Origin of the sequence: Azonexus sp., from assembly GCF_041909095.1 — a bacterium.
Classification (GTDB): Bacteria; Pseudomonadota; Gammaproteobacteria; order Burkholderiales; family Rhodocyclaceae; genus Azonexus.
In genome coordinates, this window is the sequence record NZ_JAYREB010000008.1 from 1 (window position 1) to 56,902 (window position 56,902).

Annotated in this window: 53 protein-coding genes (1 of these 53 cut by a window edge); 38 read left to right on the forward strand and 15 right to left on the reverse strand. The window is 63.5% G+C overall.

The window, feature by feature from the left end:
• On the reverse strand, positions 1-187 hold a 187-nt coding region (locus ACE3OV_RS13970), incomplete at its 3' end, for a hypothetical protein (protein ID WP_374327937.1).
• A 320-nt stretch (positions 188-507) separates the two neighbouring features.
• Here ACE3OV_RS13970 and ACE3OV_RS13975 point away from each other — a divergent pair.
• The 6 genes from ACE3OV_RS13975 to ACE3OV_RS14000 all read left to right on the forward strand — a co-directional run bounded on the left by ACE3OV_RS13975 (position 508) and on the right by ACE3OV_RS14000 (position 5,193).
• Complete coding sequence (locus ACE3OV_RS13975) at positions 508-1,185, forward strand: FadR/GntR family transcriptional regulator (RefSeq protein WP_374327938.1); 678 nt, start codon at positions 508-510, stop codon at positions 1,183-1,185.
• Positions 1,186-1,211: 26 nt separating this feature from the next.
• Positions 1,212-1,997 carry a transporter substrate-binding domain-containing protein gene (locus tag ACE3OV_RS13980; RefSeq protein WP_374327940.1) on the forward strand — a complete coding sequence of 262 codons (786 nt, stop codon included), beginning with the start codon at positions 1,212-1,214 and terminating at the stop codon, positions 1,995-1,997.
• A 44-nt stretch (positions 1,998-2,041) separates the two neighbouring features.
• Positions 2,042-2,710, forward strand: coding sequence for an amino acid ABC transporter permease (locus ACE3OV_RS13985; RefSeq protein ID WP_374327941.1), 669 nt, complete (start codon positions 2,042-2,044; stop codon positions 2,708-2,710).
• Positions 2,707-3,363: an amino acid ABC transporter permease gene (locus ACE3OV_RS13990; protein ID WP_374327942.1), complete on the forward strand. Its 657-nt coding sequence runs from the start codon at positions 2,707-2,709 to the stop codon at positions 3,361-3,363. The genes ACE3OV_RS13985 and ACE3OV_RS13990 overlap by 4 nt, the downstream gene beginning before the upstream one ends.
• Entirely contained in the window at positions 3,344-4,072 is a 729-nt protein-coding gene (locus ACE3OV_RS13995; RefSeq protein WP_374327944.1) for an amino acid ABC transporter ATP-binding protein, read from the forward strand. Before ACE3OV_RS13990 ends, ACE3OV_RS13995 begins: the two co-directional genes overlap by 20 nt.
• 149 nt (positions 4,073-4,221) lie before the next feature.
• A complete protein-coding gene (locus ACE3OV_RS14000) occupies positions 4,222-5,193 on the forward strand; it encodes a LysR substrate-binding domain-containing protein (RefSeq protein ID WP_374327945.1) in 972 nt (323 codons plus the stop codon).
• A gap of 2 nt (positions 5,194-5,195) precedes the next feature.
• On the opposite strand, the gene uraD is transcribed toward ACE3OV_RS14000, so the two are convergent.
• Entirely contained in the window at positions 5,196-5,726 is a 531-nt protein-coding gene (gene uraD / locus ACE3OV_RS14005) for a 2-oxo-4-hydroxy-4-carboxy-5-ureidoimidazoline decarboxylase (RefSeq protein WP_374327947.1), read from the reverse strand.
• Positions 5,727-5,912: 186 nt separating this feature from the next.
• Between uraD and uraH the strand changes: the two genes are divergently transcribed.
• On the forward strand, positions 5,913-6,266 hold the full coding sequence (uraH, locus tag ACE3OV_RS14010; protein ID WP_374327948.1) for a hydroxyisourate hydrolase: 354 nt from the start codon (positions 5,913-5,915) through the stop codon (positions 6,264-6,266).
• A complete protein-coding gene (locus ACE3OV_RS14015) occupies positions 6,266-7,450 on the forward strand; it encodes a urate hydroxylase PuuD (protein WP_374327949.1) in 1,185 nt (394 codons plus the stop codon). The genes uraH and ACE3OV_RS14015 overlap by 1 nt, the downstream gene beginning before the upstream one ends.
• On the opposite strand, the gene gpt is transcribed toward ACE3OV_RS14015, so the two are convergent.
• Positions 7,451-7,966, reverse strand: a complete 516-nt coding sequence (gene gpt, locus ACE3OV_RS14020) for a xanthine phosphoribosyltransferase (protein ID WP_374327950.1) — start codon at positions 7,964-7,966, stop codon at positions 7,451-7,453.
• Between the two features lie 96 nt (positions 7,967-8,062).
• On the opposite strand from gpt, the gene ACE3OV_RS14025 reads away from it, so the two are divergent.
• Complete coding sequence (locus ACE3OV_RS14025; RefSeq protein WP_374327952.1) at positions 8,063-8,332, forward strand: hypothetical protein; 270 nt, start codon at positions 8,063-8,065, stop codon at positions 8,330-8,332.
• 193 nt (positions 8,333-8,525) lie between these two features.
• On the opposite strand, the gene ACE3OV_RS14030 is transcribed toward ACE3OV_RS14025, so the two are convergent.
• The 3 genes from ACE3OV_RS14030 to ACE3OV_RS14040 form a co-directional block, all read right to left on the reverse strand.
• The gene (locus tag ACE3OV_RS14030) at positions 8,526-9,137 is read right to left on the reverse strand and encodes a hypothetical protein (protein WP_374327953.1); all 612 of its coding nucleotides are present in this window, start codon (positions 9,135-9,137) and stop codon (positions 8,526-8,528) included.
• Between the two features lie 574 nt (positions 9,138-9,711).
• On the reverse strand, positions 9,712-9,951 hold the full coding sequence (locus ACE3OV_RS14035; RefSeq protein WP_374327954.1) for a hypothetical protein: 240 nt from the start codon (positions 9,949-9,951) through the stop codon (positions 9,712-9,714).
• A 13-nt stretch (positions 9,952-9,964) separates the two neighbouring features.
• Positions 9,965-10,357, reverse strand: coding sequence for a hypothetical protein (locus ACE3OV_RS14040; RefSeq protein ID WP_374327955.1), 393 nt, complete (start codon positions 10,355-10,357; stop codon positions 9,965-9,967).
• A 510-nt stretch (positions 10,358-10,867) separates the two neighbouring features.
• Here ACE3OV_RS14040 and ACE3OV_RS14045 point away from each other — a divergent pair.
• Positions 10,868-11,272 carry a DUF6088 family protein gene (locus ACE3OV_RS14045; protein WP_374327956.1) on the forward strand — a complete coding sequence of 135 codons (405 nt, stop codon included), beginning with the start codon at positions 10,868-10,870 and terminating at the stop codon, positions 11,270-11,272.
• A 343-nt stretch (positions 11,273-11,615) separates the two neighbouring features.
• On the opposite strand, the gene ACE3OV_RS14050 is transcribed toward ACE3OV_RS14045, so the two are convergent.
• The gene (locus tag ACE3OV_RS14050; RefSeq protein ID WP_374327958.1) at positions 11,616-12,989 is read right to left on the reverse strand and encodes a type II toxin-antitoxin system HipA family toxin; all 1,374 of its coding nucleotides are present in this window, start codon (positions 12,987-12,989) and stop codon (positions 11,616-11,618) included.
• On the reverse strand, positions 12,989-13,330 hold the full coding sequence (locus ACE3OV_RS14055; protein WP_374327959.1) for a helix-turn-helix domain-containing protein: 342 nt from the start codon (positions 13,328-13,330) through the stop codon (positions 12,989-12,991). The genes ACE3OV_RS14050 and ACE3OV_RS14055 overlap by 1 nt, the downstream gene beginning before the upstream one ends.
• Positions 13,331-13,686: 356 nt before the next feature.
• Between ACE3OV_RS14055 and puuE the strand changes: the two genes are divergently transcribed.
• The 3 genes from puuE to ACE3OV_RS14070 are packed head-to-tail and all read left to right on the forward strand — an operon-like array spanning position 13,687 to position 16,156.
• Complete coding sequence (gene puuE, locus ACE3OV_RS14060) at positions 13,687-14,628, forward strand: allantoinase PuuE (protein ID WP_374327960.1); 942 nt, start codon at positions 13,687-13,689, stop codon at positions 14,626-14,628.
• Positions 14,625-15,653 (forward strand): allantoicase, encoded by a 1,029-nt coding sequence (alc, locus tag ACE3OV_RS14065; RefSeq protein WP_374327961.1) that lies wholly within the window; start codon positions 14,625-14,627, stop codon positions 15,651-15,653. The genes puuE and alc overlap by 4 nt, the downstream gene beginning before the upstream one ends.
• Complete coding sequence (locus ACE3OV_RS14070) at positions 15,650-16,156, forward strand: ureidoglycolate lyase (protein WP_374327962.1); 507 nt, start codon at positions 15,650-15,652, stop codon at positions 16,154-16,156. Before alc ends, ACE3OV_RS14070 begins: the two co-directional genes overlap by 4 nt.
• Before the next feature lie 7 nt (positions 16,157-16,163).
• On the opposite strand, the gene ACE3OV_RS14075 is transcribed toward ACE3OV_RS14070, so the two are convergent.
• From ACE3OV_RS14075 to ccoG, 4 genes are all read right to left on the reverse strand, one after another.
• Positions 16,164-16,676 (reverse strand): DUF3617 domain-containing protein, encoded by a 513-nt coding sequence (locus tag ACE3OV_RS14075; protein ID WP_374327963.1) that lies wholly within the window; start codon positions 16,674-16,676, stop codon positions 16,164-16,166.
• A 107-nt stretch (positions 16,677-16,783) separates the two neighbouring features.
• The gene (locus ACE3OV_RS14080; protein ID WP_374327964.1) at positions 16,784-19,150 is read right to left on the reverse strand and encodes an ATP-binding protein; all 2,367 of its coding nucleotides are present in this window, start codon (positions 19,148-19,150) and stop codon (positions 16,784-16,786) included.
• 3 nt (positions 19,151-19,153) lie between these two features.
• The gene (locus ACE3OV_RS14085; RefSeq protein WP_374327966.1) at positions 19,154-20,362 is read right to left on the reverse strand and encodes an ABC transporter substrate-binding protein; all 1,209 of its coding nucleotides are present in this window, start codon (positions 20,360-20,362) and stop codon (positions 19,154-19,156) included.
• A gap of 341 nt (positions 20,363-20,703) precedes the next feature.
• Entirely contained in the window at positions 20,704-22,107 is a 1,404-nt protein-coding gene (gene ccoG / locus ACE3OV_RS14090) for a cytochrome c oxidase accessory protein CcoG (protein WP_374327968.1), read from the reverse strand.
• 123 nt (positions 22,108-22,230) lie between these two features.
• Here ccoG and ACE3OV_RS14095 point away from each other — a divergent pair, with 123 nt between their 5' ends.
• The 8 genes from ACE3OV_RS14095 to ACE3OV_RS14130 all read left to right on the forward strand — a co-directional run bounded on the left by ACE3OV_RS14095 (position 22,231) and on the right by ACE3OV_RS14130 (position 30,968).
• On the forward strand, positions 22,231-22,668 hold the full coding sequence (locus ACE3OV_RS14095) for an Rrf2 family transcriptional regulator (protein ID WP_374327969.1): 438 nt from the start codon (positions 22,231-22,233) through the stop codon (positions 22,666-22,668).
• The gene (locus tag ACE3OV_RS14100; protein WP_374327970.1) at positions 22,661-22,876 is read left to right on the forward strand and encodes a hypothetical protein; all 216 of its coding nucleotides are present in this window, start codon (positions 22,661-22,663) and stop codon (positions 22,874-22,876) included. Before ACE3OV_RS14095 ends, ACE3OV_RS14100 begins: the two co-directional genes overlap by 8 nt.
• Positions 22,873-23,436: an HPP family protein gene (locus ACE3OV_RS14105; protein ID WP_374327972.1), complete on the forward strand. Its 564-nt coding sequence runs from the start codon at positions 22,873-22,875 to the stop codon at positions 23,434-23,436. Before ACE3OV_RS14100 ends, ACE3OV_RS14105 begins: the two co-directional genes overlap by 4 nt.
• Before the next feature lie 289 nt (positions 23,437-23,725).
• Complete coding sequence (locus ACE3OV_RS14110) at positions 23,726-23,953, forward strand: helix-turn-helix domain-containing protein (protein WP_374327973.1); 228 nt, start codon at positions 23,726-23,728, stop codon at positions 23,951-23,953.
• Complete coding sequence (locus ACE3OV_RS14115) at positions 23,950-27,078, forward strand: type I restriction endonuclease subunit R (protein ID WP_374327975.1); 3,129 nt, start codon at positions 23,950-23,952, stop codon at positions 27,076-27,078. Before ACE3OV_RS14110 ends, ACE3OV_RS14115 begins: the two co-directional genes overlap by 4 nt.
• Complete coding sequence (locus ACE3OV_RS14120) at positions 27,072-28,712, forward strand: class I SAM-dependent DNA methyltransferase (protein WP_374327977.1); 1,641 nt, start codon at positions 27,072-27,074, stop codon at positions 28,710-28,712. Before ACE3OV_RS14115 ends, ACE3OV_RS14120 begins: the two co-directional genes overlap by 7 nt.
• Positions 28,705-29,928: a restriction endonuclease subunit S gene (locus ACE3OV_RS14125; RefSeq protein ID WP_374327978.1), complete on the forward strand. Its 1,224-nt coding sequence runs from the start codon at positions 28,705-28,707 to the stop codon at positions 29,926-29,928. Before ACE3OV_RS14120 ends, ACE3OV_RS14125 begins: the two co-directional genes overlap by 8 nt.
• Before the next feature lie 11 nt (positions 29,929-29,939).
• Entirely contained in the window at positions 29,940-30,968 is a 1,029-nt protein-coding gene (locus ACE3OV_RS14130) for a YhcG family protein (RefSeq protein ID WP_374327980.1), read from the forward strand.
• A gap of 72 nt (positions 30,969-31,040) precedes the next feature.
• On the opposite strand, the gene ACE3OV_RS14135 is transcribed toward ACE3OV_RS14130, so the two are convergent.
• Complete coding sequence (locus ACE3OV_RS14135; protein WP_374327981.1) at positions 31,041-32,120, reverse strand: BMP family ABC transporter substrate-binding protein; 1,080 nt, start codon at positions 32,118-32,120, stop codon at positions 31,041-31,043.
• 299 nt (positions 32,121-32,419) lie between these two features.
• Here ACE3OV_RS14135 and ACE3OV_RS14140 point away from each other — a divergent pair, with 299 nt between their 5' ends.
• The 17 genes from ACE3OV_RS14140 (at position 32,420) to guaD (ending at position 54,484) form a co-directional block, all read left to right on the forward strand.
• Complete coding sequence (locus ACE3OV_RS14140) at positions 32,420-32,683, forward strand: antitoxin (protein WP_374327983.1); 264 nt, start codon at positions 32,420-32,422, stop codon at positions 32,681-32,683.
• Positions 32,680-33,087, forward strand: coding sequence for a type II toxin-antitoxin system VapC family toxin (locus ACE3OV_RS14145; protein WP_374327984.1), 408 nt, complete (start codon positions 32,680-32,682; stop codon positions 33,085-33,087). Before ACE3OV_RS14140 ends, ACE3OV_RS14145 begins: the two co-directional genes overlap by 4 nt.
• A 6-nt stretch (positions 33,088-33,093) precedes the next feature.
• Positions 33,094-34,611: a DUF3375 domain-containing protein gene (locus ACE3OV_RS14150; RefSeq protein ID WP_374327985.1), complete on the forward strand. Its 1,518-nt coding sequence runs from the start codon at positions 33,094-33,096 to the stop codon at positions 34,609-34,611.
• A 53-nt stretch (positions 34,612-34,664) separates the two neighbouring features.
• A complete protein-coding gene (locus ACE3OV_RS14155; protein ID WP_374327987.1) occupies positions 34,665-35,012 on the forward strand; it encodes a nucleotidyltransferase domain-containing protein in 348 nt (115 codons plus the stop codon).
• Positions 35,013-35,026: 14 nt separating this feature from the next.
• Positions 35,027-35,416 (forward strand): HEPN domain-containing protein, encoded by a 390-nt coding sequence (locus tag ACE3OV_RS14160; RefSeq protein WP_374327988.1) that lies wholly within the window; start codon positions 35,027-35,029, stop codon positions 35,414-35,416.
• A 16-nt stretch (positions 35,417-35,432) separates the two neighbouring features.
• Entirely contained in the window at positions 35,433-36,077 is a 645-nt protein-coding gene (locus ACE3OV_RS14165; protein ID WP_374327989.1) for a DUF4194 domain-containing protein, read from the forward strand.
• Complete coding sequence (locus ACE3OV_RS14170) at positions 36,070-39,447, forward strand: ATP-binding protein (RefSeq protein ID WP_374327991.1); 3,378 nt, start codon at positions 36,070-36,072, stop codon at positions 39,445-39,447. The genes ACE3OV_RS14165 and ACE3OV_RS14170 overlap by 8 nt, the downstream gene beginning before the upstream one ends.
• Positions 39,444-40,652: a DUF3322 domain-containing protein gene (locus ACE3OV_RS14175; protein WP_374327992.1), complete on the forward strand. Its 1,209-nt coding sequence runs from the start codon at positions 39,444-39,446 to the stop codon at positions 40,650-40,652. The genes ACE3OV_RS14170 and ACE3OV_RS14175 overlap by 4 nt, the downstream gene beginning before the upstream one ends.
• Positions 40,653-40,920: 268 nt before the next feature.
• Positions 40,921-43,317, forward strand: coding sequence for an ankyrin repeat domain-containing protein (locus ACE3OV_RS14180; RefSeq protein WP_374327993.1), 2,397 nt, complete (start codon positions 40,921-40,923; stop codon positions 43,315-43,317).
• A gap of 172 nt (positions 43,318-43,489) precedes the next feature.
• Positions 43,490-44,980 carry a xanthine dehydrogenase small subunit gene (gene xdhA / locus ACE3OV_RS14185; protein ID WP_374327995.1) on the forward strand — a complete coding sequence of 497 codons (1,491 nt, stop codon included), beginning with the start codon at positions 43,490-43,492 and terminating at the stop codon, positions 44,978-44,980.
• Positions 44,977-47,280 carry a xanthine dehydrogenase molybdopterin binding subunit gene (gene xdhB, locus ACE3OV_RS14190; RefSeq protein ID WP_374327997.1) on the forward strand — a complete coding sequence of 768 codons (2,304 nt, stop codon included), beginning with the start codon at positions 44,977-44,979 and terminating at the stop codon, positions 47,278-47,280. Before xdhA ends, xdhB begins: the two co-directional genes overlap by 4 nt.
• 1 nt (position 47,281) lies before the next feature.
• On the forward strand, positions 47,282-48,289 hold the full coding sequence (gene xdhC / locus ACE3OV_RS14195) for a xanthine dehydrogenase accessory protein XdhC (RefSeq protein ID WP_374328000.1): 1,008 nt from the start codon (positions 47,282-47,284) through the stop codon (positions 48,287-48,289).
• A gap of 2 nt (positions 48,290-48,291) precedes the next feature.
• Positions 48,292-49,824, forward strand: coding sequence for an ABC transporter ATP-binding protein (locus ACE3OV_RS14200; protein WP_374328001.1), 1,533 nt, complete (start codon positions 48,292-48,294; stop codon positions 49,822-49,824).
• Positions 49,811-50,869 (forward strand): ABC transporter permease, encoded by a 1,059-nt coding sequence (locus ACE3OV_RS14205; protein ID WP_374328002.1) that lies wholly within the window; start codon positions 49,811-49,813, stop codon positions 50,867-50,869. The genes ACE3OV_RS14200 and ACE3OV_RS14205 overlap by 14 nt, the downstream gene beginning before the upstream one ends.
• Positions 50,870-50,881: 12 nt before the next feature.
• Positions 50,882-51,802, forward strand: a complete 921-nt coding sequence (locus tag ACE3OV_RS14210) for an ABC transporter permease (protein WP_374328004.1) — start codon at positions 50,882-50,884, stop codon at positions 51,800-51,802.
• Positions 51,799-53,160: an 8-oxoguanine deaminase gene (locus ACE3OV_RS14215; protein ID WP_374328005.1), complete on the forward strand. Its 1,362-nt coding sequence runs from the start codon at positions 51,799-51,801 to the stop codon at positions 53,158-53,160. The genes ACE3OV_RS14210 and ACE3OV_RS14215 overlap by 4 nt, the downstream gene beginning before the upstream one ends.
• Before the next feature lies 1 nt (position 53,161).
• Positions 53,162-54,484, forward strand: coding sequence for a guanine deaminase (gene guaD, locus ACE3OV_RS14220; RefSeq protein ID WP_374328006.1), 1,323 nt, complete (start codon positions 53,162-53,164; stop codon positions 54,482-54,484).
• Between the two features lie 21 nt (positions 54,485-54,505).
• Here guaD and ACE3OV_RS14225 read toward each other — a convergent pair whose 3' ends face one another.
• Both ACE3OV_RS14225 and ACE3OV_RS14230 read right to left on the reverse strand, forming a co-directional pair.
• Positions 54,506-56,491 (reverse strand): ATP-binding protein, encoded by a 1,986-nt coding sequence (locus ACE3OV_RS14225; protein ID WP_374328007.1) that lies wholly within the window; start codon positions 56,489-56,491, stop codon positions 54,506-54,508.
• 109 nt (positions 56,492-56,600) lie between these two features.
• Positions 56,601-56,902 carry the final stretch of an ABC transporter permease gene (locus tag ACE3OV_RS14230; protein ID WP_374328008.1) on the reverse strand. It continues 475 nt past the right edge of the window, so the window shows 302 of its 777 coding nt (coding positions 476-777); the start codon falls outside the window, past its right edge; the stop codon is at positions 56,601-56,603.

A 56,902-nucleotide genomic window follows, 5' to 3' on the forward strand; every position in this document is an offset into this window, starting at 1 on the left:
GGAAGCGCGACTGGCCGAGCCGGGCGTCCGGCGACACCAGGTCGATGACGTACTCGAAACCGCCCGACAGGCTCTCCCGACCCCACCAGCATTCGACTTCCAGCTGCGGCATCCCCTCGTCCCGCCACGACAGCGCATACAGGCGCGTGTCGCTCGAGAACAGGTTGCGCACGAGGTCGATGGACATGGCGGTGGCGGCGAAAAGGGAAGCCGGAAGGATAGCGAAGATGACGTCATGTGACAACGGAATAAACAACACCATAATCAGGACGAAAAAGCGCTTTCCCGAGAGCCATCAGTACGCTTGGACAACGCACCATCCTGAACCGCCGATTCGGTAACGCTCCCCGGATTGGAGCATCGCGACGGCAGGCCGGATATCCGCCACGAAATAAACATTATCTTTAAAAACAATAAGAAACGATTCAAATCCGGCACAGAAACCACCTGGCACAGCGCATGCTTTTAAGCCTTTACCGGTCTGACCGGTCTGAACGGAAAAAGCCCATGCCCAGCGTCTCCAACATCGCCGCCCAAACCCTGCAACGCCGCATCCTCGACGGCGATTACGCCCCCGGTGCCGCCCTGCCCGGCCAGCGCGAACTGGCCGAGAACCTGGGCATCAGCCGCGCCTCCTTGCGCGAGGCGATCTCCATGCTGGAAGCCCTCGGCCTGCTCCGCTCCTTCGTTGGCAAGGGGGTTTTCGTCACCGCCGGCGCGCCGGCCGACGTTGCCAACCTGCCGAGCGGGCCGAACGCGATGCCGCCGGACGCCATCTTCCAGATGCGTTTCGTCATCGAGCCGGCCAACGCCGCGCTCGCCGCCCGGCGCCGCGACGCCGAAGGCATCGCCGCGCTGCGCGAGTGCCAGAGCGAGATGCAGCGCGCGCTCGGCGCCAGCGACCTGGTCACCGCCGCCGACTGCGACCTGCGCTTTCACCTGGCGCTCGCCGAGCTTTCCGGCAACCCGGCGCTGGCGGCGATCACCCAGCATTTCCAGGCCCAGCTCGCCTACAGCCTGCGCCTGCCTTTCGCCGACAGCAGCCACATCTGGCAGCCGGCCGACGAACACGCCGCCATCCTCGCCGCCGTCGCCGCCGGCAACGCCGCCAGCGCGCGCAAGGCGATGCAGCAGCACCTGCTTTCCGCCGCCGGCCGTGTCGGCATCCGTTTCGTCCAACCCTGATTTCCCACCCATCCAGGAGCTTCGTCATGCAGAAACGTCAATTCCTCAAGTCCCTCGTCGCCGCCTCGCTGCTCGCCGGCGGCATCGGCCTCGCCCAGGCCGATGTCCTGGCTGATGCCGTCAAGCGCGGCACCCTGCGCGTCGCCGTGCCGCAAGACTTCCCGCCCTTCGGCACGGTCGGCCCCGACCTCAAGCCGCGCGGCTACGATATCGACGTCGCCAACCTTATCGGCCGCGAACTCGGCCTCAAGGTCGAGCTGATTCCGGTCAGCAGCACCAACCGTATTCCCTACCTGACCACCGGCAAGGCCGATCTGGTCATCTCCAGCCTGGGCAAGAACCCGGACCGCGAGAAGGTGATCGACTTCTCGATCGCCTACGCCCCATTCTTCAACGGCATCTTCGGGCCGGCCGACGTCGCCATCAAGGCGGCCGCCGACACCGCCGGCAAGACCGTCGGCGTCACCCGCGGCTCGGTCGAGGACCTGGAATTCAGCAAGATCGCGCCGGCCAGCGCGACGATCAAGCGCTTCGAGGACAACAACTCGACCATCTCGGCCTACCTCTCCGGCCAGGTGCAACTGATCGCCACCGGCAACGTCGTCGCCGCCGCGGTCAATGAGCGCACCAAGATCCGCCGCCTGGACACCAAGTTCCTGATCAAGAACTCGCCCTGCTACGTCGGCGTGAACAAGGGCGAAGCGGCGATGCTGGCCAAGGTCAACGAGATCATCGGCAAGCTCAAGGCCAACGGCGAACTGAACCAGGTTTCGCAACGCTGGCTGCAAGCCCCGCTGCCGGCCGGTCTCTGATAAACCACTGGGCGCCGCCCGCGGGCGGCGCCGGAGGATAGCCGATGGCTTACGCATTCGATTTTGCTTCCGTGCTCGAATACCGCGAGGTACTCGTCGACGGCACCCTGAAGACGCTGGCGCTGACCGCCATCGGCACCGTCTGCGGGCTCGCCGTCGGCATCCTCGGCGCGGTGTCGCGGGCCTGGAAGCTCGCCCCCTTCGACCGGCTGTTCGCGGTCTATGTCGAGGTGATCCGCAACACCCCCTTCCTCGTCCAGCTGTTCTTCATCTTCTTCGGCCTGCCCTCGCTCGGCGTGCAGATCAACGAATGGCAGGCAGCGATCCTTGCCGTCGTCGTCAATCTCGGCGCCTACACCACCGAGATCATCCGCGCCGGCATCGAAGCGACGCCCAAGGGGCAGATCGAGGCGGCGCAGTCGCTGGCGATGAGCCGGGTACAGATCTTCCGCCACGTCGTCCTGCCGCCGGCGCTGCTCAAGGTCTGGCCGGCGATCTGCAGCCAGGTGGTGATCGTCATGCTCGGCACCTCGGTCTGTTCGCAGATCGCCGCCGAGGAGCTGACCTTCGCCGCCAACTTCATCCAGTCGCGCAATTTCCGCGCCTTCGAAACCTACTTCGTCGTCACCGCGATCTACTTCCTGCTCGCCATCGCCGTCCGCCAGGTGCTGATCCAGGCCGGCCAGCGACTGATCGCCCGGAGAACGAAATGAACGACATCTCGACCTGGGACATCGCCCGCAACCTGCTCGACGGCGCGTTGTGGACCATCGGCCTCTCGCTGACCGCCTTCGTCCTCGGCGGCATCGCCGGCCTGGCCGTGCTCTTCGCCCGCATTGCCAAGACCCCGCTGCCGCGCCGGCTGGCCAAGGGCTATATCGAGGTCTTCCAGGGCACGCCGCTGCTGATGCAACTGTTCATCATCTTCTTCGGCGGCAGCCTGATCGGCCTCGAAATCTCGCCGTGGATCGCCGCCGCCATCGGCCTGACGCTGTTCACCAGCGCCTACCTCGGCGAAATCTGGCGCGGCTGCGTCGAAGCGATCCCGAAAGGCCAGTGGGAAGCCTCGGCCAGCCTGGCGCTGACCCACGTCGAACAGATGCGCTACGTGATCCTGCCGCAGGCGCTGCGCATCGCCATCGCGCCGACCGTCGGCTTCTCGGTGCAGGTGGTCAAGGGCACCGCCGTCACCTCGATCATCGGCTTCGTCGAACTGACCAAGACCGGTTCGATGCTCGCCAACGCCACCTACCAGCCCTTCCTCGTCTTCGGCCTCGTCGCGCTCGGCTACTTTGCCCTGTGCTACCCGCTCTCCGCCTACTCCCGCCTCCTCGAAAGGAAAATCCATGGCTCTCGTGCGCATTGACGCCCTGCACAAGCATTTCGGCAGCAACCACGTGCTGCGCGGCATCGACCTCGACATCGAGGAAGGCCAGGTGATCGCCCTGATCGGCCGCAGTGGCTCCGGCAAGAGCACGCTGCTGCGCACCATCAACGGCCTGGAAAGCTTCGACGACGGCTGCATCGAAGTCGACGGCGAACGCATCCACCCGCACGAAACCGACCTGCGCGCGCTGCGCCAGAAGGTCGGCATGGTCTTCCAGCAGTTCAACCTCTTCCCGCACCTGACCGCCGGCCAGAACGTCATGCTCGCCACCCGCGTGGTCAAGAAGATGCCCGAATCCGAATCCCGCGACCTGGCCAAGGCGATGCTGCTCAAGGTCGGCCTGCAGGACAAGTTCGACGCCTACCCCGACCAGCTCTCCGGCGGCCAGCAGCAGCGCGTGGCGATTGCCCGCGCGCTGGCCATGCAGCCGCGCGTCCTGCTCTGCGACGAAATCACCTCGGCGCTCGACCCGGAACTGGTCAACGAGGTGCTCGCCGTGGTCAAGAACCTCGCCGCCGAAGGCATCACGCTGATCATGGTGACCCACGAAATGCGCTTCGCGCGCGAAGTCGGCGACAAGCTGGTCTTCATGTACCAGGGCCGCATCCACGAAGCCGGCGACCCGCAGGAATTGTTCGCCAACCCGCAGACGGCTGAACTGGCCAGCTTCATCGGCTCGATCAACTGAACGCCGATGGTGCGCTAGGGGCGGCCGACGCGCAAATGCGGTGCGCCGAAAGCCGCCCAAACGCCGGAAAACGCCGGTTTTCCGGGCAACCGGCAAAGGCGCGCTTATTGCTACGAAATACCGACAACAATTTCGACTAGGGGAAAAGCATGGCTGCGAGTTGTTCCTGGGAATCGATCGACGTGCATCTGCTGCAGGTGCTGCACGCGCTGCTCACCGAATGCAGCGTCTCCAACGCCGCCCGCCGCCTGAATCAGTCGCAACCGGCGGTGAGCACCGCGTTGCGCCGGCTGCGCGACATTACCGGCGACCAGTTGCTGGTGCGCAGCCGCAACGGCATGACGCCGACCGAGCGCGGCCAGTCGCTGCTCGAACCGGTGCGCATCGCGCTTGCGCAGATCGAGGCCATCGGCCTGCAGCAGGTGCGTTTCGACCCGATGAAGACCAAGCGCGTGTTCAACATCGCCACGCCGGATTACCTGAACGCCATCCTGATCGGCAACATCGTCGCCCACCTGCGCCAGCACGCGCCGCATTCGCAGGTCGTGCTGCATTCCTTCGGCCCCGAGCACGATTACACCAAGGCGCTGGAAACCGGCGAGCTCGACATCGTCATCGGCAACTGGCCGCAGCCGCCCGAGCACCTGCGCCTGGCGCCGCTGTTCGAGGACGACGTCGTCTGCCTGATGCGCAAGCGCCATCCGCTGGCCGGCCACCGGCTCACCGCCGACGACTACCAGAACGCCGAACACCTGGTGCCGACGCCCTACGCCGTCGGCCAGCGCGGCGTCATCGACATGCAACTGGCGCGCGACCGGATCAAGCGCAACGTCGTCGCCAGCGTGCCCTACTTCAACCTGGTGCCCTACGTGCTGCAGCAGGCCGACCTGATCTTCTCGGCGCCGCGCATCTTCGCCGAGCACTGCTGCGCGCTGGGCGATCTCTGCTACGCCGAATCGCCGGTCGAGTTTCCGAAGATGCAGTTCTACCTGCTCTGGCACGACCGCACGCACCACGCCGAGGAATGCCGCTGGTTCCGCGAGCAGATTGGGGAAGTGATCCGCCGCCGGATCAACCCGGAGGCTGCCGACAGCGCAACGCGCCAGCGCCTGCGCGCCTGAGTTCAGGCGGCGAGCAGCGGGTCGAGACGCAGCTCGGCGATGCGCAGGATCTGCGCCCGCGCTTCGGCGAATTCCTCGTCGTCGCTGCGCTGCAGGCGGCGGCGCATGGCGACGATGATGTCCTGGCGGCTCAGCCCGCGCACGGCGACGATGAAGGGCCAGCCGAAGCGGGCGCGATAGGCATCGTTGAGGCGGCGGATTTCCGCCAGTTCTTCGGGAGTACAGGCGTCGAGCCCGGCACCGGCCTGCTCGCGCGCCGAATCGGCGGTCAGCTCGCCGCGCAGCGCCGCCTTGCTGGCCAGTTCCGGGTGAGCGAGGATCAGCGCCAGCATCTCGGCGCGCGCCGCCTCGGCCAGCACCGCCTGCATCGCCTCGCGCAGCGCCGCGCGGTCGGCGAAAGGACGGCGCTCCCAGACCCGCGCCATGACCCAGGGCGTATGCTCGAACACCGCGCCGACGGCGGCGACGAAGCCGTCCCGATCGAGTTGCGACAGGGTGGCGAGGGGCAAGGGCGAGGTCATCGTGCGATCCATGAAGTCAGTCCGGAACCAAGCTTACGGACCCGCCGCTCGGCCAGCAAGCTGCCCGACGCGTATAAGCTTCCTGCCTCGCGGCAGATAGCGGGCGCCTCATCCGAAAACACCGATAGCCTTTATAAGCCCGCCGCGGGCCGCAGCTTCCTATAATCGACGCATCGACAACGCTGCCGGAAATCCGCCATGGGACGCCTCTCCACCCACGTACTCGACACCGCCAGCGGCCGCCCGGCCGCCGGCATGGCCTACACCCTGAGCCGCCTCGACGGCGCGACGCCAGTCGTCCTCGCCAGCGGCACGACCAACGCCGACGGCCGCACCGACGCCCCGCTGCTCAGCGGCGCCGACCTGCTGCCGGGCATCTACGAACTGGTCTTCGACGCCGCCGCCTACTTCCGTGCCGCCGGCTGCGAACTGCCCGAACCGCCGTTCCTCGACCGCATCGCGATTCGCTTCGGCGTCGCCGACGCCGACGGCCACTACCACGTGCCGCTGCTCGTCTCGCCCTGGGCGTACTCGACCTACCGGGGCAGCTGATGGACTTCAACTACCTGATCGAAGTCGGCTCGCTGCTGCTGCGCTGGCTGCACCTGATCGTCGGCATCGCCTGGATCGGCTCCTCGTTCTACTTCGTCTGGCTCGACAACTCGCTGAAGCCGCCCACCGACCCGGCGTTGAAGGAGAAAGGCGTCGGCGGCGAACTGTGGGCGGTGCATGGCGGCGGTTTCTACAACCCGCAGAAATATCTGGTCGCGCCGGCCCATTTGCCGAGCGAACTGCACTGGTTCAAATGGGAGTCGTACTCGACCTTCCTGACCGGCTTCTTCCTGCTCGGCGTGCTCTATTACGCGCAGGCCGCCAGCTACATGGTCGATCCGGCCAAGGCCGACCTCTCGCCCGGCGCCGCCATCGGCATCGGCCTGGCCACGCTGGTCGTCGGCTGGCTGGTCTATGACGTGCTCTGCCGCGTGCTGCTGCGCCGCAACCTGCTGCTTTTCGCGGCGCTCTATTTCATTTTCGTGGTCGCCGTTGCCTGGGGGCTGACGCAGCTGCTCTCCGGCCGCGCCGCCTTCCTGCACATCGGCGCGATGATCGCCACGACGATGAGCGCCAACGTCTTCTTCTGGATCATTCCCGGCCAGAAGAAAACCATCGCCATGATGCAGCGCGGCGAAACGCCGGACCCGATCCACGGCCTGCGGGCGAAACAGCGCAGCGTGCACAACAACTACCTGACGCTGCCGGTGCTGTTCTGCATGATCTCCAACCACTACGCCTTCACCTACAACCACCCGCAGGCCTGGCTGGTGCTGGCGCTGATCCTGCTCGCCGCGGTGCTGATCCGCCACTTCTTCAACCTGCGCCACAAGGGCGTCTTTGCCTGGCAGTATCCGGCGGCAGGTGGCGCCCTGCTGCTCGGCGTCTTCGTCTGGCTAGCCCCGGCGCCGCTCGCCGTTTCCGCCAACGGCGCGCCCAGCGTGGCGGAAATTCAACCCGTGCTCACCGCCCGCTGCGTCGCCTGCCACTCGGCCACGCCAACGCTGATACCGGCAGCGCCGGCCGGCGTCGTCCTTGACACCCCGGCGCAAATCCGCGCCCTCGGCCCGCGCATCCTGGCGCAGACGGTACAGTTGAAAGCGATGCCGCTCGGCAACGTCACCGCGATGACCGACTCCGAGCGCCAGCAGATCGCCGCCTGGGCTGGCGGCGGTTATCGCTGATCAGGCCTTGTCGAGCTTCTTCTTGATCGGCGCGACGAACTGGTAGTCGATGTCCCAGGGGAAGTAGATCCACTTGTCCTGGGCAAACTGCTTGACGCACAGATCGACCACCTCCAGCCCCTGCGGCTTGGCGTAGATCGTCGCGAAGAAGGCCTTGGGCAGCAGCTTGCGGATGACGCGCGCGGTGTTGCCGGTATCGACCAGATCGTCGATCAGCAGATAGCCCTCGCCATCGCCTTCCACCCCCTTGAGTATCCTCACTTCCTTGCGCATGGTCTGCGCGCTGTCGTCGTCGGCGGCTTCATAACTGGAAGCGCAGATCGTATCGACCAGCCGGATTTCCAGCTCCCGCGCCACCAGCGCCGCCGGAATCAACCCGCCCCGGGCAATCGCAATGATCCCCTTGAACGGCCCCTTCTCGACCAGTTGATGGCAGAGCAACCGGGTATCCCGATGCAGCTCCGGCCAGGAAATCACGATGTCGTCACGGTAGGGGCTGGCGGGGGCGTTTTCCATGGTGCGGTCCTGAGTTGGGGAAAGGGGGGATTATAGGGGAGCGGCGGGATTACCCGATCACTGCCCGGTTTGACGATACGCAGCCATCTGACCGACATGCTCAAGGCCAAGGATGGAGACATCTTCATCTCCGACTGGCTGCGCAACCGCAATACCGTGGAGTTCCTGGGCATCTGGGAGCAAGTGCACAACCCCGCTTTTAATTATGGCGGATTTGCCGCAATTGAAAGACAGGCCGGGCTCAACATCCACCAGAAGCTGGCACAGGCCGAACAGCTGGCGCTGCTAAACCAGACCGCAATCCAGCAAATGAAACTGCTGCTGGCAGATGCGAGCATCCGGCGATTGGAAGGAAAGCAGCAATGAATGTAGCGGCGGAAGCCTTGAGCCCTTGGCCAGCTTCAGCTTGCACAGGCGCAATCTGAATGTACTGACCTGCATCGCCACCTTCTCGGAGAACACGGCTTCTGAGAACAATGGACCACAAACAAAACCGTGGTCTGTCCCCTATCATCGCAGATGGATGACAATTACCGTTTATTCCCACCAGAATGATGGACTAGAGACCTTCCTTGCGGATACCGATTTGGTGAAGCGACTGGACGAACGACTCATCAATAATTACTTCCCCAGTAGTTGATGCTGCTTGATTAAGGCCTACTGTCCGATACTTGACGACTTTCCCGCCAAGCATTTCTTTGATTATCGATTTTGCTTTGTCGCCGGTAGCGGCAGTATACGGAGACATTATTTTGGCGGCATTGGCCATAGCTTGAGCCGTCGCTTGCTCAACCTGCTCTGTCATTCCAGGTGCCACCATCGGAGTTTTTGGAAGACTAGGGACTAGGAATAGGGGGGTCTCTTCCGGGCCGATTGTCCATGCCTTGTTGTTATCTACCCGGATTTGGACCGTTCCCGTTGGAATCCGGTGACGTCCTCCTGATCGAAGACCAACATAAATTTCCCCGTTATGCATCCCAACAAACGGGTAATAGTTGAAAGACTTGGTGACGAGTAGGCTGGTGTTTTTCCACTCGCCAACAGTTACCATCTTGGTGACTTCGTCTGTGAACTGATCTTGGCTTTCGACTGCTTTCCATACGGAGCCGGGGCCGCTTGCGCAGCCCACAAGCACCGCGACAGCGATTGAAATTACAAGTAGCTTTGCCATCAGTCATTCCTCGTCAAAAGGGCTGGTGAAAAATTTTGCTCATGCCAGAGTAAAAAATAGCTGGAGCATACATGCGGGCGCTCCTGTCGTCTGCGCCAATGGTGAATGGATAGCCATGGCCACTAGCAGATGTAGGCCGTAGAGACCGATCTGCAATTTTAAAAATGCCAAATACGCTACCCACTGAATGGCTCGAACGTCGTGCCGCACCTGAGACAACGAAACGTGTTTCGCCACTTCTTGCCATCTTCGGCATTCAGAAAATCGTCGCTTGCCCCATAAAGCAGGGCGATTGGCAAAATGACAGCAGGAGCTAACCAAAGTGGCCATTCGAAAATGACAGTCACCACTATGAGCGGCCAGCCAATATACGACCAGTTTATTTTTCCTGGAGGTGCGGCATTAGTCGCCAATAGGCTTGCCCAGTGACTTCGAGTTGTGGATTGACCCAGACCCAAAGCACCGGAAATACTCCAAATCGAATTGCGGGTTGATGTGCCAAGCCGCTGCCCCGATTCGTAAATGATGGCAAGTGATTTGGTATTTCGCGATCCACATACCGGGCAATTGCAGTCTATCGGCATCGTCTTCTCCCTTTGAGGGTGCCGCGGAGAACGGCAGAAAACAACATGAATAAAATAACCGCACCCAAGATGGCCAATAGCAGATATGCCTTGAGCAACCAGCCACCCGCCTCAACAAAACATTTACCGGAACCTGCCAAGCGGTCAGACCAACCAAACTGCGATTTCGCTTCCGCAGCTACCACTAAATCGCTGTTGTAGTTGGCACCAGTTCTTTGGTGAAATGTCATGGCGTTTGCCGATCTAGGCTTCAACCTTGCGAAAAATCAGTGCGGCAATCACATCGCTCCGATCAACAGACGCTGCCTCATTCTCGAAATCCGCCGGGTTTCTGGACAATCGAACTAGCTCAAAGACCCCTTGATAGGCCCACTGATTGGTGCCTTGTTTAAGGAATACAGGTATTGATCCGCCCTGAGCCTCTAGCCTTTCGGCCCTTGTTATGATTCGCGGGCCGTGCCCAACCAGAACCTTTTCCGGGGCGCCGGGATTCATGGTTTTTGTGAAACAACCACAAAGAACTGTCTGCTTGCTTTGCGGAAGATAGGTGCCGCTCTTGGTATCACCTCCAAACAGTTTGCAGATGAAATCGTGGGTATAAATGTTCCCGATCTCAAGATTGTTCAGTGCATCCATGTTGTTCTCCCTCAAGATTTTGTTTTGCGACAACCAAACCGTTACATCGCTCTTTTCCCATATCTGACCACAAGCTAGATCAGCTATCGGCTTTGGAAACGATGGGTCCCGAGTAACCCAATTGTTGACGGCGGCCCTGCTTACCGATGCAAGTGCTGCTATTTCACTGATACCAACCAATTCCATACTCAATCTCATCTGTGAACCAAGTACACACATACTTTAAACAAGTCTGTGATCTATGTAAACACGTATTTTAGCTTTCCAGCCGATACCTCTGCTCTGCAACACCAGCCAGTTCAGTCTTGGCCTTGAAAATAACAGGGGACAGACCACGGTTTCTGGGAACGTCCATTTTGTGCGCCCGCACGACCGCCTGATTGCTCTTCTCTCTCCCGAGATCGCCGACCATCTCCCCATCGATCCCTCTTATTTTTTGCGCGCAGTGTGCAAACATAGAACATCAACGTCCCATGTTTGCCGGAACGGAAGGAGGTCAGAATGTCGAGGATGAGCACAAAGGAAAGGATACTGTCGAGCATTCGTCGCTCGAAGGACTCTGCTTTCTTGCGGAAGGATTTCGACCGCTTCGGCGAATACAGGCAGGTTAGTCGCGCGATCAGCGAGCTCGTTGCCGAGGGCGTTCTGCTGCGCGTCGGCTATGGGACATATGTGAAAACCAGACCCTCCTCACTGTCAGGAAAACCCGTTCCAGCCGACACCTTGCTGAACGTCACTTTCGAGGTCATGAGGAAGCTGGGCGTCAAGGCTGACGTCGGGCGCGATGCGAAAGCCCTGCGCGAAGGACGCAGCACCCAGGTCCCGATGCTTCCTGTCGTGAACGTGGGGAAGGCCCGGGTGTCGAGAAAGATTTCCTACGGCGAAAAGACGGTGGTCTATGAAAAGAGTCGGTGAGGAAACCCGCCTCCGCATCATGGACACGATCTCGGAACGGGGGCACGGGATCGCAGAGTTCGCCCTGGAGAAGGATTTCATCGTGTTCGACGTCCTTGCCGCCGTCTCTACTCTGAGCCAGCCACTACGGCCTTGACGAAGCCGACGCGTAGCGCCTCCGATTCAGAGCAAACCAAAAACCCACCCAATTACACCCATTCAGATGCTGCGCGACCTCCAAAAAACGGGGAACGCTTATCCATATTCGCCCGTCTCGCTCGCAACAGCCCGAACATCAGGCAAATGCGCGAAACATGGCCACCCATAACCTCAGGCAACCTCTGTCAGCGATAGATGAGGCGAGCTAAGGCCCGCGCCGCACTTCCCTGACCAACTCCGAACTGGCGATCTCGTCCAGGGGGCGGAAGGCTGAGGCTAGCTGGTTGATCAGCAGGCCGGGGGCGCCGAAGGTCTCGAAGACGGTTTTCCATTGCCGGACTTCGCCCCAGACGCGGCGGATGATGGCGATGGCTGCGGCGCGGTCGGCCAGGAAGGCGGTGGCGTGGCTGAGCGCGTTGTCGAGGGTGGCGGCCTTGCCTGCGGCGCCGATGTGCAGATGGAGGCGTCGTTCGAACGCCAGCCCGGGGCGGGGAACGACGTCGTACAGCGGGCTCAGTTGCCAGCCGCCGAGGCGCGGGTCGCGGATGAAGCCGTGGTTGCGCAAGTGGTCGTCGTCGTTGCTGACGAAGATGTTGAAGACCATGCGGGCGAAGAGTTCTTCATTGTCGCGGGCGATGCGCTCGGGGTGCACGTAGCGACGGATGGCGCGCGCCAGGTCGCCATAGCTTTTGTCGGGGGATTCGTATTCCGAGCAGCCAACCAAGGTCAGCCCGCTGACGAATGGCAGGCGTGACTCGATCAACTGCCTGCCGGGACGGGTATCGTGCAGCGGGCCGGCAGCCGGGTACTGGCCGGCCGGCGCCCAGAAACGGTCGAAGCGGCGAATGAGCATGACCGAGCGCTGGCCGATGTCGCAGTGGCGGACCTCGGGCACGGTCAGGCCGCAATTGCGCGCCAGTTCCAGCGTGCAGGCTTCGGCGCGGGCGACGTCGAAGGTATCGTTGCGGGCGGGGAACTTGGCGAGCCACAGGCCGCCTTCGTCGTCGCGGACGGTGGCCTTCGGCCGGGCGCCGCCGGCAGATGAACCGGCGCCGAGGATGTCCATCAACTGGGCCGGAACGGGCAACCCGGCCTCGACGGCTTCGGCGGCCTGCAGCAGATATTCCAGCGAGCGCAAGTCACTGGCGGACGGACGCGGCGGCGTATCCAGCGCTGCGCGAACATCCAGCGCGCCGACACGGTCGCCCCCGGCTTCCAGCAGATAGTCGGCTTCCGCCAGGGTATTGGCCGGCACCCTGCGCCGGGCCTCGATGACGCGCCGGCCCCAGGCATCGGGCGCGGCGTCGCGCAGACCACCGAACTCCGGCAGGGCATTGACGGGATAGAGGAGCTGACCGCGCACGGCAGCGCGGTCGGCCAGGCTCAGGCTGACGAGGTCCAGCTCGAAGCTGTCCGGCCGCTCCAGATAGCGGGTGCCATAGGCGAAGGCCGAGGCAAGCTCACGCGCCGCCGGGTTGGGGCTGGGCGTTTCGGTGAGCGTCAACCGGCCAGCCGGAACGAAGCGGTTTTCAGTGCCGGCCAGGTAGGCGAAAACGATGAGGTCGCGGACGCTCGCCATCAGAAGTCGAGATCCTTGAGTTCGGCCGCGCTCAGCGGCCGGGCGCGGCGGCTGGTTTCGCGGGCGGCAAGCGCGCGCAGCGCGGGGTCTTCCTCCTGCAGCAGGGTAAGGAGGCTGAGCCCCGGGGCGACGGCCTCAAGGTAGCGCAGGACCTGGGCCAGGGTACGCCCCGGGTCGCCTTTCTCGATCAGGGCGGCGGTAGACCGCGAGAGGCCGGCGCGCGCCGCCGCATCCGCCTGGCGAATCCGGCGCGCCAGACGCAGCCGGGCGAGCTTCTCGCCGATGGACCTGGCTTCGGCGGCTTGCGCTGGGGTCATCAAGGGGATTTCGTCGCGCTTCATGTCCGGAATTCTGGTCATTAAATAGATAATGCCTGTGATTACGGACAAACTACTGCGCAACGCATCTTGAGTCAAGCGAGATGTCCGCAATCCTGGACATTAAACGCTTAATGCCTGCGATTACGGACACTGACCGCTTGTTCCCGGCTTACCGGCTTCCCATGCCCTTGTGATTGGAAGCACCCACTGTATTCGGCCGGCTTGATAGTGTTCATGGGATTTCCATTCTGGGAAAAGGCGGGGGTTTCGGGTAGTGTTGCACCCAGCCCAGTCGACAAATTGCTTGCGCTTTTGGTGCGCCATCGACCCGGACTGCAGAAGACGAATTCCACCGAGCCAGCCAAGAAGTGCCGCACATGAACCAGACCGCCCCCTACCCGCGCGACCTTGCCGGCTACGGCCGCAAGCCGCCGCACGCCCAATGGCCGGGCCAGGCCCGCATCGCCGTCCAGTTCGTCCTCAACTACGAGGAAGGCGGCGAGAACTGCGTCCTGCACGGCGACGCCGGCTCCGAGCAGTTTCTCTCCGAGATGTTCAACCCGGCCAGCTACCCGGACCGCCACCTGTCGATGGAGTCGATCTACGAATACGGCTCGCGGGCCGGCGTCTGGCGCATCCTCAAGGAATTCGAGAAACGCGGCCTGCCGCTCACCGTGTTCGGCGTCGGCATGGCGCTGCAGCGCAGCCCGGAAGTCACCGCCGCCTTCGTCGAACTCGGCCACGAGATCGCCTGCCACGGCTGGCGCTGGATTCACTACCAGACGATGGACGAAGCGACCGAGCGCGAGCACCTGCGCCTGGCGCTGGAAGTCATCGAGCAGATGACCGGCACGCGCCCGCTCGGCTGGTACACCGGCCGCGATTCGCCGAACACCCGCCGCCTGGTCGCCGATGACGGACGCCTCCTCTACGACAGCGACTACTACGGCGACGACCTGCCGTTCTGGACTGAAGTCACGAAGACCGACGGCAGCACGGTGCCGCACCTGATCGTGCCGTACACGCTCGACACCAACGACATGCGCTTCTGCCTGCCGCAGGGCTTCAGCCACGGCGATCCGTTCTTCCAGTACCTGAAGGACAGCTTCGACGTGCTCTACGCCGAAGGCGACGAAGCGCCGAAGATGCTCTCGATCGGCATGCACTGCCGCCTGCTCGGCCGGCCCGGCCGTTTCCTCGCGCTGCAGCGCTTCCTCGATTACATCGAACGGCACGACCGCGTCTGGGTCTGCCGTCGCCTCGACATCGCCCGCCACTGGCAGGCGACCCACCCCTACCGCCAGGACGATAAAAAATGATCCACGCCGCCCCCATCGTTTCCGCCGCTGCCGACCTGCCCGACTGGGCCAAGCGCTCGGTCAACCTCGCCGACACCCGCATCGGCGCCCGCGCGCTGTTCGCCACCGACGAGTTCTTCGCCCCGCTCGAACGCATGCTCAACCCCGAGCCGGCGGTTTTCGTGCCCGGCAAATACGACGCCAACGGCAAGTGGATGGACGGCTGGGAAACCCGCCGCAAGCGCACCACCGGCTACGACTGGAGCCTGGTCAAGCTCGGCCGGCGCGGCATCCTGCGCGGCTTCGACGTCGACACCAGCCACTTCACCGGCAACTTCGCGCCGGCCGTCTCGATCGACGCCACCGACTGCGACTCGGACGACCCCGACGTGCTGGCCCAGGCCCGCTGGACGCGCATCCTGCCGTCGACCACGCTGAGCGGCAACAGCCACCACCTGCTCGCCGTCGACAGCGCCGACACCTGGAGCCACCTGCGCATCAACATGTACCCGGACGGCGGCATCGCCCGCCTGCGCGCCTACGGCCAGCCGGTCGGCGTCTTCGACGCGAATGAGCCGGACCGCATCTACGACCTCGTCGCCCTGGAAAACGGCGGCCGCGCGGTAGCCTGGAACGACGCCCACTTCGGCTCGGCGGCCAACCTGATCGCACCGGGCCGCGGCATCAACATGGGCGACGGCTGGGAAACCCGCCGCCGCCGCGAACCGGGCAATGACTGGTGCATCCTGCAACTGGGCGCGTCCGGCATCATCGAGCGGATCGAAGTCGACACCGCCCACTTCAAGGGCAACTTCCCCGACCGCTGCTCGATCCAGGCGGCGCGCATGGACGGCGGCACCGACCAGTCGGTGATCACGCAAAGCATGTTCTGGCCGGTGCTGCTCGGCGAACAGAAACTGTCGATGGACGCCATCCACAGCTTCGACGGCCTCGCCGACCTCGGCCCGGTGACCCACGTGCGCCTGAACATCATCCCGGACGGCGGCGTCTCGCGGCTGCGCCTGTGGGGCAAGGTGGCGCGGTGAAAATCCTTCTTCCGGAACTGTTGACCGCAAGCGCCTTCGCCCCTTTCGGCGAGGTCATCGCGATCGCCGCCGCTCAGCGGCGCTTTTCCATCAACGGCGGCAACACCGAGCGTTACCACGACCTCGCCGAGCTGGTGCCCGGCCCGGACGGCAAGCTGATCGTCAGCCTCTTCCGTGGCCAGCCGCGCGCCCTGCCCTTCGCCATCGAAATGCTGGAACGCCACCCGCTCGGCTCGCAGGCCTTCATGCCGCTCGGCGACCAGCCCTACCTGGTGGTCGTCGCACCGCCCGGTCCACCGCCCGGCCCGGACGACCTGCGCGCCTTCCTGGCGCAACCCGGCGAGGGCGTCAACTACGCCCCCGGCACCTGGCACCATCCGCTGCTGGCGCTGAACGAGGTTAGCGACTTCCTCGTCATCGATCGCAGTGGGCCGGGCAACAATTGCGAGGAAACGGCGATCGTGCCGGCGGTGCAGCTAAGGCTGCCGGCCACGGACGCCTGACAATCGCTCAGGGGCGCTTGCCGCAATCGCTGTGCAGCCAGCGGGCCTCGGTGCTCGCCTGCATGCGCCCCTCGGCGGACTGCATTTCCATGCGCGAGCTGAAATGCTCCCGGCTGTGGATGGTGCTGACGAAGCTGCCCTGGGATTTCGGGTTGCGGCAACTGACCTCGCCACGAATCGTGTTGCCGGTACGCTGCACCTTGGAATAGCTGCAGTCGTCTTCCTGGCGTCCCGAGTAGATCGCGTTGCGCGCCGCTTCTTCCGGCGTGATGCAGACCCGGATATTGCCGTTGCCAGCAATGCCGACCCCGGACGCCGCCATCTGCTGCTCCAGCATCCGGCGTTGTTCTGGCGGCAGATTCTTCAACTGCGCCTGCATTTCCGCCATCTGCGCCGCCATGTCCGGCGCCCCCGGGGTAGTGCTCGAGGACTTGAATTCCCACAAACCCGGCCGGATTTCCTGCGCCTGTGCGGCCAGGGGAAAAACAAGGCAAAGCGACAACAGGAGGATTTTCTTCACGATGGGTTTCCTTTATCGGGAGGGTTCCGGGCGCCCGGCAAAAGCCGGGCCGGAAACATTGCAGCACCAAACCGCTGGCATGGGCAAGCCTGGCGGAGCAGGCCCGCTCAGACGTGTCGCGTCGCCAGCCAGTGCAGCAGCGTGGTGTACAGCCGCTCGGGGTCGATCGGCTTGGCGATGTGGTCGTTCATGCCGGCATCGAGACAGATCTGGCGATCCTCGTCGAAGGCGTTGGCGGTCATCGCCAGAATCGGCGTGACCACGTTGAGGCCGCCGCTGCGGATCGCCCGCGTCGCATCGAGGCCGTTCAGGTTAGGCATCTGCATGTCCATCAGGATCAGGTCGTAGCGTTTCTCGCTGGCCAGCGCCACCGCCTTCTCCCCGTCTTCCGCCAGGTCGACCGTCAGGCCGACGTCGCCGAGCAGGCCGAGCGACACTTCCTGGTTGATCGGCTCGTCCTCGGCCAGCAGGACGCGTACACCGGCGTAGTCCTGTCGCAGACGGGCTTCGGCGGAAAACACCTCGGCGCCCGGGGCAGCTTCATCTGCCGCCGCGCCGGCCTTTTCCAGCCGGACCGTGAACCAGAAGCGACTGCCCTGACCAAGTGCGCTTTCGACGCCGATTTCGCCGCCCATCATCTTCACCAGGCGCCGGCTGATCGCCAGCCCGAGGCCGGTACCGCCGTATTTGCGGGTCATCGAGCCATCGGTCTGCTCGAAGGCGGTGAAAATACGCTTCTGGTCTTCGGCCGCGATGCCGATGCCGGTGTCTACGATCTCCCAGTGCAGCAGCAGTTCATTCGGGGTTTCCTCAACAAGCCGGCTGCGCAGGACAATCGAACCCTGCTGGGTGAACTTGAGCGCGTTGGCCGTCAGATTGATCAGCACCTGCCCCAGGCGCACCGGATCGCCGACCACGGAGCGTCCGGCAAGGCCCGGCGCCAGTTCGACATCGAGACGCAGCCCCTTTTCCGCCACTTTCTGGCCGATCAGGCTCAACAGGTTTTCCACCGGCTCACCGAGCCGGAAGCGGGTACGTTCCAGGATCAGGCGCTCGGCCTCGATCTTCGAGATGTCGAGGATGTCGTTGATGACGTGCAGCAGATGGCGCGACGCCGAGTCGATCTTCTCCAGCTGGTCGCGAAGCTTGGCGTCCTCGGCGTGGCGCAGGGCGATCGCCGTCATGCCCATGATGGCGTTCATCGGCGTGCGCAGCTCGTGGCTCATGTTGGCCAGGAAGGTGCTCTTGGCCCGGCTTGCCGCCTCGGCGATGTCCCTGGCGACTTCGAGTTCGGCGGTGCGCGCCTTGACCAGCGATTCCAGGTGATGGCGATGGGCGTCCAGCTCGGCTGCCGAACGCTTGCGCTCGCTGATGTCGACGTGGGTGCCGACCAGGCGCAGCGGCTTCCCGTCGGCACCGCGCTGGAGAAAGGCGCGGGAGCGGATGTCCACCCACTCACCGTCCTTGTGGCGCATACGGAATTCGATGTCGAAGACCCGGGCCCGGCCGCTCAGCAAGTCGTCGATCAGGCGCATCGTGCGCTCCCTGCCTTCTGGATCGGTCAGTCTTTCCCAGGTGGCGAATTCGTCCGGCAGTTCATGTTCGCCGTAGCCCAGCATCGACTTCCAGCGCGGCGAGAAATAGACCTCGCCACTCACCAGGTTCCAGTCCCAGATGCCGTCGTTGGCGCCCTGCAGGGCCAGCGCCATGCGCTCCTCGCTGCGCGCCAGCGCTGCACGCGATGCACTGAGTTCGGCCAGGGTTTCCCGCACCCGGGCGATCATCGAGTTGGTGCCGCGCTGCAGTTCGCCCAGCTCGTCCTCGCTGGTGACTGGAATGCGCTCGTCGAGCGCCCCCTCCTCGACCCGCTTGAGGACGGCCAGCGTGGCACTGACCCGGCAACCGATGAAGCGCTGGGCAACGACGATCAGCACGGCCGAACTGAGGACGATGAAGAACAGGGAACCGACAACGCCCCACAGGATGATCGACTGCTTGCGCGCCGATAGCGCCTCGGTACTGACCGCGATGACCGCCGTGTACAGCGGAGCGCTGGCGGATTCCCCGCGCAGGCGCTGGACGCTGGTCAGACGGTCGCCGACGGCGATCCACTGCTCGTCCGGCGCATCGGCGGCCAGCCAGCGCGGATCGATCCCCGGCAACGCGGCGGCGTCCTGGCCGAGCAAGGCGCTGTCGGTAGCCACGATGACACGGCCGTTGCCACCGACGGCCAGGCCCTCCAGATAAGGCGCGCCGACCAGGTCGGCGATCAGGCGTTCCTGCGACAGCGAACTGATCGGCAGGCTTTCGCTTGCCAGCATGTGGCCGACGTTACGCAGGCCGGCGATCATCCTTTCGTCGAGGGCGCTGCTGAAACGGCTGACGTAGAAGCCGCCGAGAATGCCGAAGACGACGATTTCAACGAGTACCACCAGTAAAGCGATGCGGCCGATCAGGCCAGATTTCCCGGTCATGGATCAGGGTGAATAGCGTGGTGTATCGGCCAGGGATTCCAGCCGGGTGTTGTTTTCGGGCGCATGCCGCGCCTGTTCCGGAGTGACGCGGCCGACGATCTCGATGCCGCGCTCGGGGTGTGCAGGGTCAGGCTTCCAGCGCGCGATGTAGATGGTCTGCTGCAGATGATGGCTGACCGGGTCCATGTAGGCGGCATCGTGCTGCATTCGCACCTGCGGTTCGGCGCGGTATTGCTCCAGTTGCGCGATGACCGCGTGGTTGTCGGTGCTGCCGGCTTTGACGATGGCTTCGAGCAGGGCCCGAGTGGCCAGATAGGCGGCGTGCGTGACATCGCCCGGCCAGTCGAGGCGGGTGTGGCCGTAACGCTTGCGGTAGCGTTCGACGAAGGCCTGGCTGCCCGGCGTGTCGAGATTCCAGGCCCAGGTGGTGCCGAACAGCGGACGTGGCGTGCCCGGCGCCGGATAAAGCTCTTCCCAGTCCACTTCGCCGACGATCCAGAACTGGCGTTCGAGCACCTTGGGATCGATCCGGGAAAACAGCTTGATCTGGTTGTCGCCGCTGATCACCAGGGTAACCACATCGGCTGGAATCGCCGCCACCTGCTTCAACACCTCGGTGGGGTCGGTCAGGTTCTCCGGTGCCAGCACCTCGCCGACCAACTGCCCACCATACTCGGCGATGTAGGGCCGCATCGCCTGGGCATTGCTGTGACCGGCCGCGTTATCCTCGGTCAGTTGCAGGACGCGCTTCGATTTGCGGTCCTTGAGCGCGTACTTGAGCAGGGCACGGTTGAAATTGGCGCCGCTGGCATCGAACACGAACTTGCTGCGGTGCGCGTTTTCCAGGGACTCGGAAGGCGCCGAGGAATTGGTGTTGATGAAGATCACGCCGTATTTCTGCGCCACCGCCGACATGCTCGCCGCGACGTTGGAGGCGATCGCCCCGACCATGAAGCCGACCTTGTTGCGGGTGATCAGTTCTTCCGCCACTGCGGCCGCCTGCTTGCCGTCCATCGTCGGATTACGCGAAATCAGGACGATTTCCCGGCCCAGCACGCCGCCCTGCCGGTTGAAATCCTCGATCGCCATCTCGGCGCCGCGCCGATCCGCTTCGGCATGCAGGGCAAAGCGGCCGGTGGTCGGCGCGACATGGGCGATCAGGATCGGCGGCAACGGCCCGGCCGCGGCGGGGGCGCTCAGGAACAGCGCCAACGCCAGAATGCCAAATGGTTTTTTTATCCGCATTTGCGATTCGCTCCCTGATTCCAGCGTGTTTTTCTGAATCATACTCCGCTATCCGGCCAAGGAGCGACGCAGGCCGCCGCTGCGATTGCCGGGGCGAGCGGAAAGGCGCCTGGCCGCATGGGGGCCGGCTGTCACCGGACGCCGCGAACAAAACCCGTTCGTCATTGGCGCGCAATCAGGCGCTACCGGGCAGGCCTGAATCCGCCACGCCGCCAGGCAGCACCGCACAGCCGACGCCGCAGCAGAACCTCCTGCGCACAAGGTCCGGCAAAACAGCATCGTGCGCGCTTGCGGCGGATGGCTTCGCCTCAGGGCATCCAGAAGCGGGCGTCGGCGCTGCCGCTGACCGCCGGTTCGGCGCCGTCATCGACGACGAAGACGATGCGGTGGGCGCCGGCCGCCAGACTGCCGGGTTCGGCGCGGACGACGACGGTGGCGGCGCCGCTTTCGCCGCCCGGCACGTTGAGCGCGGTGTCGCCGGCGACGGCCAGCGGGGCCTCGCCGCTGACTGCGATGCGCAGCCGGCGGGCATCGTCGCCAGTGTTGAGGATTTGCAGCCGGTAGATGTTTTCGATGGCGCCGTCGTCGGCCTCGCGGGCCAGCGTGTTGCGGTCCTTCTCGACGTTGATGCGCAACGGCGGCCGGTGCGCCAGCGACCAGGCCATGGCCAGCGTCAGCCCGACCAGCAGCGTCGCGTAGATCAGCACGCGCGGGCGCAGCGCCCGGCGCAGCACGCGGGCCAGGGTGAGGCGCTGGGCGATGGCGTTCTCCGTCGAATAGCGGATCAGCCCGCGCGGGTAGTTCATCTTGTCCATCACCTGGTCGCAGGCGTCGATGCAGGCGGCGCAGCCGATGCATTCGTTCTGCAGGCCGTCGCGGATGTCGATGCCGGTCGGGCAGACCTGTACGCAGATGCCGCAATCGACGCAGTCGCCCAGACCGAGCGCCTTGGGGTCGGCGCCCTTGGGGCGGGCGCCGCGGGCGTCGCCGCGCTGGTTGTCGTAGGCGATGATCAGCGTGTCGGGGTCGAGCATGACGAACTGGAAGCGGGCATACGGACAGATCTGCCGGCACATCTGTTCACGCAGGAAACCGGCGTTGCCGTAGGTAGCGAAGGCGTAGAAGACGACCCAGAAGCTCGCCCACGGCCCGGCGGAAAAACTCGCCAGCTGGCCGACCAGCTCGCGGATCGGCACGAAGTAGCCGACGAAGGTGATGCCGGTCCACAATGCGAACAGCCCCCAGGCCAGGTGCTTGCCGCCCTTGATCGCCAACTTGCGGGCGCGCCACGGCTGGGCGTCGAGCTTGATGCGGCGGGCACGGTCGCCCTCGATCAGCTTCTCCAGCCAGAGGAAGATTTCCGTGTAGACCGTCTGCGGGCAACTGTAGCCGCACCACAGGCGGCCGGCGACGGCGGTGAACAGGAACAGCGCCAGCGCGCCGACGATCATCAGGATCACCAGGTAGATCGTGTCCTGCGGCCACAGCACCAGGCCGAAGAGGTGGAACTTGCGGGCGTCGAGATCGAACAGCACCGCCTGCCGGCCGTCCCAGGGCAGCCAGCAGGTGCCGTAGAAAACCGCCTGCGTCAGCCAGACGAAGAACCAGCGCCAGCGGGTAAACGGTCCGTCCACCGAACGCGGGTAGACCTTGGCCTCGGGATCGCCGGCCGGGCGGATGTCGATGACTTTTCTCGGGGTGGGGTGGGCCATTTCTGCGCTGCCTGAAAACTCCCCGCCAGACGAGGAAATCATAAGTGGAATTTAAAATTCCACTTTATGGTAACGGCTCCCCTCCCTATAATCAACATCAAAAATTCCCCTTATGGAGCCGGCATGCGACTCAGCACCTTTTCCGACTACAGCCTGCGCGTCCTGCTCTACTTGGGCGAGCGCCCGAGCGGGCTGATCAGCATCGGCGAGATCGCCGCCTGGCACGAGATATCGGAAAGCCACCTGATGAAGGTCGTCCTCCACCTCGGCCGCTGCGGCTACGTGCAGACGGTGCGCGGCAAGGGCGGCGGCCTGCGCCTGGCGCGCCCGCCGGCCGACATCGGCCTGGGCGAGGTGCTGCGCCAGACCGAAACCGACTTCGCGATGGCCGACTGCTTCGGCACCACCTACCCCTGCCGCATCGACGGCATCTGCCGGGTCAAGGGCGTACTGCGCGAAGCCCTGCAGGCGATGTTCCTGGTCCTCGACAGCTACACGCTCGCCAACCTGCTGGCCGACCCCGACGTCCTGCCCCTCGCCGAGGAGAGTCGCCATGCGTGAATTCTCGCCGCCGGTCAGCAACGAACTCGCCATCGACGCCGACCACGAACCGGAGCTGTCGGATGCCGACATCCTCGACGCCATGCAGCAACTGCCCGGCTATATCGACATCGGCACCGAAGACTTCCGGCTGATCTACCACCTCGCCTGGCGCCACGCCGTCGAGCGCCTGCGCCAGCGCCAGGCGGGCCGGGACGACGCGGCGTGACTCCGCCGGAAAACCGCCTGCGCGCCTACTTCCGCAAGTGGCGGGGCACTACCGCCGGTAGTCCGCCACGCGTCAACAACAGCGAAATCCTCTGGTCCTGGCTCGGCGCCTTCGCCGGCATCGGCCTGCTCGCCTGGCTCGGCCAGTACAGTTTCAGCGCCTACAGCCTGCACCTGCTGATCGGCTCCTTCGGCGCCTCCGCCGTCCTCCTCTTCGGCGCCCCGCGCAGCCCGCTCGCCCAGCCACGCAACCTGCTCGGCGGCCACGCCCTGTCCGCCGCCGTCGGCGTCGTCTGCTGGCAACTGCTGCACGGCCAGCCGGTGCTCGCCCAGGCCCTCGCCGTCGCCACCGCCATCGCCCTGATGCACCTCACGCGCTGCCTGCATCCCCCGGGCGGCGCCACCGCCCTGATCGCCACCCTGGGCAGCGCCGAGATCGAACGCCTTGGCTACTGGTACATCCTCTGGCCCGCCACCACCGGCCCCCTGCTCTTGCTGGCCGTCGCCCTGGTCGTCAACAACCTGCCGACGTCACGGCGGTATCCGCTGGTGTGGTGGTAAGTGCGAGGTTCGGCCATAACGGCCATTGGGTTAAACGCACCAAATCGGGCGGCAATCCACCGCTTACCGACCGCCCAGCCTCATGAGGTAGCGACAGGCAACTTTCCATATTTGACGATCAAGCGGCAGACAGCACGAATAGCAGGGCAATTTAGATTTTCATGTCCGCGTGATCAACCTTCCGTCCACCTTCGAGAGTCGGACTTGTTCAAAAGCAACTGAATCCAGCCTCTGTTAGACTGATAACGATTTTGAACGACTTTGAGGCTTTGCTCTGAGCGCCAATGCCATGAATTCCGAACCGTGGGTCACAGCCATCGATGTCGCCCGCCATCTGGGCGTCGTAAAAGACACCGTCTATCGCTGGCGCGAGCGCAAAGGTTTGCCCGCACACAAGATCGGCCGGCTGTGGAAATTCCAGCTATCCGAGGTTGATGAATGGGTGCGTACCGGTGGTGCGGATGAAGATTCAGGCAATCCCGTGCAGCAAGAACCATCAGGGAGATCAACCCGATGATTTTCAGCGAAGACTCACGGGTGAAGATTCCGTGCATCCTGCATCTGGTCCGGCTTGGCTACCGTTACCTCTCGCTCAAGAATGCCGTCTGGGACGAAGAAACCAATATCTTCCCCGCGCTGTTCAACGAAGCCATTGCCCGCATCAACCCTGATTTGAGTACGGAAGACGTTACCCGACTGCTGGCTGACGTCAAACTCCTGCTGGACAACGAAGACCTCGGCAACGCCTTCTATGACCGGCTTGGCGAGCGTTCTGGCGTCCGCCTGATCGACTTCGAGAACTTCGACAACAACAGCTTTCACGTCGTTACCGAACTGACCTGCAAGAACGGCGACGATGAATTCCGGCCCGACATCACCTTGCTCATCAACGGCATGCCGCTGGCCTTTATCGAGGTCAAGAAGCCCAACAATCGCGAAGGCGTACTGGCCGAGCGTAACCGCATCATCACGCGCAGCCGCAATCCAAAATTCCGGCGCTTCATCAATATCACGCAGTTGATGGTCTTCTCCAACAACATGGAGTACGACGACGGCTCACCGCAAGCCATTGAAGGCGCGTTTTACGCCAGCCCATCCTACGACTCGCCCGTCTTCAACTATTTCCGCGAAGAAGAAACGCTCGACCTCAGCCAGCTTTTGGCGGATGAAGATGACGCTCTCGAAAACGACGTGCTGCGCGACAACAACCTCAACGTCATCAAGCACAGCCCCGAGTTTCTGAGTAACAAATCGCCCGATACGCCAACCAACCGCATCTGCACCTCCCTGTTCAGTCGTGAGCGCCTCGCCTTCCTGCTGCGCTTTGCGCTGACCTACGTTAACGAAAGCGACGGCCTGCACAAGCATGTCATGCGCTACCCCCAACTCTTCGCCACCAAGGCCATCAAGAAGAAACTCGATGCCGGGGTGAAGAAGGGCATCATCTGGCACACCCAAGGTAGCGGCAAGACCGCGCTGGCGTATTACAACACCCGCTTTCTCACCGATTACTTCCAGCACCAAGGGGTGATTCCGAAGTTTTACTTCATCGTCGACCGGCTTGATCTGGCGACGCAGGCGCAGCGCGAATTCGCCAGTCGTGGACTGGTGGTGCACACCATTGATAGTCGCGATGCCTTCGCCCGCGACATCAAAACCACGCAGGTGCTGCACAACCACAGCGGCAAGCCGGAAATCACCGTAGTCAATATCCAGAAATTCGATGACGACCCGGATGTGGTGCGCACCGAGGATTACGACTTCAGCATCCAGCGCGTCTATTTTCTTGATGAAGTGCACCGCAGCTACAACCCGCAGGGCAGCTTTCTGGCCAACCTCAGCCAGTCCGACCGCAACGCCATCAAGATAGGCCTCACCGGCACGCCGCTACTGGGCGACGACTACAACTCGCGCGCCCTGTTTGGCGACTACATCCACAAGTACTACTACAACGCCTCGATTGCCGACGGTTACACCCTGCGCCTGATCCGCGAAGAAATCGCCACCAACTACAAAATCTCGCTGCAGGAGGCGCTTGCCGCCGTCCAGTTGCAGCAAGGCGATATCGACCGCAAGCTGATCTACTCGCACCCGCAGTTCGTCGAGCCCATGCTCGATTACATCGTGACTGACTTCGAGAAAAGCCGCAGCGCGCTGGGCGATGCCAGCATCGGCGGCATGGTGATCTGCGACAGCGCCGATCAAGCCAAAGAGATGTTCAAGATTTTCAATACGGTCTATGCGGCTCAACCCTTGCCAGTGAACACCGCGCAGGACTCCGCGCAAGCCGTGATCGCCGCGACGCAGCCGGACAGCTACGCCGCCCGCAGCCTGCTGAAAAACCGGGTCAAGAACGCCGCCCTGATCCTGCACGACGTCGGCAGCAAGGACGAGCGCAAGCAATGGGTAGAAGACTTTAAAGCCGGCAAGATCGACCTCCTGTTCGTCTACAACATGCTGCTCACCGGTTTTGACGCCAAGCGCCTGAAAAAACTCTACCTGGGCCGCGTCATCAAGGCGCACAACCTGCTGCAGGCGCTCACCCGCGTCAATCGCACCTACAAGGATTTCCGCTACGGTTACGTGGTCGATTTTGCCGACATCCGCAAGGAATTCGACAAGACCAACAAAGACTACTTCGACGAACTGCAATCCGAGCTGGGCGACGAGATCGAGCACTACTCCAACCTGTTCAAATCGGCCGAAGAGATCGCGCAGGAAATCGAAACGATCAAGGACATCCTGTTCCGCTTCAATATCGAAAATGCCGAAGAGTTTTCAAAACAGCTCAGCCAGATTCAAGACCGTGCCACCGTGCTGGCGCTCAAAAAAGCGCTTGCCGATGCCCGCAATCTCTACAACCTGATTCGCCTGCAAGGCGATTACGAGCAACTGCAGCAGCTCGATTTCCACAAGCTCGGTCAGCTTTACCGCGAAACCTGCAACCACCTCGATCTGCTCAATCTGAAGGAAAGCATCGAGTCGGCCACCGACACCAGCAATCTGCTCAATGTCGCGCTCGAAGAGGTGATCTTCAAATTCGCCAAGATCAGGGAAGAAGAACTGGTCCTCGCCGACCGGCTGAAAAACACCCTGCGCCAGACACGCGAAGCCCTGGCAGACAATTTCGACCAGCAAGACCCCAAGTTCGTCACCCTGCGGGAAGAGCTGGAACGGCTGTTCAAGAAAAAGAAACTCAGCGAAGTCAGCCAGGACGAGATGACCGCCAACATCGGCGCACTCAATGCGATTCACGACAAGGTCAAGGAGCTGAACCGCCAGAACAACCTGCTGCGCGCCAAATACCAGGGCGATGCCAAATACACGCGCATTCACAAGCACCTGCACGAGCGCGGGACGTTCTCGCAGATTGAGCGCCGCCTGTTTGACGCTCTCAATGGCGTCAAACAGCAGGCCGACGAACAGGTGCTGCAAAACACCCAACTGCTCAATAACGAAAGCTATTTCGAACTAATGATGCAGCCCATCGTCATCGGCGAGTTTTCCACCCGCCAGCACATCAAACTCACTCCCGCCGCCAGCCGCAGCATCAACCAGTTGGTGGTCGCCGAATACATGCATGAATTTCTTGCTGGCGCCCGCCCGGGCGGCAGCCGTAACACTGGAGCAAGCACTTGGTAAGCCAGCAATTTGAACAACGCACCCGCGAACTGATCGACAGCCTCAAGGCCATCTGTGCCGCTTACGGCCTGGGCAACGACGGCAACGAATTCAAGATCATCACCCAGGTCTTTCTCTACAAGTTCCTCAACGACAAATTCGCCTTCGAGGCCAAGAAGATCCAGCCGGCACTCGCCAAGGCCGAGAGTTGGGAAGCCGCCATCGCGGCGATGAGCGCCGACGACCTGGAAATGCTGCAAATGCAGATGGGGCCGGATACCGCGCGCCTGAAGCCCGAGCATTTCATCGCCCACCTGTGGGGCCGCCAGAACGCCCCGGAATTCGCCAAGCTGTTCGACGATACTCTGCGCGACATCGCCATCAGCAACAACGACATCTTCGCCGTCAAAACCGATGGCGGCGCCAAGATCACCCTGTTTGACCGGGTCAGCGAATTCATCACCGACCCATCCAAACGCGACGCCTTCTGCCGCGCCATCATCAACAAGCTGGGCGACTTCAGCTTCGAGCGTATCTTCAACGAAAAATACGACTTCTACGCCGCGCTGTTTGAATACCTGATCAAGGATTACAACAAGGACAGCGGCGGCAAATACGCCGAGTACTACACCCCGCATGCCGTCGCCAAGATCATGGCCGCCATCCTCGTGCCGCTAGCAGTGCGCGGCAAGCTCCGCAATGTGAGCTGCTACGACCCCTCGGCCGGTTCCGGCACGCTGCTGATGAACATCGCCCACGCCATCGGCGAACAGCGCTGTAGCATCTACTCGCAGGACATCTCGCAAAAATCATCCAGCCTGCTGCGCCTGAACCTGATCCTCAACAACCTGGTGCATTCCATCCCCAACATCATCCAGGGCAACACCATGCTCCACCCCTATCACCGGGAAGCACAGGGGCATGCACTCAAGAAGTTCGACTACATCGTCAGCAATCCGCCGTTCAAGATGGATTTCAGCGATTTCCGCAATGAACTGGACAGCAAGGAGCACCGCGAACGCTTCTTTGCCGGGGTGCCCAATATCCCCAAGCAGGCCGTGGACAAAATGGCCATCTACCAGCTCTTCCTGCAGCACATCATCTATTCCTTGAAGCCCGGCGGTAAAGCGGCCGTGGTTGTACCGACCGGCTTCATCACCGCGCAAAGCGGCATCGACAAAGGCATCCGCCAGCATCTGGTGGACAACAAAATGCTCGCCGGTGTCGTTTCCATGCCCAGCAACATCTTCGCCACCACCGGCACCAATGTCTCCATTGTGTTTATCGACGCCGCCAATAAAGCCGACGTGGTCCTGATCGACGCCTCCGGCCTCGGCACCAAGGTCAAGGACGGCAAGAACCAGAAAACCCTGCTCTCCGAAGCCGAAGAAGACCGCATCATCGCCACCTTCAACGGTAAAGAGGCGGTGGAGGATTTTTCGGTGGTGGTCAGTTACGCCGATATCGCCGCTAAGAGTTACAGTCTAAGCGCCGGGCAGTATTTCGACGTGAAGATCGAATACAGCGACCTGACGGCGGCGCAGTTTGTTGAAAAGATGCGGGGCATTACTGACAGACTGGACGAGCTATTCAAGGAGTCGGTGGGGTTGGAGCAGGAGATCAAGAAGCAGTTGGCGGGGTTGCGGTATGAGTAAGTGGCAGCAAACCACACTTGGCAAAGTCCTTGGTGATGGTGGCGGCAAGATTCAAACAGGACCGTTTGGAAGCCAGTTGCATGCATCTGACTACGTTGACTCAGGCATTCCGTGCATCATGCCGGCCAACATGAAGAATAACCGTGTGAATCTTTTAGGTATTGCTTTCATTGCTGAGAAAGATGCACAACGACTGTCCCATCACTTGGTGAAAGAGGGCGATATTGTTTATAGCCGCCGGGGCGATGTCACGCAGAAAGCACTCATTGGAAAAACCGAGGTTGGTTATTTTTGCGGCACGGGATGCTTGTTAGTTCGGCCTGGCGATGCCATTGATCCAGAGTTTTTAACCTACCATCTCAGTACACCAAGTAACCAGACACTGAATTTACCTCCCAAAAAGGAAACGCAAAAGAAAGTCGCCGCAGTCCTCTCCGCCCTAGACGCCAAAATCGACTGCAACAACCGCATCAACGCCGAGCTGGAGGCGATGGCCAAGACGCTGTACGACTACTGGTTCGTGCAGTTCGACTTCCCCGATGCCAACGGCAAACCCTACAAATCCTCCGGCGGCAAGATGGGCTACAACGCCACGCTGAAACAAGAGATTCCGGTGGGGTGGGAAGCGCGAAAACTCGGGCAATACATCTCGCTTGAGCGTGGCGTGACTTATGGCAAAGAGGACGTTTGTACATCCAATACGAAAGATGCCGTTGGTGTTCTCCGCGCGACCAACGTTACGGCAAACGTTATCGACACAGACGATCTGGTCTATGTGCCTGATAGCAAACTAAGCCTCGCTCAGACCATGACAAAATTTTCAACCCTGATAGTTATGTCAAGTGGGAGCAAAGAGCACGTCGGAAAAAACGGCATCTATCTCTTCGATGAGCCGTTGGGTTTTGGGGCTTTTTGCTCAAAGATTACTTCTGATATCAACAGTAGATATTTTGTGAACACGTTTCTTCAGTCAAAGTGGTTCAGGGCGTACATAAAGAACCAATGCCTTGGAACCAACATCAACAACCTCACAAACGATCACATAAATAACTGTCCGACAATCGGGGCCGATCCACGAGTCTCACGTCTCTTTGAAGAAACACTCAAAGCACACTACGAAAAAATGGCCGTCAATGCGGTCGAAAATCGCTCGTTGAAGCAACTCCGCGACTGGCTCCTCCCTTTGCTAATGAACGGCCAAGTGACGGTGGCGTGAAGGAGACCCGCATGAACGATCAACCCAGCCTGCCGCAAACCCTGCTCGCCGCGCTGCGCGAGCTGATCGCGCAGGGTCGCCAGCGTGCCCTGCGGGCGGTGGACACGGTGCAGGTGCAGACCTGCTGGGAAATCGGCCGGCACATCGTCGAATTCGAACAGGGCGGCGAGCATCGTGCCGCCTATGGCAAGAAGCTGCTGTCCAGTCTGGCGGAAAACCTGACCCGCGAATTCGGCAAAGGCTTCGATGCCTCCAATTTGCGTTACATGCGCCTGTTTTATCAGGCTTTCCCGATGTGTGACGCACTGCGTCACGAATTGAGCTGGACCCACTACCGCACGCTATTGCGCGTCGAGAGCGCCGAGGCCCGGCAGTGGTACATGAACGAAGCCGCCGCGCAGAACTGGAGTTCGCGCGCCCTGGAACGCCAGATCGGTACCTTGTACTACGAACGACTGCTGCTGAGCGAAGACAAGCCGGCACTGGCTGCCGAAGCCGACGCCAAGCTGCACGCCCTGAAACAAGCACCGCGCGAATTCATCCGTGACCCGGTGATGCTCGAATTCCTCGGCTTCCCGGGCAGCGGCAAGCTGCTGGAATCGACGCTGGAACAGGCCTTGATGGATAAATTGCAGGCTTTCCTGCTGGAACTGGGCAAGGGCTTTGCCTTTGTCGCCCGGCAGCAACGCATCAGCACCGAAAGCAAGGATTTCTACATTGATCTGGTGTTCTACAACTACCTGCTCAAGTGCTTTGTGCTGATCGACCTGAAAACCCATGAGCTGACGCATCAGGACATCGGGCAGATGGACATGTATGTCCGCATGTACGACGAGCTCAAACGCGGCCCGGATGACAACCCCACCGTCGGCATCCTGCTCTGCGAGCACAAGGATCATTCCGTGGTGCGCTACTCGGTGCTCCACGAGAGCGAGCAATTATTCGCCAGCAAATATCGCCTGATCCTGCCCAGCGAAGAAGAGCTGCGCTACGAGATCGAACGCGAACGGGCGATCCTGGACGAGGCCAAAACCGCTTAGCAAAACCCCCGACCAAGGCCGGGGGCTTTTGCTTTTTCCTGCCGGTAAGCGCCGGCATGAACCACTTGCCGCTTACTTCGGAATCGCCCCTTCGACGCCTTCGACGTAGAAGTTCATCTGCTTCAGTTCCGGGTCGGTGTAGGTCTTGCCGGCGGCGAGGACGAGCTTGCCGGTCTGGTCCTTGAGCGGGCCGGTGAAGGGATGGAGGGTGCCGGCCTTGAGGGCGTCGCGGCGTTCTTCGGCGAGCTTCTTGACGGCAGCCGGGACGGCCGGGCCGAAGTTGTCGATGTTGACCGCGCCTTCCTTGACGCCCCACCAGATGTCGCCGCTCTTCCAGGTACCGGCGGCGACGTCGTCGAGGGTCTTCTTGTAGATCACGCCCCAATGCAGGATCGACGCGGCAAGTTGGGCCTTGCCACCGAACTTGCTCATGTCGGAATCCCAGCCGAAGGCGAGGACGCCCTTTTCCTGGGCTGTCTGGACGACGGCCGGGGAATCGGTGTTCTGCATCAGCACGTCACAGCCCTGGGCGATCAGCGCCAGCGCGGCTTCGCGTTCCTTGCCCGGATCGAACCAGCTATTGACCCAGATGGCGCGGGTGGTGATCGCCGGGTTGACGCTGCGCGCGCCGAGGGTAAAGGCGTTGATGTTGCGGATGACTTCGGGGATGGGGATCGAGGCGACGACGCCGAGCTTGTTGCCCTTGCTCATCTTGCCGGCGACGACGCCGAGCATGTAGGCGCCCTCGTAGGTGCGCACGTCGTAGACGCCGAGGTTCTTGCCGGTCTTGTAGCCGGTGGCGTGCATGAAGACGGTGTTGGGGAAGGCCTTGGCGACCTTGACCATCTGGTTCATGTAGCCGAAGGAGGTGGCGAAGACGACCTTGTGCCCCTTCTGCGCCATGTCGCGGAAGACGCGTTCGGCGTCGGCGGTTTCCGGCACGTTTTCGACATAGGTGGTTTTCACCTTGCCGCCGGATTGCGCCTCGACCAGCTTGCGGCCGACGTCGTGGGCGTAGGTCCAGCCGTGGTCGCCGGTCGGGCCGATGTAGACGAAGCCGGCTTTGAGCGGCTCGGCGGCCTGCGCGCCGGTGAGGCAGGTCAGCGCCAGCAGGCTTGCGGCGGCAAATGTCTTGAAGCTTTTCGGAATCATGTGCTTATCTCCTGTGCGGGGTCTGTTGGATCGCCTTCACTCTAGCAACGCGCGCTGCGACAACCTATCCTGCCAGCGTTATGAACAGTATGGCTCGCCGCTGTCATCGCACGCCGGCCCGGCACCTGATAATGCCAGGCCACACAGACCGGAGGTTCCCCATGCTCCCCCAGCCAGACCGCAAGGATACCCGTTTCCTGCAGCATTGCATCGCGCTCTCCCGCCCTCTCCCGCCCACTTGCCAGCGCTGACGACGCGATCTAGCATACACACAACAATGTACACACACGAGTTGCCTGATGACGACCTTGACCACCCGCGTTTTCAACAACGGCAACAGCCAGGCGGTGCGCATTCCGGCCGAGTTCCGACTCGATGCCGAGCGAGTCAGCATCTCCCGCAACGAGGCTGGCGACCTGATCATTCACCCGCTGCCGACGCAACGCGGTACGGCGCTGTTGCAAGCCCTGCGTGCATTGGGCGAGGTTGACGAAGCGTTTGTCCAGGCGCTGGAAAGCGGCCAGGCATCGCCCTTGCCGGCCCAGGAGCGCGAAACGCTGTGATCTACCTGCTCGATACCCATATCCTGATCTACCTGATCAAGAACCAGCCGCCAGACATTGCGCAGCGCATCGACGCCCTTTCTGAAGAAGACAGCCTGGGCATGTCCTTCGTCACCTGGGCTGAACTGCTCAAGGGTGCCGAACGCAGTAGGCGCAAGAGCGAAGTGCTGCGCCGGCTGGAAGCGCTGGTCCGCCAGGTGCCCGTGCGTTACCCCGGCGGCCCGGCCATCTGCCGTCACTATGCCGAACAGGCGACCCGCCTCAAGGACAATGGCACGCCCATCGGCGCCAATGATTTGTGGATTGCCTGTCACGCGCTGGCCGAAAACGCGACCCTGGTCACCCATGACACGCGCGAATTCGTCCGCGTCAGCGGCCTGAAAATCGAAGACTGGGCGGCATAGACCGTAATGCCGCTCGACTACGCCAGCCTCGCCGCCCTGCGCACCTACCACCCAGCCTGGCGCCTGCTGCGCTCCGACCACGCGGCACTGGTGGCGAGCTTTCTGCACCGCGTGTTCGTGCTCCCAAACCAGCGCGTCATGGCCGCCGCCGACCTGGCCGAACTGCTGGAAGACGAGTTGTATGCCCTGCGCCTGCAACTGGGCGATTCCGCCTTTCCCAAAGCAGCCATCGACTACCTGAACGACTGGGCGGCGCCCGACAAGGGCTGGTTGCGCAAGTTCTACAAGAGCGGCACCGACGAAGCCCAGTTCGACCTGACGCCGGCCACCGAAAAAGCCCTCGCCTGGCTGGCGCAACTGGCCGAAAGGCAGTTCGTCGGCACCGAATCGCGCCTGCTGACGCTGTTCGATCTGCTCAAGCAGATGCGCGAAGGCAGCGAAACCGACCCCGCCGCGCGCATTGCCGAACTGCAGCGCAAACGCAACGAGATCGACGCCGAGATCGCCCGCGTCGTCGCCGGCGATCTGCCGATGCTCGATGACACGGCGCTGCGCGAGCGTTTCCAGCAATTCATCCAGGGCGCGCGCGAACTGCTCGGCGATTTCCGCGAGGTCGAACACAATTTCCGCCAGCTCGACCGCCGCGTCCGCGAGCGCATCGCCCTGTGGGAAGGGGGCAAGGGCGCCCTGCTCGAAGAAATCATGGGCGAACGCGACGCCATCGCCGATTCCGACCAGGGCAAAAGCTTCCGCGCCTTCTGGGATTTCCTGCTGTCGAGCCGCCGCCAGGAGGAACTCGGCGATTTACTCGAACAGGTGCTGGCCCTGCCGGCGGTCGCCGCCCTGCACCCCGATGCCCGCACCCGCCGCGTCCATTACGACTGGCTGGAAGCCGGCGAACACACCCAGCGCACCGTGGCTTCGCTGTCGCAGCAATTGCGCCGTTTCCTCGACGATCAGGCCTGGCTGGAAAACCGCCGCATCATGGACATCCTGCATGGCATCGAAAGCAAGGCACTGGCGCTGCGCGCGCACTGGGGCGATGGTTGGCCACCGGCCGGCCCCGTGATGGAAATCGCCGAAGCCCGTGCCGACATCGATCTGGCGATGGAGCGTCCCCTGTTCACACCCACCGTGAAGCCACTCCTGCGCAGCCTCGCCCTGCAAGCCGGGGACGAAAACATCGACCCCGCTGCCCTCTTCGACCAGGTACTGGTCGACCCGGCGCAACTCGTCCGCCACATCCGCCACGCCCTGCAGGACAAGACCCAGACCACCCTGAGCGAGCTGGTCGCCAGCCGACCGCTGACGCACGGCCTGGCCGAACTGGTGACCTACCTGCACCTGGGCAGCGAGACTTTCAACGCCGTCGTCGACGAAGACCACCCGGAAGTCATCCACTGGCAGGCCCAGACCGAAAACGGGCAATCAATCACCCGCTCGGCCCGGTTGCCAAGGGTGATTTTTCTGGCCTCTCAAGCAGCGAAAAAACATGGCGCGACAGATCAACAAGAGAGTTTTTGAAACGATCTACCCGATCGCTTACTATCCAGGCTGAAATCGACGAGATAACGATCATGGCAAGTCACAAGAAAATCGATCAGAAGACTGAAGAAGCGGTTCGCCGCTTCCTGCAGTTGATCGCCGGTCGATACGAGATGACAGGCGCAATCGTCTACGGCAGCCGGGCTCGAGGCACGCACCGCCGGGATAGCGATGCCGATGTCGCCGTACTCCTGAAGGGCGAGCACCAGCGCATTTTGCCAACCACGCTGGCCATGGCGGACTTCGCCTACGACGTCCTGCTTGAGACCGGCATCAATATCTCGCCACTGCCCGTCTGGCAGGACGAGTGGGAACACCCGGAGAACGCGGCGAATCCCTCGCTGTTGCGTAACATCGCCAAGGAAGGTATCCGGATTTGAGAGCTGCGGACCTGATGACCAAAGCCATTCGCGCCGGTCTCTCCGCCAGGGTTTTGCTCAACGCGGGAGATGCCGATGGTGCATGCAACCGCGCCTATTATGCGATGTTCGATGCCGCCCGCGCGGCCTTGCTGGTTTACGGTCACGATGTCGGCAGAACCCACCAAGGCGTACTCAATGCGTTCAGTGAACACCTGGTAAAAAACGGGCCATTGACCAAGGAAACCGGCCGACTCCTGAAACAGGCCGAAACCTTCCGCTACGTTGCCGATTACGAAGGCAACCCGGTAGAAACCAGTGACGCCCGCGTCATGGTCGAACAAGCTGAGCAGTTCATCAAAGTCATCCGCAACGAACCGACGCTTGGCCCCCAGCTTGCCCCGCATGACGAGTCCGGCACCTGACCCCCAACACAAACTGATGGAAGCCTCTTCAGCCGAAACCCCGGCCCCCGACCTCTCGGCCCTGCTGATCGCATTGCTCAAGGGAGTACTCTACCGCGCCGACGACGAACGGCAATGGGCGGGTCTGTTACACCTGCAGGCGCGGGTGCGCGACTACGTGACGGCGCTCAACCTGGAGCTGGTTCTCGACGAGGCCGAAGGACACGCTTTCCTGAAGAGCCGCCCGGACCCGGAAGACGAGGCGACGCCGCGCCTGCCGCGACTGGTCGCACGGCGTCCGCTATCCTTCCCGGTCAGCCTGCTGCTGGCGCTGTTGCGCAAGAAGCTGGCCGAGTTCGACGCGGGCGGCGGCGACACCCGCCTAGTCCTGAGCCGCGACGAGATGGTCGAACTGGTGCGGGTTTTTCTACCGGATGGCCCCAACGAAGCACGCCTGATTGATCAGATGGAGAGCACGATCAACAAGGTGGTCGAACTGGGTTTCCTGCACAAGCTCAAGGCGACGGGCGGCAAGAACGTGCCGGCCGGCTACGAAGTACGACGCATCCTGAAAGCTTTTGTCGACGCGCAATGGCTGGCCGAGTTCGATGCCCGGCTGGCTGGCTACCAGATCGCCTTTGCCGGCGCGAAGAGCAAACAGGAAGGCACGAGCGATGACTGACCCGCAAAGCCTGGCCCTCGATTTTGCAACCGACGACAGCTTGTCCGGCTTTCGCCTGAACCGGTTGGAGGTATACAACTGGGGCACTTTCGACAGCCGCGTCTGGTCGCTGCAGCTCGACGGCCGTAACGGCCTGCTCACCGGCGACATCGGCTCCGGCAAATCGACCCTGGTCGACGCCGTCACCACCCTGCTGGTGCCAGCGAACCGGGTTGCCTACAACAAAGCGGCGGGTGCCGACAGCAAAGAGCGCAGCCTGCGCTCCTACGTGTTGGGTCATTACAAGTCCGAACGCAACGAAACCACCGGCGTCGCCCGGCCGGTCAGTCTGCGCGACCACAATAGCTACTCGGTAATCCTCGGCGTCTTCCACAACGCCGGTTACGACCAGACCATCAGCCTGGCCCAGGTCTTCTGGATGAAGGAAGCGCAGGGCCAGCCGGCCCGCTTCTTCCTCGGCGCCGAGAAAGCCCTGTCGATCGCCGCCGACTTTGCCGACTTCGGCAGCGACATCACCCAGTTGCGCAAGAAGCTGCGCGGCCTGGGCGCCGACATCCACGACAGCTTCCCGCCCTACGCCGCCTGGTTCCGTCGCCGCTTCGGCATCGACAACGAGCAGGCGCTGGAACTCTTTCACCAGACGGTATCAATGAAATCCGTCGGCAACCTGACCGATTTCGTGCGCCAGCACATGCTCGAACCCTTCGATGTGGCGCCGCGCATCCAGGCCCTGATCGGCCATTTCGACGACCTCAACCGAGCCCATCAGGCCGTACTCAAGGCGCAGCAACAAGTGGACCTGCTGACGCCACTGGTTGCCGATTGCCACCGCCATGCCACGCTGAGCGAAGCGGTCGCGCAATGGCGCCGGTGCCGCGACGACCTGCGCCCCTACTTTGCCGGCCTCAAGCTCGAGCTGCTCGACAAGCGTCTGGACAACATAAACGAAGACTGGCGCCGGGCCGACCAGCAGGTGCGCCGCCTCGACGAACAGCGGGAAACCCAGACGCAGCAGATCAGCGAACTGCAGCAGGCGATCCGCGACAATGGCGGCGACCGCCTGGAACGGCTCGCCGCCGAAATCCGCCAGCAGGAGCAGGTGCGTGACCAGCGTCACGCCAAGGCCGTCCGTTACGCTGAACTATGTGCCGTACTCGGCGAACCGGCGGCCAGCGAAGCAGCCACTTTCGCCAACCAACGGGCGCATTTCGGCAACTGGCGTGAGGAACTGCAACAGCGCGATGCCGACACCGAAAACGCCCTCACCGAACACGGCGTGAGTTTGCGTCAGGGCCAGCAGGAGCACGCTCAGCTGAGCAGCGAAATCGACAGTCTGAAGCGTCGGCGCAGCAACATCGACGACCACCAGATCCAGATTCGCAACGCCCTGTGCACGGCGCTTGGCCTCGACCCGGACGACATGCCCTTTGCCGGCGAACTGATCCAGATGCGCGATGACGAGCGCGACTGGGAAGGCGCGGCGGAACGCCTGCTGCACGGCTTCGGCCTGTCCCTGCTGGTGCCCGACAGCCATTACAAGGCGGTCGCCGACTGGGTGGACCGCAATCATCTACGCGCTCGCCTGGTCTATTTCCACGTTCGCCCACGCAAAGGCACGGCAAATCCCGAACTGCACCGCGATTCGCTAGTCCGCAAGCTCTCGCTCAAGCCCGACTCGCCTTACTATGACTGGCTGGAACGCGAACTCGCGCAGCGCTTCGATGTCGCCTGCTGCGCCACTCAGGAACAGTTCCGCCGCGAAACCCGGGCCATTACCCAGGCCGGCCAGATCAAGGACCCGAGCGGCCGACACGAGAAAGACGACCGCCACCGTATCGACGACCGCAGCCGCTACGTGCTCGGCTGGAGCAACCAGGCCAAGATCGCGGCGCTGGAGGAGAAACGCAGACAGCTAGAAAACCGGCTTGGCGATATCGGCGCCCTGACCGGCAAGCTGATCGCCGAACGCCAGGGCCTGCGCGCCCGGCTCGATGCCCTGGTCGCCCTGCACGAATTCGCGCTGTTCGACGAAATCGACTGGGCCAGCGTCAGCCGGCGGATCGCCGTGCTGGGTGAAGAACATCGCAGCCTGGCTGCCGCTTCCGACATCCTCAAGGAACTCGACCAGCGCTTGCAGGCGCTGCAGCAGGCTGCCCGGGAGAGTGAAACGAGCCGCCAAGAAGCACGCGACAAACGCTCGAAGATCGAGCAGAAGCGTACCGACACGCTGTTACTGCAGCAGGAGGCGCAGGCCTTGCTGGAAACTGCCGCAGCCGACCCGGCGCGCGCTGCCCTGCTGGAGGAACTGCGCCCGGAAGCGCTCGGTGAACACCAGTTGAGTGTCGAATCCTGCGACAACCGCGAGCGCGAAATGCGCGACTGGCTGCAGAAGAAGATCGACAACGAAGACGACAAGATCCGGCGGTTGGCGGAAAAGATCATCAAGGCAATGTCCGCTTTCAAGGAATCGTTCAAGCTCGAAACGGCGGAGATCGACGCCAGCCTGGACGCTGCCTTCGAATACGAGAAACTGCTCGGCGAGCTGCAGCGCAACGACTTGCCGCGCTTCCGCGAAAAATTCAAGGAACTGCTCAACGTCAACACCATCAACGAAATCGCCAACTTCAACGCACAACTGGCCCGCGAGCGGGAAACGATCAAGGAGAAGATCGCCCACATCAACCAGTCGCTGGGTGAGATCGACTACAACCCCGGCCGCTACATCGTGCTCGAATCGCAGCCCAGCCCGGATGCCGAGGTCCGCGATTTCCAGCAGGAACTGCGCGCCTGCACCGAAGGAGCAGTCAGCGGCTCCGACGACGCCCAGTATTCGGAAGCCAAGTTCATCCAGGTCAAGGGCATCATTGACCGCTTTCGCGGCCGCGACGGCCTCTCCGAAGCAGACCGGCGATGGACGGCCAAGGTCACCGACGTGCGCAACTGGTTCCTGTTTGCCGCCAGCGAACGCTGGCGCGAAGACGACAGCGAACACGAGCATTATTCCGATTCCGGCGGCAAATCCGGCGGGCAGAAGGAAAAGCTCGCCTACACCATCCTCGCCGCCAGCCTGGCCTACCAGTTCGGTCTGGAATGGGGCGCGGTGCGCTCGCGCTCCTTCCGCTTCGTCGTCATCGACGAGGCTTTCGGTCGCGGCTCGGACGAATCGGCGCAATACGGCCTGCGCCTGTTCAAGCAGCTCAACCTGCAACTGCTGATCGTCACCCCCTTGCAGAAGATTCACATCATCGAGCCCTATGTCGCCAGCGTCGGCTTCGTCCATAACGAAGGCGGCCGGGCCTCGAAGCTGCGCAACCTGAGCATCGAGGAATACCGGGCGCAGAAAGCCGCAACGCCGGAATTCAGCGCATGAGCTGGAGTACGCCCACCGACCTCAGGGCGCAACTGGCCCGCCTGTGGGAACGCGGCGAACTGCTGCGCGACACGCTGAACGGCACGCCGCGCTTTCCCCTGCGCCTGACGCTGAAAACCCCAAGCTCCAGCGACCTCAGCGAACGCTTCGAGGCCGTGCGCGAATGGACGGCCACCCTGGCCAAGGCACCGCTGCGCATCGAATGGCAGGAAGTCCGCCACCGCGTCCAGGGCAAGCAGCGCTTGCCGGCGGCGACCTGGATCGACACGGCGGAGGGCGCCATCGCCTGGCTGGGCAAGCAGGACGACTGGGCGCAATTCGCGCGCCTCGTCGAGAGCACCCGGCAAGCCTGCCCGGCCCTGCTGCCCTGGCTGGAAAAACGCCCGCTCCAGGCGCTGGCACTGACCGATGCCTGGCCGCGCCTGCTCGCCGTCGTCGCCTGGCGGCAAGCCCATCCCCGGCCCGGCATCTACCTGCGCCAGGTCGACCTGGCCGGCATTCACAGCAAATTCATCGAGGCCCACCGGGCGGTGCTGGCCGAACTCTTCGACCTCGCCCTGCCTGCGGAACAGATCGATGCCAGCCGCAGCGGCAGCGGCCAGTTCGCCGCCCGCTACGGCTTCCGCGAGAAGTCGCTGCGCATCCGCTGGCGCCCCCTCGACCCCGACATCGCGACCCTGCCGGGGCTGAGCGCCCCGGATGTCACCCTCGATGCCGACAGCTTCAGCCGCCTGACGCTACCAGTGCGCACCGTCATCATCACCGAAAATGAAACCAACTTCCTTACCCTGCCCGAACTGCCTGGCGCACTGGCCATCTTCGGCGCCGGCTACGGCTGGGAAGCGCTGTCCGGGGCCAAGTGGCTGGCGAACTGCACCCTTCTTTATTGGGGCGACATCGACACCCACGGCTTTGCCATCCTCGACCAGTTGCGCGGCCATTTTCCCGGCGTTGAATCCTTCCTGATGGACCGGGCAACGCTCGACGCCCACGCCGCTTTCCGGGGCAGCGAAGACAAACCGCTAAAGATCGACCTGCACCGCCTGACGACGGCGGAACAGACACTTTACGACGACCTGCGGGACAATCGCATCGCTGACAGCCTGCGTCTGGAGCAGGAGCATCTCGGCTACACCTGGGTGCTGGCGCATCTGCGCCAACGCCTGGGCCTGAGCGATCGCGCGCGCGGTTATCCGGCACTATGATCAAACGACCTTTACCCTGGCTGCTTACAACCAGGCACGAATGGCGACGATCTTTGGCTGGCGATTGAACACGGTGTAGGGCGAAATCCGCCCACCGGTTGCCGAAAGGCAGCCGAAACCCAGATATGGGGCCAAAAAAGCCGGCTGAAATACGGTTTCAAGGCCTCACAAGAGGTTTGGAATGTTCGATTCGCGTTTGTCAGAGTTCGACCGCCGGAGGCGTCAGGGGAAAATTCAACGGCCTGTTAGACAGGCTAGGGAGAATCATTTGAAACTATTCAGAACGCCCTTAAATGCTGCGCTATTGGTTTGTGCTTGGTTTAGCCAATGTGCATTGGCACAGTCAACGCCGGTGAGCGACGCCAACCGTTGCAGCGAAGCAATCGTGAAACGTGTAGGCAAGTATTTTCACCTCAGTGAATTCGCCTACCCGAGCGATGGCATGTACCCGAGCGTTGAAAACGGTGGGCTGATCGTTGCGGGTGTGTGTAAAGACTGGCCCAGAGAAAGCGGGCGAGTCATTGCTGCCTTTGCATACGACGCCGGTGTCGAGTACGAAAAGAAGTTACTAATTGCAGTGTTAGATGTCACCACCAAGAAGGTGATTGCTGCCTACAGCGGCGCCATACCTGAAGATGCGACAACGGAAGTGGATAGCTACTCTTTGAAGTTGGACGTAGCGCCTTACATACTGTCAGCTAGTACCAGAGCGTTTGGACTTCGCTTGAGTACGTTCAGGGAACGGTGTTCCTATGAAGGAGGCTTCGGCGATGAACTTATCCTCTATGTGGTGGATGACAAAGCCATTCGCCCTGTGCTTTCAGAAACCATGGCTCATTGGAGATACGCCAGAGGTAACCGTTGTGGCGGCGAAGATGTTGCACGGGTAGATGGCAATATTGTCATTTCGGTCGAACCCAGTTCGACCCATGGATTTTTCGATCTTCGTTTCACGGCAAGATCTAGCGACAATAGAAAATCGGTTAGCGCCAAAGTCAAATACAACGGCGACCACTACGACCTTCAACCCTGGCGAGACGTGTTTGGCGCGTGGTGGGACGCGGCCATTGTTGAAGATTCTCCTGCCGTATTGCTCGCCGATGCCATCGGTGCGGGAGATATTGAGCAAGTCCGCAAGATCATTGCCAAGGGAATAGACCTTGATGCCAACGATAATCCGAACTCAACGCCGTTGCAGATCGCTGCAAGCCTGGGGAAAAAGGAGATGGTCAGGCTACTGATTGACAGTGGGGCCGACGTCAATGGCAGCGCCAGATTAGGGGGAACCCCCTTGGGCGCTGCGGCCGAAAACGGATTCCTGGATGTAGTTGAACTTCTGCTGAGCAAAGGGGCTGATATCAATCGCGGGGGTTATCTGAAATCGACGCCACTGCATCTGGCTGCAACGGCCAAGCAATCAAAAATGGTTGCGCTATTGCTTTCAGAAGGTGCGAATGTGAACAAAGGCTCGGAGGCGGGAGTGACACCGTTTCACTACGCTGCAATGGCTGGCGATGTGGAAATCATGGAGATGATGATTGCAAAGGGGGCTGACATCGCGGCGAGAGATCAAAGGGGATTAACCCCTTTGCATATGGCAGTCTACTGTGGAAACAGAGCGGCTATAGAGCTGTTGATTGCAAAACACGCTGATATTGATGCCCAGGATACGGATTTGTTGACTCCATTGCATTGGGCCGCCAGTGCTGGTTGTACGGAAGCGGTCGAAGTGCTGCTAAAACGCGGGGCGGATAGTAGTGCGGCAAATTGGCAAGGTGAGACTCCATTGCAGTTAGCGATCAAATACAACAAAGCAGAAGTCGCAAAAATATTGGGTGCTAAAAGCGTCCTTGCTTCTGGGGCACTTCGCGCAAGCCAACGCGAAAAAATGAAACCTCTTTTTGAGGCGGTACGGTCAAGAAAACTTGTTGAATTACGGGTATTACTCTCCTCGGGGATAAGCATTGACACAAAATTTCAAGGCCACACGCTCTTGCATGAGGCCATAGCACAGGGCGACAAAGACATGGTTTCTTGGCTACTGGCGAAAGGGGCAAAACCGAATTCGATCGAGAGCCGTGGACTTACGCCGCTGCATTCTGCTGTGATTAAAAACCGTCTGGACTTAGTTGAGTTGCTCTTGTCGAGAAATACCGCTATAAGCCCCAAGAGCAACGACGGTAGCACTCCGCTGCACTTGGCTGTTTCAGGAAATAACGAAGATATTGCCAAATACCTTATAGCCAAAGGTGCAGAAGTCAATGCCAAGGATGTCAGGTGGAGTACGCCACTTCATTACGCGGCATCTTTAGGTGGATTGAATATGGTAAAACTGCTTTTGGCGAACAAAGCGGATGTTAAGGCGCAGGATCAGAAGGGCAGCACCCCATTGCATGACGCCGTTAACTCAGACAATACGGATATAGCAAAGTTATTACTTGAAAGCGGTTCTGAGATTGACGCACTTAGTGAAATGGGAACCGCTTTGCATGTAGCGGTGTCCAGAGTCATTCCGGTTCACGACAATCTCGACATGGTGAATTTGCTGATTGCCAAAGGTGTCGGCGTAAACGTAAAAAATGCCAACGGATTGACCGCACTGCAATCCGCGAATAGTCCTCAGCCCCACCTGATCAAGGTCTTAAAGGCGCATGGGGCGAAATGACAAGATTCCTAGGGTTTTCCATTTTGACTCTATCCGCCGGCTGAGATTGCCTGCCCGTTATCTGGCGGGCGAACCATAAGCCAGCTCACATAGTCCTTATCCATGACGGACGCTGCCCGACGCGTTTGCCCTGTGCTAACTTTGGTCCATGCCATCAACGAACTTTCCGTCCATGTCCGAACGTCCGATCCAGTTCTATTTCCGCGGCGCCATCCAGTCGGTGCAAGGGCCGGCGCCGACGCGCACGGTGCTCCAGTACCTGCGCGAGGACCTGCAGCAGACCGGCACCAAGGAAGGTTGCGCGGAAGGCGACTGCGGCGCGTGCACGGTGGTGATCGGCGAACTGGTCGGCGCGCCCGGCGCCGAGGAACTGCGCCTGCGCGCGGTCAATGCCTGCATCCAGTTCCTGCCCGCGCTCGACGGCAAGGCGCTGTTCACGGTCGAGGACCTGGCGGCTGGCGAACAACTGCACCCGGTGCAGCAGGCGCTGGTCGACCGGCACGGTTCGCAGTGCGGTTTCTGCACGCCGGGTTTCGCCATGTCGCTGTTCGCCCTCTATGAAAACCAGGACCGTTGTCCGGAACGCGACGAAATCGACCACACGCTGTCCGGCAACCTGTGTCGCTGCACCGGCTACCGGCCCATCGTCGATGCCGCGCGCGACGCCTACGCGCTGCCGCGCCGCCGCCTCGACCGCCTGCCGGTGATCGCCGCCCTGCAGAAGCTGGCCGCGCTGCCGCCGCTCGATTACCTCGGCGACGGCCGGCGCAGCCACAGCCCGCGCACCTTGGCCGAACTGGCCGAGTTACGCGAGCAACTTCCCAATGCCCGGCTAGTCGCCGGCGGCACCGACGTCGGCCTGTGGGTGACCAAGCAGGGACGCGACCTCGGCGAACTGATCCTGACCGGCGCCGTCGGCGAACTCAAGCGCATCCAGATCGGCCCCGGCCGGCTGGAAATCGGTGCCGGCGCCACCCTGACCGATGCCTTCGCGGCGCTCACCGCCTTCGAGCCGCAATGGGCCGAACTCGCTCGGCGTTTTGCCTCGACCCCGGTGAAGAACGCCGGCACGCTCGGCGGCAACGTCGCCAACGGCTCGCCCATCGGCGATTCGATGCCGGCGCTGATCGCCCTCGGCGCGCGCATCGTGCTGCAGCGCGGCGCGGCGACGCGGGAAATGGCGCTGGAAGACTTCTACCTCGATTACCAGAAGACGGCGCTGCAGACCGGCGAGTTCGTCCGCGCGCTCGTCCTCGACGCGCCGGCCGCCGGGCTGCAACGCCATTTCCGCAGCTACAAGGTGGCCAAGCGGCTGGACCAGGACATCTCGGCGGTCGCCTGCGGGCTGGCCGTCCATATCGACGACGAAGGCTGCATCCGCCGCGCCCGCCTCGCCTTCGGCGGCATGGCCGCGACGCCGAAACGGGCGGCCGCCGCCGAAGCGGCGCTGCTTGGCCGGCCCTGGGACGCCGCCGCCGTGCGCCGGGCGATGGACGCGCTGGGCAGCGACTTCGCCCCCTTCACCGATGTGCGCGCGAGCAGCGCCTACCGCCTGAGCGTCGCCGCCAACCTGCTGCAACGCTTCTGGCTGGAAACCTCGGGCGCCAGCACGCCGGTGCGCCTCGCCGCGCTGGCGCCGATTGCCCCGGAGGACAAGGCATGAGCACCTCGCTGATCGGCCGCCCGCTGCCGCACGAAAGCGCCCGCCTGCACGTCAGCGGCAAGGCGCACTACGTCGACGACCTGCCGCAAGCCGCCGGCACGCTGCACGCGGCGCCCGGTTTATCGACCGTCGCCCGTGGCCGCATCCGCAGCATGGACCTCAGCGCCGTGCGCAGCTTTCCCGGCGTGCGCGCCGTGCTCACCGCCGCCGACATTCCCGGCGACAACAACTGTGGGCCGATCCTGCACGACGACCCCATCCTCGCTGCCGACACGGTCAGCTTTTTCGGCCAGCCGGTCTTCGTCGTCGCCGCCGACACGCGCGACATCGCCCGCCGGGCGGCGCGTCTGGCCAAGATCGACTACGAGAGCGAGCCGCCGATCCTCGACATGGACGCGGCGATTGCCGCCGAATCCTGGGTGCTGCCGCCGTTTGCCATGCAGCGCGGCGCCGTCGACGCCGCCTTTGCCGGCGCGCCGCACCGGCTGAGCGGCAGCGCCGTGCTCGGCGGCCAGGAGCATTTCTACCTCGAAGGCCAGATTTCCTATGCCCAGCCGGGCGACGACGGCACGTTGCACGTGCTCTGCTCGACCCAGCACCCGACCGAGATGCAGCAGATGGTCGCCCACTGCCTGGGCTGGCGCGCCCACCGGGTCAGCGTCGAATGCCGGCGCATGGGCGGCGCCTTCGGCGGCAAGGAATCGCAGTCGGCGCAATGGGCCTGCCTCGCCGCGCTGCTTGCGGTCAATACCGGCAAACCGGTCAAACTGCGCCTCGACCGCGACGACGACATGGTCGCCACTGGCAAGCGCCACCCCTACCGCTACCAGTGGGAAAGCGCTTTCGATGACAGCGGCCGTCTGCTCGGCCTGCGCCTTGAATTCGCGTCCGACTGCGGCCACTCGGCCGACCTCTCGGGGCCGGTCAACGACCGCACCATCTGCCACATCGACAACGCCTACTACCTCGACGCGGTGGCCCTGAAGAGCCTGCGCTGCAAGACCAACCGCGTTTCCAACACGGCGTTTCGCGGTTTCGGCGGGCCACAGGGGATGTTCGTCATCGAGAACGTGCTCGACGACATCGCGCGCCACCTGGGGCGCGATCCGCTGGCCATCCGCCGCGCCAACTTCTACGACGTCGAACCGGGCGCGCGCAGCAGCACGCCCTACGGCATGACCGTCGAGGACAACGTCGCCCCGGCGCTGGTCGCCGAACTCGAACGCGATTGCGCTTACGCCGCCCGCCGCGCGGCGATCGCCGCCTTCAACGCCGGCAGCCCGGTCTTGAAGCGCGGCATTGCGCTGACCCCGGTCAAGTTCGGCATCTCGTTCAACGCCACGCATTACAACCAGGCCGGCGCGCTGGTCCATGTCTATACCGACGGCAGCGTGCTCGTCTCGCACGGCGGCACCGAAATGGGCCAGGGCTTGTACACCAAGGTGCGCCAGATCGTCGCCCACGAATTCGGCCTGCCTTTCGACGACGTCCGCCTCTCGTCCACCGACACCCGGCGCGTTGCCAACACCTCGGCCACTGCGGCCTCCAGCGGCACCGACCTCAACGGCAAGGCGGCGCAGGCGGCGTGCAACAACATCAAGGCACGGCTCGCCGCCTTCGTCAGCGAACTGACCAACGGCGCGGTCGCCGCCGCCGATGTGCAATTTGCCGATGGCCGCGTGCGGGCCGGCAGCGCTTTCGACGAAGCCTTCGCCGACCTCGTCATGCGCGCCTACCGCGCCCGCATCCAGTTGTGGGACGCCGGTTTCTACAAGACGCCAAAAATCCATTTCGACCCGGTGACCAAGCTCGGCCGCCCCTTCTTCTACTTCGCCTACGGCGCCGCCTGCTGCGAAGTGGCCATCGACACGCTGACCGGCGAGAGCCGCGTGCTGCGCGTGGACATCCTCCACGACGCCGGCCGCTCGATCAATCCGGCGCTCGACATCGGCCAGATCGAAGGCGGCTTCGTCCAGGGCATGGGCTGGCTGACCAGCGAGGAACTGTGGTGGCGGCCGGACGGCAAGCTGATGAGCCACGCCCCGTCGACCTACAAGATCCCGACCGCCAGCGACCTGCCGGACGTGTTCAACGTCCGCCTCTACGACAACGCCAACGTCGAGGACAGCATCCACCGCTCGAAGGCGGTCGGCGAACCGCCGTTCATGCTCGCCCTCTCGGTGTACCAGGCGCTGCGCGACGCGGTTGCCGCCGCGCTGCCGGCCGGCCAGCCCTTGCAGCTCGACGCGCCGGCAACGCCGGAAGCGATCCTCCGTGCACTCGCCGGCGGGAGAAGCTGAGATGGCTGCCGACTGGGTCGCGCCGCTCGCCGCCCGCCTCACTGCCGGCGAGGATGTCGTGCTGGTCAGCGTCGCCGCCGTCCAGGGCTCGGCGCCGCGCGACGCCGGGACGACCATGCTGGTCGGCGCCAGCGACACCGAACTGACCATCGGCGGCGGCCACCTCGAATGGCAGGCGACCGCCCACGCCGACCGCCTGCGCGCCGCTGGCGGTCGGCCGCAGGTGGTGCGCTACGCGCTCGGCGCCGGGCTCGGCCAGTGTTGCGGCGGCGTCGTCTGGCTGGCTTATGAATTGATCCCCGCCAGCGCGGCTGCCGCCTGGGCGCAGCGCAGCGCCGCGCTGGCCGGCGGCGCCCGCCTGCAACGCCGGCTGGCCGCCGGCGATACGGCATCGACCTGGCACACCGGCGCCGCCGCCTGCGCCACCGCGCTGCTCGGCGGGCCGGAGGACTGGCATTTCGTGCAGGACATCGCCGGCAGCGCCTTCCCGGTGTGGATTTTCGGCGCCGGCCACGTCGGCCGCGCGCTGGTCCGCCAGTTGCAGCCGCTCGGCGCCGCCGTCACCTGGATCGACACGCGCGACGAGGCTTTTGCCGGATTCGACACCAGCGGGATCGACATCCGCACCACTGACCTGCCCGAATCCGAAGTGGCGCAGGCGCCGGCCGGCACCTTCTTCGTCGTCATGACGCACAGCCACGCGCTCGATTTCTCGCTGTGCGAGGCGATCTTCCGCCGCCGCGATTTCGCCTACTTCGGCCTGATCGGCTCGCGCAGCAAGCGCGCCGGCTTCGAACGCCGTTTCATCGACCGCGGCCTCGATCCGCGGCGTCTGGCCGAGCTGACCTGCCCAATCGGCATCCCCGGCATCGTCGGCAAGGAACCGGCGGCGATTGCCCTGGCGGTTGCCGCCGAACTGCTCAGCCTGCATCATGCACGCCAATTGCTGCACCAGGCCGGCCGTCCGCGCCTGAGTACCGCCCCCGTTCGCCCCGACCAGCCGGAGTAAGCATGAGCCCGCCCGAAGCCCGTCTCAAGTTGTTGCACATCAGCAAGCGCTACCCCAGCGTCGTCGCCAACGACGACGTCAGCCTGAGCGTGATGCCCGGCGAGATCCACGCCATCCTCGGCGAAAACGGCGCCGGCAAGAGCACGCTGATGAAGATCATCTACGGCGCGGTCAAGGCCGACAGCGGCGAGATGCTCTGGGACGGCCGTCAGGTCGCCGTCGCCAACCCGGCGCAGGCGCGCAAGCTGGGCATCGGCATGGTGTTCCAGCACTTCTCGCTGTTCGAGACGCTGAGCGTGGTCGAGAACATCGCCCTGGTCCTCGACGAGCCTTTCGACCTCGCCGGGCTGGCGGTGCGGGTCAAGGAAGTTTCCGAACGCTACGGCCTGCCGCTCGACCCGCACCGGCGGGTGCATAGCCTGTCGGTCGGCGAACGGCAGCGGGTCGAGATCGTCCGCTGCCTGCTGCAAGACCCGAAGCTCTTGATCCTCGACGAGCCGACCTCGGTGCTCACGCCGCAGGCGGTGCAGAAGCTGTTCGAGACTTTGCGCCGGCTGGCTTCCGAAGGCGTTTCCATCCTCTACATCAGCCACAAGCTGCACGAAATCAAATCGCTGTGCGACAGCGCGACCATCATGCGCGGCGGCAAGGTGACCGGCAACGCGATCCCGCGCGAGGAAACGCCGGCTTCGCTGGCACGCCTGATGATCGGCCGCGAACTGCCGGTCTGCGAGGCGCCGCCCTACCACGGCCCGGTCCATCCGGTGCTCGAGGTCGACCGCCTCAGCGTAACGTCCGACGATCCTTTCGGCACCTCGCTGCACCACGTCTCGCTGACCGTGAATGCCGGCGAGATCGTCGGCATCGCCGGTATTTCCGGCAACGGCCAGGCCGAGCTGCTGGCCGCGCTGTCCGGCGAGAAGACGGTGGATCGCGAAGCCATCTGGCTGGCCGGCGAAGCGATCGGCCACCTCGACGCCGGCCACCGCCGCGACCGCGGGCTGGTCTTCGTTCCCGAGGAACGCCTGGGGCGCGGCGCGGTACCGGCGCTGCCGCTGGATCGCAACGCGCTGCTCACCGGCCACCGCCAGGGCATGAAGCGCTGGGGGCTGGTTGCCTTCGACAAGGCGCAGGCTTTCGCCGAGCAGTGCATCGCCCGCTTCGACGTGCGCTGCGGGGGCAGCGGCGCCGCCGCCCGCTCGCTGTCAGGCGGCAACCTGCAGAAATTCATCGTCGGCCGCGAGATCATGCTGGCGCCCAAACTGATGATCGTCGCCCAGCCGACCTGGGGCGTCGATGTCGGCGCCTCGGCCTTCCTGCGCCAGACGCTGCTCGACCTGTCGCGCACCGGCGTCGCCATCCTGGTCATTTCCGAGGAGCTTGAAGAATTGTTCGAAATCAGCGACCGCATCGCCGTCCTCGCCGCCGGCCGCCTGTCGGCGCCGCAGCCGCGCGAGCAGGCCGACGCCGAGTCGGTCGGCCTGCAGATGGCCGGCCTGTTCACCGAAGGGGAGACCAGCCATGCATCTGCTTGAACCCCGCGCCCAGCCGTCGCAGTTGATGCGCTGGACGGCGCCGCTGATCGCCATCGTCGCCACGCTGCTGGTCGGCTCCGTGCTGTTCGAGGCGCTCGGCAAGTCGCCGCTCGAATCCTTCCACGTCTTCTTCGTTGAACCGCTGACCACCAGCTACGGCTGGAGCGAACTGCTGCTCAAGGCCTGCCCGCTGATCCTCATCGCCCAGGGCCTGGCCATCGGCTTCAAGGCGCGCATCTACAACATCGGCGCCGAAGGCCAGTTGATCGTCGGCGCGCTGTGCGGCGGCGGCATCGGCATCGCCTACGGCGAAACCGGCGGCGCCTGGGTGCTGCCGGCGATGGTCCTTGCTGGCGCAATCGGTGGCGCGCTGTGGGGCGCCATCCCGGCGCTGCTCAAGACGCGCTTCAACGCCGAGGAAACGCTGACCACGCTGATGCTGACCTACGTCGCCACGCACCTGCTGTCCTACCTGATGCACGGCCCCTGGCGCGACCCGGAGGGGATGAACTTCCCGCAGTCGGTGATGTTCGGCGATGCGGCGCTGTTCGGGTTGCTGGCCGAGGGCATGCGGATCAACAGTTCGCTGTGGATCGTCATCTTCGCGGTGCTCGCCTTCTGGCTGTTCAACGCCAAAAGTTTCCTCGCCTACCGCCTCGAAGTCGGCGGCCAGGCGCCGGCCGCGGCGCGCTACGCCGGTTTTCCGGCGAAGCAGACGGTGTGGTTCAGCCTGGTCGTTTCCGGGATGACCGCCGGCCTCGCCGGGGTCGGCGAGATCGCCGGGCCGGTCGGCCAGTTGAACCTCAACATCTCGCCCGGCTACGGCTTCGCGGCCATCATCGTCGCCTACCTCGGCCGCCTGCATCCGCTCGGCATCGTGCTCGCCGGCGGCCTGATGGCGCTGATCTACCTGGGCGGCGAAGCGGCGCAACTGAGCCTGCAGATGCCGGCGGCGATCACCGGCATCTTCCAGGGCATGCTGCTGTTCTTCCTGCTCGGCGCCGACGCCTTCATCGACAACCGCCTGCGCCGCCGCGCCCGCTGACCGGAGACCGCGATGCTCGACTACCTGCCCCTGATCCTCGCCGGCACCCTCGCCGCCGCCACTCCGCTGATCTTCGCCGGCCTCGGCGAACTGGTCGCTGAACGCAGCGGCGTCATCAATCTCGGCGTCGAAGGCATGATGCTGATCGGCGCCATCGCCGGTTTCGCCGCCGCTGCCGAAAGCGGCCACGGCGTCGCCGCCGGGCTGCCGGCCGGCGCCCTGGCCGGCGCCGCGGCGGCCGCCGTGTTCGGCTTCTTCGCCCTGTCGCTGGCCGCCAACCAGGCCGCCTGCGGGCTCGCCCTGACCATCTTCGGCATCGGCCTCTCGGCCTTCATCGGCCAGCATTACGTCAGCTACAGCCTGCCCGGCCTGCAAGCGATTGCCATCCCGCTGCTCGCCGACATCCCGCTGCTCGGCCCAGCCTTGTTCAAGCAGGACTGGGTGGTCTACCTGTCGCTTGCCACCTTCGCGCTGGTCGCCTGGACCCTCGCCAAAACCCGCCTCGGCCTGCTGCTCAAGGCGGTCGGCGAAGCGCCGGACGCCGCCCACGCCATCGGCTACCCGGTGATCGCCATCCGCTACGGCGCGGTGGTCTTCGGCGGCGCCATGGCCGGCATCGCCGGCGCCTACCTATCCACGGTCTATACGCCGCTGTGGGTCCAGAACATGAGCGCCGGGCGCGGCTGGATCGCCGTCGCGCTGGTCGTCTTCGCCACCTGGAAGCCGACCCGGCTGATGCTCGGCGCCTACCTGTTCGGCTTCGTCACCATCCTGCAGTTCCACGCCCAGGGTCTCGGCATCGAGGTGCCGGTGCAACTGCTGGCGGCGCTACCTTACCTGGCCACCATCATCGTGCTGGTCGTCATCTCGCGCGACCGCAAGCTGCTGCAACTGAACCTGCCGGCTTCGCTGGGTAAGCCCTTCCTGCCATGACCACTCTGCTACTCAGGGACGCCGATGTCCTCGTCACCATGGACGCAACCCGCCGCGAAATCCCCGGCGGCGGCGTCTTCATCCGCGACGGCGTGATCGAGGCGGTCGGCCCGAGCGCCGAGCTGCCGGCCACCGCCGATCAAGTGATCTCGCTGGCCGGCACGGTCGCCCTGCCCGGCCTGGTGAACACCCATCACCACATGTACCAGAGCCTGACCCGCGCCATCCCCGGCGCCCAGGACGCCGAACTGTTCGGCTGGCTGCGCCGGCTCTACCCGATCTGGGCCGGGCTGACGCCGGAAATGATCCGCGTGTCGACGCTAACCGCAATGGCCGAGCTGATCCTCTCCGGCTGCACGACCTCCAGCGACCATCTCTACCTCTACCCGAACGGCAGCCGGCTCGACGATTCCATCGAAGCCGCGGCGACCATCGGCATGCGCTTTCACGCCGCGCGCGGCAGCATGAGCGTCGGCGAAAGCCAGGGCGGCCTGCCGCCGGATCGTCTCGTGGAAAACGAAGCGGCCATCCTCAAGGACACGCAGCGCCTGATCGAAACCTGGCACGACCCCAAGCGCCACGCCATGCAGCGCATCGTCGTCGCGCCCTGCTCGCCTTTCTCGGTCAGCCGCGAGCTGATGCGCGACGCCGCCGAACTGGCGCGCAGCTACGGCGTTTCGCTGCATACGCATCTCGCCGAAAACGACAACGACGTCGCCTACAGCCGCGAGAAGTTCGGCATGACGCCGGCCGAATACGCCGAATCGCTCGGCTGGGTCGGCCACGACGTCTGGCACGCCCACTGCGTCAAGCTCGACGCGCCGGGCATCAGCCTGTTCGCCCGCAGCGGCACCGGCGTCGCCCACTGCCCGTGCTCGAACATGCGCCTGGCTTCAGGCATCGCGCCGATTCCGGCGATGCGCGCCGCCGGCGTTAACGTCGGCCTCGGCGTCGACGGCTGCGCCTCGAACGACGCCGCCCACCTGCTCGGCGAAGCCCGGCAGGCGATGCTACTCGCCCGCGTCGGCCATGGCCCGGCGGCGATGAGCGCCCGCCAGGCGCTGGAACTTGCGACGCTGGGCGGCGCGAAGGTCCTCAACCGCGACGACATCGGCGCGCTCGCACCGGGCATGAGCGCGGATATCGTCGCCTTTCCGACCGGCGGCCTCGACCTGGCCGGCGCCGCCGTGCACGACCCGGTCGCCGCGCTGGTCTTCTGCACGCCGCAGACCGTGCGCCACTCGATCATCAACGGCAAGCCGGTGGTCGCCGACGGCCACCTGCTGCCGCTCGACCTGCCGCCGCTGGTTGCCGAACACAACCGGCTGGCGCGGCAACTGGCCAACACCGCGCACTGACATGAACCTCACCCGCAAACAACTGGTCTTCGGCCGCGTCCTCCACTTCCTTGCCGACCCCGGCGAACAGGACGCCGCCGACAGCTACGAATACTTTCCCGACGGCGCGCTGTGGATCGTCGCCGGCCGCATCGCCGCCGCCGGCCCGCGCGCGGCGGTGGAAGCCGGCATCGCCCCGGCCGAACGCGCCGCCGCCGAGGTCATCGACTACGGCGACCAGTTGATCCTGCCCGGCCTGGTCGACACCCATTGCCATTACCCGCAGTCGGCGGTGATCGCCTCCTTCGGCCGGCAATTGCTCGACTGGCTCAACGACTACACCTTCCCGGCCGAAACCGCCTTCGCCGATCCGGAAGTCGCCGCCAGAACCGCCGATTACTTCCTCGACCGCCTGCTCGCCCACGGCACGACCACCGCCGCCGTCTTCTCGACGGTGCATGCCGGCTCGGTCGACGCCTTCATGGCCGGCGCGGAAAAACGCCGGCTGCGCATGTTGACCGGCAAGGTCATGATGGACCGCCACGCGCCGCCCGCGCTGTGCGACACCGTCGCCGACGCCGAGCGCGACTGCGTCGCGCTGATCGAACGCTGGCACGGCAAGGGCCGCTTGCGCTACTGCGTGACGCCGCGCTTCGCGCCGACCTCGACCCCGGCCCAACTCACGCTGGCCGGCGAGCTGTACCGGAGCAAACCGGACCTGCACGTGCAGTCACACCTGGCCGAAAATCCCGACGAGATCGCCTGGGTCAAATCGCTGTTCCCGGAAGCGCGCGATTACCTCGACGTCTACGACCGCCACGGCCTGCTCGGCCCGCGCAGCATCTACGGCCACTGCATCCACCTGTCGCCGGCCGAAGCCGCGCGCCTGGCCGAAACCGGCACCGCCGCCGCCTTCTGCCCGACCTCCAACCTCTTCCTCGGCAGCGGCTTCTTCAACCACGCCGTCGCTGTCGACGCCGGCATCCGCGTCGGCCTGGCCACCGACGTCGGTGGCGGCACCTCGTTCAGCATGCTGCGCACGCTCGATGAAGCCTACAAGGTCTCGCAAGTCCACCGCCGCCCGCTACCGCCGCTGCGCGCCTGGTTCCTCGCCACGCTGGGCGGCGCCCGGGCGCTCTACCTCGACGACTTCATCGGCAACTTCACCGCCGGCAAGGAAGCCGACTTCATCGTCCTCAACCCGCGCGCGACGCCGGAACTCGAATTCCGGCTGGAAAAGACCGACGAACTGGCGGCCACGCTGTTCGCGCTGATGATCCTCGGCGACGAACGCTGCGTGACGGCGACGCATGTGCTGGGGGAAAGGGTCGTCCGCCAGCGCTGAGCCAGCAGCGGCAAGAGCCTGCTACTCCCTGCAACTGCGCGTCAGCCAGTGGGCCAGGGTGAGGAAGAGGCGCTCGGGGTCGACCGGTTTGCTGACGTGGTCGTCCATGCCGGCGTCGAGGCAGGTCTTGCGGTCTTCGTCGAAGGCGTTGGCGGTCATCGCGACGATCGGCGTATGCCGGTTCATTTCCCCGTCGCGGATGGCGCGGGTGGCATCGAGGCCGTTCATGTTGGGCATCTGCATGTCCATCAGGATCAGTCCATAGGGACGGCAGTTTGCCAGCTCGACCGCGACCCGGCCATCTTCTGCGAGATCGACAACGAAACCGGCGTCTTCGAGCAGACCGCGCGATACTTCCTGATTGATCGGTTCATCTTCGGCGAGCAGCACCCGCACGCCAGCGAAATCCTGCCAGTACGTGCTCTCGCCGGCAGCACCGGCAGCCACCTGGCCGACGGGCAGCGGATGGTTTGAAACCCTGGCCAGCCAGACGGAAAAATGGAAGGTGCTACCTTGCCCCGGCTCGCTGTCGACACCCACTTCACCGCCCATCAGGCGTACCAGTTGCTTGCAGATCGCCAGCCCAAGGCCGGAACCGCCGTACTTGCGGGTCATCGAACTGTCGGCCTGCTCGAAGGCTTCAAAGAGGCGTTGCTGTTCGACCGGCGCAATGCCGATGCCGGTATCTTCGACCTCGAAACGCAACTGCATGCGCTGGGTCTCGTCGGCAAGCTGACGAACGCGCAGGGTGACACTGCCGCTGGCGGTGAATTTGACTGCATTGCCAGCCAGGTTGAGCAGCACCTGGCCGAGGCGCAGCGGATCGCCCCGGAAAACCAGGCCGGCCAGCTCGTCTGCGAGATCGACGCGCAGCTGCAGGCCCTTTTCGGCGACCCGCTCGGCCATCAGGCTGGTGACGTTTTCCAGGACTTCGCCAAGGCGGAATTCGATGCTCTCCAGCACCAGGCGTTCGGCTTCGATCTTCGACAAGTCGAGGATGTCATTGATCACGGCGAGCAGGATCTTCGACGACTGCCTCGCCTTCAGCAGTTGTTCGCGAACCTTCGGGTCGCTGCTGCGCCTGAGGGCAAGGTCGAGCATGCCCATGATGCCGTTCATCGGCGTGCGCAGTTCATGGCTCATGTTGGCGAGGAAGGTGCTCTTCGCCCGGCTTGCTGTCTCGGCCGCTTCCTTGGCTACGGAAAGCGCCGCCGTCCGTTCGGCAACCTGGGATTCCAGACGGTCGCGATGGCGCAGCAGTTCCTGTTGCGCGATTTCACGCTCGCCTTCCCAGCGGATCGACATGCGGGCGCCAAAGGCGATGCCGGCGAGACCGAGCAGCCAGATCAGGGCGTGGCTCACAGCGAGTTGCCGACGCGAATCGGCGATCCGTTCCATATAGGGCGCCAACGGCAGGTTCAGACCGGTGGCACCGCGCATGTCGCCCTTCTTGTAGCCGAGGATGGCGTGACATTTCAGGCAGCCTTCTTCCATGTACATGGCGCGCAGGTAACGCAGGTAGGGCTGGCCGCCGATCTCGTTCGTTTCCCAGACCTCGCTGCGCTCGCCCCGGGTGAAGGCTTCGAGTTGCCGGCGCTCCCAGTCGTCCGGCGCGTTGCCGGGATTCAGGTATTTGAGACCGGTGATCCGCCCGCGGATACCGTAGGCCTCGGCGTACATGTCCATCATCTGGCGCAGCATCGACGCCGGATTGAGCAGGGTGAGCTGGCGACCGTCGGTCGTCGTGACATCGCGTCCCGGCACATGGGACAGCCAGGGCACCGATTTCTGGGTTTCGGTGATCGGCACATAAACACCGCCGTGGTAGGTCCCCCAGCGACGGAAGGAAATATCCTTGTTGAGGTTGGCGCGCGCCTCGGCATAGGCCATCGACATCGCCCGCTTGCCGACCTGCTGCAGATTCCAGACGAGCGAAAGCACCAGTACCACGGTCCAGATGACCGCGGCCAGGAGAGACAGGCGCAGCGTCGGGTTGCGGAAAGCCATTGGGGCACCACCCTGAATTCAGACCAAAAGGATGATTCCGGACGAATATACCCCGATGACAACGACTTTCCCACCCTTTCAGACGAGCGGCGTCACGCCAGCCCCAAACTCAACCCGGCGCGTTCGGGTTGCGGTGCGCCCAGCCGGTGAGGCGCTTCTCGGCCAGCGCGAAGAGTTCGTACATGACGACGCCCATGACGCCGATGACGATCAGCCCGGCGAAGACGAGCGGCATGTTCATCGACGAGCTGGCCGACATCATCAGGTAGCCGATGCCGAGGTTGGAAGCGACCGTCTCCGAAATCACCGAGCCGACGAAGGCGAGCGTGATCGCCACCTTCAGCGAGGCGAAGAAGAAGGGCAAGGAACGCGGAATGCCGACCTTGACCAGGATCTGCCAGCGGCGGGCGC

Coding starts and splice junctions, on each gene's coding strand:
- ACE3OV_RS13975 (WP_374327938.1), top strand. CDS start 508: ATGCCCAGCGTCTCCAACATCGCCGCCCAAACCCTGCAACGCCGCATC.
- ACE3OV_RS13980 (WP_374327940.1), top strand. CDS start 1,212: ATGCAGAAACGTCAATTCCTCAAGTCCCTCGTCGCCGCCTCGCTGCTC.
- ACE3OV_RS13985 (WP_374327941.1), top strand. CDS start 2,042: ATGGCTTACGCATTCGATTTTGCTTCCGTGCTCGAATACCGCGAGGTA.
- ACE3OV_RS13990 (WP_374327942.1), top strand. CDS start 2,707: ATGAACGACATCTCGACCTGGGACATCGCCCGCAACCTGCTCGACGGC.
- ACE3OV_RS13995 (WP_374327944.1), top strand. CDS start 3,344: ATGGCTCTCGTGCGCATTGACGCCCTGCACAAGCATTTCGGCAGCAAC.
- ACE3OV_RS14000 (WP_374327945.1), top strand. CDS start 4,222: ATGGCTGCGAGTTGTTCCTGGGAATCGATCGACGTGCATCTGCTGCAG.
- uraD (WP_374327947.1), bottom strand. CDS start 5,726: ATGGATCGCACGATGACCTCGCCCTTGCCCCTCGCCACCCTGTCGCAA.
- uraH (WP_374327948.1), top strand. CDS start 5,913: ATGGGACGCCTCTCCACCCACGTACTCGACACCGCCAGCGGCCGCCCG.
- ACE3OV_RS14015 (WP_374327949.1), top strand. CDS start 6,266: ATGGACTTCAACTACCTGATCGAAGTCGGCTCGCTGCTGCTGCGCTGG.
- gpt (WP_374327950.1), bottom strand. CDS start 7,966: ATGGAAAACGCCCCCGCCAGCCCCTACCGTGACGACATCGTGATTTCC.
- ACE3OV_RS14025 (WP_374327952.1), top strand. CDS start 8,063: ATGCTCAAGGCCAAGGATGGAGACATCTTCATCTCCGACTGGCTGCGC.
- ACE3OV_RS14030 (WP_374327953.1), bottom strand. CDS start 9,137: ATGGCAAAGCTACTTGTAATTTCAATCGCTGTCGCGGTGCTTGTGGGC.
- ACE3OV_RS14035 (WP_374327954.1), bottom strand. CDS start 9,951: ATGACATTTCACCAAAGAACTGGTGCCAACTACAACAGCGATTTAGTG.
- ACE3OV_RS14040 (WP_374327955.1), bottom strand. CDS start 10,357: ATGGATGCACTGAACAATCTTGAGATCGGGAACATTTATACCCACGAT.
- ACE3OV_RS14045 (WP_374327956.1), top strand. CDS start 10,868: ATGAGCACAAAGGAAAGGATACTGTCGAGCATTCGTCGCTCGAAGGAC.
- ACE3OV_RS14050 (WP_374327958.1), bottom strand. CDS start 12,989: ATGGCGAGCGTCCGCGACCTCATCGTTTTCGCCTACCTGGCCGGCACT.
- ACE3OV_RS14055 (WP_374327959.1), bottom strand. CDS start 13,330: ATGAAGCGCGACGAAATCCCCTTGATGACCCCAGCGCAAGCCGCCGAA.
- puuE (WP_374327960.1), top strand. CDS start 13,687: ATGAACCAGACCGCCCCCTACCCGCGCGACCTTGCCGGCTACGGCCGC.
- alc (WP_374327961.1), top strand. CDS start 14,625: ATGATCCACGCCGCCCCCATCGTTTCCGCCGCTGCCGACCTGCCCGAC.
- ACE3OV_RS14080 (WP_374327964.1), bottom strand. CDS start 19,150: ATGACCGGGAAATCTGGCCTGATCGGCCGCATCGCTTTACTGGTGGTA.
- ccoG (WP_374327968.1), bottom strand. CDS start 22,107: ATGGCCCACCCCACCCCGAGAAAAGTCATCGACATCCGCCCGGCCGGC.
- ACE3OV_RS14095 (WP_374327969.1), top strand. CDS start 22,231: ATGCGACTCAGCACCTTTTCCGACTACAGCCTGCGCGTCCTGCTCTAC.
- ACE3OV_RS14100 (WP_374327970.1), top strand. CDS start 22,661: ATGCGTGAATTCTCGCCGCCGGTCAGCAACGAACTCGCCATCGACGCC.
- ACE3OV_RS14110 (WP_374327973.1), top strand. CDS start 23,726: ATGAATTCCGAACCGTGGGTCACAGCCATCGATGTCGCCCGCCATCTG.
- ACE3OV_RS14115 (WP_374327975.1), top strand. CDS start 23,950: ATGATTTTCAGCGAAGACTCACGGGTGAAGATTCCGTGCATCCTGCAT.
- ACE3OV_RS14125 (WP_374327978.1), top strand. CDS start 28,705: ATGAGTAAGTGGCAGCAAACCACACTTGGCAAAGTCCTTGGTGATGGT.
- ACE3OV_RS14130 (WP_374327980.1), top strand. CDS start 29,940: ATGAACGATCAACCCAGCCTGCCGCAAACCCTGCTCGCCGCGCTGCGC.
- ACE3OV_RS14135 (WP_374327981.1), bottom strand. CDS start 32,120: ATGATTCCGAAAAGCTTCAAGACATTTGCCGCCGCAAGCCTGCTGGCG.
- ACE3OV_RS14140 (WP_374327983.1), top strand. CDS start 32,420: ATGACGACCTTGACCACCCGCGTTTTCAACAACGGCAACAGCCAGGCG.
- ACE3OV_RS14150 (WP_374327985.1), top strand. CDS start 33,094: ATGCCGCTCGACTACGCCAGCCTCGCCGCCCTGCGCACCTACCACCCA.
- ACE3OV_RS14155 (WP_374327987.1), top strand. CDS start 34,665: ATGGCAAGTCACAAGAAAATCGATCAGAAGACTGAAGAAGCGGTTCGC.
- ACE3OV_RS14160 (WP_374327988.1), top strand. CDS start 35,027: ATGACCAAAGCCATTCGCGCCGGTCTCTCCGCCAGGGTTTTGCTCAAC.
- ACE3OV_RS14165 (WP_374327989.1), top strand. CDS start 35,433: ATGGAAGCCTCTTCAGCCGAAACCCCGGCCCCCGACCTCTCGGCCCTG.
- ACE3OV_RS14170 (WP_374327991.1), top strand. CDS start 36,070: ATGACTGACCCGCAAAGCCTGGCCCTCGATTTTGCAACCGACGACAGC.
- ACE3OV_RS14175 (WP_374327992.1), top strand. CDS start 39,444: ATGAGCTGGAGTACGCCCACCGACCTCAGGGCGCAACTGGCCCGCCTG.
- xdhA (WP_374327995.1), top strand. CDS start 43,490: ATGTCCGAACGTCCGATCCAGTTCTATTTCCGCGGCGCCATCCAGTCG.
- xdhB (WP_374327997.1), top strand. CDS start 44,977: ATGAGCACCTCGCTGATCGGCCGCCCGCTGCCGCACGAAAGCGCCCGC.
- xdhC (WP_374328000.1), top strand. CDS start 47,282: ATGGCTGCCGACTGGGTCGCGCCGCTCGCCGCCCGCCTCACTGCCGGC.
- ACE3OV_RS14200 (WP_374328001.1), top strand. CDS start 48,292: ATGAGCCCGCCCGAAGCCCGTCTCAAGTTGTTGCACATCAGCAAGCGC.
- ACE3OV_RS14205 (WP_374328002.1), top strand. CDS start 49,811: ATGCATCTGCTTGAACCCCGCGCCCAGCCGTCGCAGTTGATGCGCTGG.
- ACE3OV_RS14210 (WP_374328004.1), top strand. CDS start 50,882: ATGCTCGACTACCTGCCCCTGATCCTCGCCGGCACCCTCGCCGCCGCC.
- ACE3OV_RS14215 (WP_374328005.1), top strand. CDS start 51,799: ATGACCACTCTGCTACTCAGGGACGCCGATGTCCTCGTCACCATGGAC.
- guaD (WP_374328006.1), top strand. CDS start 53,162: ATGAACCTCACCCGCAAACAACTGGTCTTCGGCCGCGTCCTCCACTTC.
- ACE3OV_RS14225 (WP_374328007.1), bottom strand. CDS start 56,491: ATGGCTTTCCGCAACCCGACGCTGCGCCTGTCTCTCCTGGCCGCGGTC.